This window comes from Aminobacter sp. AP02 (genome assembly GCF_003148805.1).
GTDB lineage: Bacteria > Pseudomonadota > Alphaproteobacteria > Rhizobiales > Rhizobiaceae > Aminobacter.
This window is the reverse complement of sequence record NZ_QGGX01000028.1, coordinates 1-43,492: the sequence shown is the minus strand read 5'-3', so window position 1 is coordinate 43,492 and position 43,492 is coordinate 1. Positions and strand designations below refer to the sequence as shown.

The 43,492-nt window shown below is 61.2% G+C and carries 29 protein-coding genes and 9 pseudogenes; 20 read left to right on the top strand and 18 right to left on the bottom strand.

Going from position 1 to position 43,492, the window contains the following annotated elements; translation table 11 throughout:
* Positions 1–381: 381 nt before the first annotated feature.
* Positions 382–589, bottom strand: a pseudogene (locus C8K44_RS28030) (oxidoreductase C-terminal domain-containing protein); the annotation flags it as partial.
* An 83-nt stretch (positions 590–672) separates the two neighbouring features.
* On the opposite strand from C8K44_RS28030, the gene C8K44_RS24675 reads away from it, so the two are divergent.
* Positions 673–1,266, top strand: a complete 594-nt coding sequence (locus tag C8K44_RS24675; RefSeq protein ID WP_109578419.1) for a DUF6088 family protein — start codon at positions 673–675, stop codon at positions 1,264–1,266.
* A complete protein-coding gene (locus C8K44_RS24670; RefSeq protein WP_109578418.1) occupies positions 1,259–2,275 on the top strand; it encodes a nucleotidyl transferase AbiEii/AbiGii toxin family protein in 1,017 nt (338 codons plus the stop codon). Before C8K44_RS24675 ends, C8K44_RS24670 begins: the two co-directional genes overlap by 8 nt.
* A gap of 141 nt (positions 2,276–2,416) precedes the next feature.
* On the opposite strand, the gene C8K44_RS24665 is transcribed toward C8K44_RS24670, so the two are convergent.
* The 3 genes from C8K44_RS24665 to C8K44_RS28025 all read right to left on the bottom strand — a co-directional run bounded on the left by C8K44_RS24665 (position 2,417) and on the right by C8K44_RS28025 (position 7,602).
* Positions 2,417–3,943 (bottom strand): FAD-dependent oxidoreductase, encoded by a 1,527-nt coding sequence (locus C8K44_RS24665; RefSeq protein ID WP_109578417.1) that lies wholly within the window; start codon positions 3,941–3,943, stop codon positions 2,417–2,419.
* A 285-nt stretch (positions 3,944–4,228) separates the two neighbouring features.
* Entirely contained in the window at positions 4,229–7,216 is a 2,988-nt protein-coding gene (locus C8K44_RS24660) for a TM0106 family RecB-like putative nuclease (RefSeq protein WP_245417618.1), read from the bottom strand.
* Positions 7,213–7,602 carry a hypothetical protein gene (locus C8K44_RS28025; RefSeq protein WP_245417617.1) on the bottom strand — a complete coding sequence of 130 codons (390 nt, stop codon included), beginning with the start codon at positions 7,600–7,602 and terminating at the stop codon, positions 7,213–7,215. Before C8K44_RS28025 ends, C8K44_RS24660 begins: the two co-directional genes overlap by 4 nt.
* A gap of 282 nt (positions 7,603–7,884) precedes the next feature.
* On the opposite strand from C8K44_RS28025, the pseudogene C8K44_RS24655 reads away from it, so the two are divergent.
* The 3 pseudogenes from C8K44_RS24655 to pcaF form a co-directional block, all read left to right on the top strand.
* A pseudogene (locus tag C8K44_RS24655) lies at positions 7,885–8,511 on the top strand (3-oxoacid CoA-transferase subunit A); the annotation flags it as partial.
* Positions 8,508–9,197 (top strand): annotated as a pseudogene (locus C8K44_RS24650) (3-oxoacid CoA-transferase subunit B). The pseudogenes C8K44_RS24655 and C8K44_RS24650, both read left to right, overlap by 4 nt.
* Positions 9,198–9,205: 8 nt before the next feature.
* Positions 9,206–10,410, top strand: a pseudogene (gene pcaF, locus C8K44_RS24645) (3-oxoadipyl-CoA thiolase).
* Positions 10,411–10,506: 96 nt separating this feature from the next.
* On the opposite strand, the gene C8K44_RS24640 reads toward pcaF, so the two are convergent.
* The gene (locus C8K44_RS24640; protein ID WP_109578415.1) at positions 10,507–11,277 is read right to left on the bottom strand and encodes an alpha/beta hydrolase; all 771 of its coding nucleotides are present in this window, start codon (positions 11,275–11,277) and stop codon (positions 10,507–10,509) included.
* A 97-nt stretch (positions 11,278–11,374) separates the two neighbouring features.
* Complete coding sequence (locus C8K44_RS24635) at positions 11,375–12,190, bottom strand: AraC family transcriptional regulator (protein WP_158282785.1); 816 nt, start codon at positions 12,188–12,190, stop codon at positions 11,375–11,377.
* Positions 12,191–12,612: 422 nt separating this feature from the next.
* Between C8K44_RS24635 and C8K44_RS24630 the strand changes: the two genes are divergently transcribed.
* Complete coding sequence (locus tag C8K44_RS24630; protein WP_109578413.1) at positions 12,613–13,056, top strand: DoxX family protein; 444 nt, start codon at positions 12,613–12,615, stop codon at positions 13,054–13,056.
* A gap of 57 nt (positions 13,057–13,113) precedes the next feature.
* Here C8K44_RS24630 and C8K44_RS24625 read toward each other — a convergent pair whose 3' ends face one another.
* Together C8K44_RS24625 and C8K44_RS24620 are read right to left on the bottom strand one after the other, a co-directional pair.
* The gene (locus C8K44_RS24625; RefSeq protein WP_109578412.1) at positions 13,114–14,286 is read right to left on the bottom strand and encodes a DUF5624 domain-containing protein; all 1,173 of its coding nucleotides are present in this window, start codon (positions 14,284–14,286) and stop codon (positions 13,114–13,116) included.
* Positions 14,287–14,300: 14 nt separating this feature from the next.
* The gene (locus C8K44_RS24620) at positions 14,301–15,404 is read right to left on the bottom strand and encodes a hypothetical protein (protein WP_109578411.1); all 1,104 of its coding nucleotides are present in this window, start codon (positions 15,402–15,404) and stop codon (positions 14,301–14,303) included.
* Between the two features lie 267 nt (positions 15,405–15,671).
* On the opposite strand from C8K44_RS24620, the gene C8K44_RS24615 reads away from it, so the two are divergent.
* The 6 genes from C8K44_RS24615 to C8K44_RS24590 all read left to right on the top strand — a co-directional run bounded on the left by C8K44_RS24615 (position 15,672) and on the right by C8K44_RS24590 (position 23,021).
* The gene (locus tag C8K44_RS24615) at positions 15,672–16,475 is read left to right on the top strand and encodes an aldolase/citrate lyase family protein (protein WP_109578410.1); all 804 of its coding nucleotides are present in this window, start codon (positions 15,672–15,674) and stop codon (positions 16,473–16,475) included.
* 28 nt (positions 16,476–16,503) lie between these two features.
* The gene (locus C8K44_RS24610) at positions 16,504–17,382 is read left to right on the top strand and encodes an amidohydrolase family protein (protein WP_245417616.1); all 879 of its coding nucleotides are present in this window, start codon (positions 16,504–16,506) and stop codon (positions 17,380–17,382) included.
* A 103-nt stretch (positions 17,383–17,485) separates the two neighbouring features.
* A complete protein-coding gene (locus C8K44_RS24605; RefSeq protein WP_109578421.1) occupies positions 17,486–19,516 on the top strand; it encodes an ABC transporter ATP-binding protein in 2,031 nt (676 codons plus the stop codon).
* 4 nt (positions 19,517–19,520) lie between these two features.
* Entirely contained in the window at positions 19,521–20,474 is a 954-nt protein-coding gene (locus C8K44_RS24600) for an ABC transporter permease (protein ID WP_109578408.1), read from the top strand.
* 4 nt (positions 20,475–20,478) lie between these two features.
* On the top strand, positions 20,479–21,393 hold the full coding sequence (locus tag C8K44_RS24595; RefSeq protein WP_109578407.1) for an ABC transporter permease: 915 nt from the start codon (positions 20,479–20,481) through the stop codon (positions 21,391–21,393).
* 38 nt (positions 21,394–21,431) lie between these two features.
* The gene (locus tag C8K44_RS24590) at positions 21,432–23,021 is read left to right on the top strand and encodes an ABC transporter substrate-binding protein (RefSeq protein WP_146204000.1); all 1,590 of its coding nucleotides are present in this window, start codon (positions 21,432–21,434) and stop codon (positions 23,019–23,021) included.
* 46 nt (positions 23,022–23,067) lie between these two features.
* On the opposite strand, the gene C8K44_RS24585 is transcribed toward C8K44_RS24590, so the two are convergent.
* On the bottom strand, positions 23,068–23,970 hold the full coding sequence (locus C8K44_RS24585; protein ID WP_109578405.1) for a LysR family transcriptional regulator: 903 nt from the start codon (positions 23,968–23,970) through the stop codon (positions 23,068–23,070).
* 438 nt (positions 23,971–24,408) lie between these two features.
* Between C8K44_RS24585 and C8K44_RS24580 the strand changes: the two are divergent.
* A pseudogene (locus C8K44_RS24580) lies at positions 24,409–24,961 on the top strand (thiamine pyrophosphate-dependent enzyme); the annotation flags it as partial.
* A 353-nt stretch (positions 24,962–25,314) separates the two neighbouring features.
* On the opposite strand, the pseudogene C8K44_RS24575 reads toward C8K44_RS24580, so the two are convergent.
* From C8K44_RS24575 to C8K44_RS24560, 4 genes and pseudogenes are all read right to left on the bottom strand, one after another.
* Positions 25,315–25,506, bottom strand: a pseudogene (locus C8K44_RS24575) (GMC oxidoreductase); the annotation flags it as partial.
* A gap of 92 nt (positions 25,507–25,598) precedes the next feature.
* Positions 25,599–27,242 carry an ABC transporter substrate-binding protein gene (locus C8K44_RS24570; RefSeq protein WP_109578404.1) on the bottom strand — a complete coding sequence of 548 codons (1,644 nt, stop codon included), beginning with the start codon at positions 27,240–27,242 and terminating at the stop codon, positions 25,599–25,601.
* 97 nt (positions 27,243–27,339) lie between these two features.
* The gene (locus tag C8K44_RS24565) at positions 27,340–28,137 is read right to left on the bottom strand and encodes a fumarylacetoacetate hydrolase family protein (RefSeq protein WP_109578403.1); all 798 of its coding nucleotides are present in this window, start codon (positions 28,135–28,137) and stop codon (positions 27,340–27,342) included.
* Positions 28,130–29,128, bottom strand: a complete 999-nt coding sequence (locus C8K44_RS24560) for a zinc-dependent alcohol dehydrogenase family protein (protein ID WP_245417615.1) — start codon at positions 29,126–29,128, stop codon at positions 28,130–28,132. Before C8K44_RS24560 ends, C8K44_RS24565 begins: the two co-directional genes overlap by 8 nt.
* A 135-nt stretch (positions 29,129–29,263) precedes the next feature.
* Between C8K44_RS24560 and C8K44_RS24555 the strand changes: the two genes are divergently transcribed.
* The gene (locus C8K44_RS24555; RefSeq protein WP_109578401.1) at positions 29,264–30,121 is read left to right on the top strand and encodes a LysR substrate-binding domain-containing protein; all 858 of its coding nucleotides are present in this window, start codon (positions 29,264–29,266) and stop codon (positions 30,119–30,121) included.
* Between the two features lie 352 nt (positions 30,122–30,473).
* Here the strand turns inward: C8K44_RS24555 and C8K44_RS24550 are convergent, their stop codons facing one another.
* The gene (locus C8K44_RS24550) at positions 30,474–32,006 is read right to left on the bottom strand and encodes a Fic family protein (protein ID WP_109578400.1); all 1,533 of its coding nucleotides are present in this window, start codon (positions 32,004–32,006) and stop codon (positions 30,474–30,476) included.
* A gap of 474 nt (positions 32,007–32,480) precedes the next feature.
* Between C8K44_RS24550 and C8K44_RS24545 the strand changes: the two are divergent.
* Positions 32,481–33,122, top strand: a pseudogene (locus tag C8K44_RS24545) (IS30 family transposase); the annotation flags it as partial.
* A gap of 555 nt (positions 33,123–33,677) precedes the next feature.
* Here C8K44_RS24545 and C8K44_RS24540 read toward each other — a convergent pair.
* Genes C8K44_RS24540 through traA form a run of 3 tightly spaced genes read right to left on the bottom strand, consistent with a single transcriptional unit; the run spans position 33,678 to position 38,663 of the window.
* Entirely contained in the window at positions 33,678–34,829 is a 1,152-nt protein-coding gene (locus C8K44_RS24540; protein ID WP_109578399.1) for a conjugal transfer protein TraB, read from the bottom strand.
* Positions 34,830–34,833: 4 nt separating this feature from the next.
* The gene (traF, locus tag C8K44_RS24535) at positions 34,834–35,364 is read right to left on the bottom strand and encodes a conjugative transfer signal peptidase TraF (RefSeq protein WP_109578398.1); all 531 of its coding nucleotides are present in this window, start codon (positions 35,362–35,364) and stop codon (positions 34,834–34,836) included.
* Positions 35,361–38,663, bottom strand: coding sequence for a Ti-type conjugative transfer relaxase TraA (gene traA / locus C8K44_RS24530; RefSeq protein WP_109578397.1), 3,303 nt, complete (start codon positions 38,661–38,663; stop codon positions 35,361–35,363). Before traA ends, traF begins: the two co-directional genes overlap by 4 nt.
* Positions 38,664–38,918: 255 nt before the next feature.
* Here traA and traC point away from each other — a divergent pair, with 255 nt between their 5' ends.
* From traC to C8K44_RS24510, 4 genes and pseudogenes are all read left to right on the top strand, one after another.
* Positions 38,919–39,206, top strand: a complete 288-nt coding sequence (gene traC / locus C8K44_RS24525; RefSeq protein WP_109578396.1) for a conjugal transfer protein TraC — start codon at positions 38,919–38,921, stop codon at positions 39,204–39,206.
* A gap of 4 nt (positions 39,207–39,210) precedes the next feature.
* A complete protein-coding gene (gene traD / locus C8K44_RS24520) occupies positions 39,211–39,426 on the top strand; it encodes a conjugal transfer protein TraD (RefSeq protein WP_109578420.1) in 216 nt (71 codons plus the stop codon).
* A pseudogene (gene traG / locus C8K44_RS24515) lies at positions 39,413–41,330 on the top strand (Ti-type conjugative transfer system protein TraG). Before traD ends, traG begins: the two are co-directional and overlap by 14 nt.
* Positions 41,331–41,559: 229 nt before the next feature.
* Positions 41,560–41,835, top strand: a complete 276-nt coding sequence (locus tag C8K44_RS24510; RefSeq protein WP_109578395.1) for a WGR domain-containing protein — start codon at positions 41,560–41,562, stop codon at positions 41,833–41,835.
* A gap of 100 nt (positions 41,836–41,935) precedes the next feature.
* Here C8K44_RS24510 and C8K44_RS24505 read toward each other — a convergent pair whose 3' ends face one another.
* Positions 41,936–42,262, bottom strand: a complete 327-nt coding sequence (locus C8K44_RS24505) for a DUF736 domain-containing protein (RefSeq protein WP_109578394.1) — start codon at positions 42,260–42,262, stop codon at positions 41,936–41,938.
* Between the two features lie 592 nt (positions 42,263–42,854).
* Between C8K44_RS24505 and istA the strand changes: the two are divergent.
* Positions 42,855–43,480 (top strand): annotated as a pseudogene (istA, locus tag C8K44_RS24500) (IS21 family transposase); the annotation flags it as partial.
* Positions 43,481–43,492 lie beyond the last annotated feature (12 nt).

Genomic DNA, 43,492 nt, shown 5'->3' with positions numbered 1-43,492 from the left:
GCCTTACCACGGGGGCGGCCATGTGGGCACGGCTCGCCGAGCGGTTTCTGTCCTCATAACATCGCCTTCGGCGGAGCCCGCAATTTCCCCGCTCGCCTACGGCTACTCGGTTGAATAAGTGCCCGCTAGGAGCGAATAGAGGCTTCGGCCACCTGAAAGCTGTCAGTCCCCTTGCGGCCCCTCAGCTTCCAGGCAACGAGCGCCAGAAATGGACTCGACGCTTGCTCCGCACTGCGTGCTCTATGTCCGCCCATTAGCTTGGCATCGGCGTCTCGACCACCTTGTCAATTGAGAAGCGAGCGGCCTCAGTAGGTCGCTCCGGAACCAGCAAGCGACAGTATCGCCAAGTTCACGGCCATGAAACGATTGGGTCGATTGGCGCTAGACATCGCGCTTCATCGCCAATTCCGCAGCAAGGCTTTCACCGTCACGGAAGATGGTGGCGACTGCCAGCGTCCGCCCCGCTTGAAGCGTAGGAGGCAATCCCTGGCAGCAATATCGCCTTCAACCTCGATTGCTTCCCATCCTTCGGCATGGCCGACATAATTGATCGGAACGCGTAGTGCTGGCTCCAGAAGAACCGCACGGCGGGGGCCTAAACTGATCTAGTCGGACGAAAGCGCCGATTGTAAACTGTCAGAAAACTGCGTATATTTCTGACAGGAGATCGGTATGAAACGGTTGAGCGAACAGATTTTGGCGCATGCGGGCGGATTGCCCGAGGGTACGCCCGTGTCCGCGAAAAGCTTGCTTCACCTCGGCAATCGGGCTGCGGTGGACCAGGCGTTGTCGCGCCTGGCGGAGCGTGGCGAACTGATCCGCGCTGGCCGTGGCGTCTATCTGCGTCCCGTGACGAGCCGGTTTGGCACGCGGTCGCCTTCGATTGAGCAGGCGGTCGAGGCGCTCGCCAGTCAGCGCGGCGAAGTCATCGTGTCCAGCGGTGCGGCGGCCGCCAACACCCTTGGCCTCACGACACAGGTTCCGGTCCGCTCGGTCTACTTGACCTCGGGCCGCACCCGGAAAATGAATCTCGGCAAGCAGGTGGTCGAACTGCGGCACGCGCCGCGCTGGCAGCTCGCCTTGGCCAATCGACCGGCCGGTGAGGCAGTCCGCGCGCTGGCTTGGCTTGGTCCCGAGAAGGCCGAGGCGGCGCTGTTGGCGCTAAAGCGCAAACTTCCGCAGACCACCTTCAACGAGCTGGTGGCGGCGGCGCCGCAGCTTCCGACCTGGCTTGCCCGCAGCGTCGGAAAGGCGGCGCATGGCTGACGCATTCCTCAGCCTTTCGGCCGCGGATCGCCGTGAAGTCTTGGGCATCGCGGCCGACCGGTCCGGTCGCCCGGCGCATCTGCTCGAAAAGGATGTCTGGGTGGTCTGGGCACTTGCCGCCCTCTACGGCTCGCCCCTGGGTGAGCACCTGGTCTTCAAGGGAGGCACATCACTATCTAAAGCCTACGGGGTCATCCGTCGATTTTCGGAGGACGTCGACCTGACCTATGATATCCGCACACTTGCTCCCGACCTGGTGGGCGCCAACGGCGAGGCCTTGCCGAAGACCCGCAGCGAGGAAAAGCGCTGGTCAAGCGAAGTGCGCAAGCGACTGCCCGGGTGGGTGGCGGGAACGGCGCAGCCGACCATCGCGAATGCGCTTGCCAGTGGTGGATTGGCGGCGGCGATCCGCGTCGAAGACGACAAGCTGTTCATCGACTACGAGGCGACGGCAACCGGTTCGGGATATGTCGCGCCGAGCGTGATGCTCGAGTTTGGGGCGCGCTCAACCGGTGAGCCGGCGAGTCCGCGCGATGTCGTCTGCGATGCGGCGGGCTTGGTGGATGCTGTGGAATTTCCCATCGCGCGGCCACGCGTTATGCACGCCGAGCGGACGTTCTGGGAAAAGGCGACGGCGATCCATGTCTTCTGCCTGCAGGCACGACTGCGTGGCGACAGGTTCGCGCGTCATTGGCACGACGTCGCCAGGCTGGATGAGGCTGGCTTAGCGACCACTGCGTTTGCGGATCGAGAGCTCGCCCAAGCGGTCGCGCGCCACAAAGGCATGTTTTTCGCCGAGAAGGCGGGCGATCGCGAACCGATCGATTATGCGGTCGCGGTCAACGGCGGCCTGCGTCTTGTGCCCGATGGCGACGCGCTGAAGGCGCTGGAGAACGACTACATTCGTATGGTCGAGGACGGGCTGCTGCTGGAGGAGGCCGAGCCCTTCGAGGCGCTTATGGCAAGATGCGCCGATATAGCCGCGCGGGCCAATCGCGTGGGCGCATAGGGGGAAATGCTGACTCGAGGATCGGAATGGAGACGGTGGGAGCCGTATAACGCACCGGGCACCGCCAGCGGCACTACGGCGTGGCACGACCCCGGAACCAGCCAAGTGAAACGAAGGCTGCGCTTGGGTCGATCCGAAGCGCTAGACGTCGCGCTCCATCGCCAATTCCGCAGCAAGGCTTTCGCCGTCACGGAAAATGGTGGCGACTGCCAGCGTGCGTCCGCCACGCTTGAACCGCACGAGGCAATCCCTGGCAGCGATATCGCCTTCAACCTCGATTGCGTCCCATCCTTCGGCATGGCCGACATAATTGATCGGAACGTCGTAATGCTGGCTCCAGAAGAACGGCACGTCGGTAAATGGTATCCGGTGTCCCAGCATGTTGAGCGCGGCAGTTGCTCCCTGGCGTTGCGCCACGACCCAATGCTCGACCCGGATGTTTTCAGCAGTATGGGGATCGGGCCAGCGCGCGATGTCACCGGCCGCAAAAATGCCAGGCACGCTGGTCTCGAGACAGGGGTCGACGAGCACGCCGCGATCCATGGCAAGGCCTGCAGCTTCCGCGAGACCCAGCCGCGGCCTCACGCCGATGCCAGTCACGACCATCTCGGCGGCGATGGTTCGGCCGCTGCGTAGCTGGACGTCCTTTGCACCGATTCTCGTGGCGGTATCCTCAAGGTGGAAGATGACGCCGTGCTCCTCATGCAGGGCACGGATGAAATCGCCCATCTGCGGGCCGAGTACCCGCTCCATCGGCCTCTTGTCAGGCGCGACAACATGCACTTCAACTCCACGGGTCCGAAGGGCCGCGGCGACCTCCAGGCCAATGAAACTTGCGCCGAGCACGACGGCGCGGCGGGCCGTCCCAGCCTGGGCGATGATGCTGCGGCTGTCGGCCAGCGAGCGTAAAGTGCGGACATGGGGCTGGTCGGAGCCGGGTATGGTCAGCCGGACCGGCTCGGCGCCTGTCGCAAGCAACAGCTTGTCGAAAGCTATCCTCGTCCCATCGGTGAGTACGACGTCGCTCGCCCTGACATCGAGCTGAGCGACCTTGGCCCCGAGACGCAGATCGATACCGTTCTTGGCGTAGAAACCTTCCTTGCGCAGCGGCAGCCAGTCCTCTGGTGCCGTGCCGGCTAGGTAGTCCTTGGATAGGTTAGGCCGATCTACTGGCAGGGATTCGTCATCGCTGAACATGATGATCGGACCCTGATATTGCTCGCGCCTCAACCTCTCGGCGGCCGCAAACCCGGCGGCACCACCGCCGACAATGACGATGCTATTCGGAGTCCTGGAATCGCCTGCGCGGGGAGCAGGCGAGAGCTTCTTGCGCTTCTCGCCGACAATTATCCTGTCGCCGCGTTGCTCGACCGACCAACAGCCAAGAGGCGTGAGCGCCGGTGCTCGCAACGCCTCTCCGGTGCGCAGGTCGAAGCAGGCATGGTGCCAGGGACATCGGATCGTGTTGTCGACGACCAGGCCTTCGGCCAGCGGTCCCCCATAGTGCGAGCAGGCAGCGGCGACAGCGAAAATCTCCTCGCCGCGGCGCACCAACAATACAGGCTCACCATCACGATGGCCGAGAAGCCTGCCGCCATCGGGAAGGTCGGCTATTGCAATACCTTGCGCGAGATCGGGTCCGCTCGCATCTGAATGACTGCCGGCCATTTTCTCCCTCCTTGAAAGGGCGGCTGCCGGAGTTGATCAGGTGACGCTGGGCTCGCCCAGCGGGCAGCTTGCTGGAGTTTTCCGCCTTTCCATCCGGCAGGCAAATGAATTCAGCTTGCAGGTGAATGCAATTCATTGAGATATGCGCGCCTGGAACCATGCGCTGACCAACCGGCTTACGGGAGACCGGCTCCGGGATGGCAGCTATCTCGCGGACTGCCGCCAAAACCGAACCGTCTGGATACGGCCCCGATCCTGTCAAACGGCAAGGCGCCTATTCGCCGCTCATTGAACCTCCGTCATCTCCAGATATCGGCAGAAGCCGTTGGCGAGCTGCATCTGCCGTGGCGTGCGGCACTCCGGTTCGAACACGTCCGGATTGGCGTCGAGGATGCACATGGCCTTGGCGCGCGACGTCGCCACGTTGAGGCGATTCGCGCTGTAGAGGAACTCCATACCGCGCGGCGCATCGGCATGGCTGGAGGTCGTGATGGAGTAGATCACGATGGCGGCTTCCTGCCCCTGAAATTTGTCCACCGTACCGACGCACGCGCCCGGCAGGCGTTCCTGGATTTCGAAGACCTGCGCGTTGTAGGGCGCGATGATGAGAATATCACTCAGGGTGAGCGGCGACATAGTTCCGTCGCGGTCCCGCCACTGTGCCCCTGCAGCAAGGATGCCGTTCACCAAATCCCGCACGCGGTTCGCTTCCTCCGGGCTGGAACTCTGGTTGCCGCTGTGCTGGACGGCAACATAGCGCAGGCCCGTCCCGCCAAGCGGGCCGTCCATCAGGATGGCCTGGTGTACAAGGCCGGGACGGGATTGGAGGCGGCCTTCATAGTAGAGCTCGGACGTGAACCGGCATATATCCGGGTGCAATCGCCATGTCTGGTCGAGGAAGAGGCCCTCGTCAGGGCCGATCGCCTGTCGCCCATCGAGCAGGTGATCAAGCGCCGAAACATCCGTACCCTCCGGATGCGATCCCTGAATTGGCTGCTCGAGCTGGCGCGGATCGCCCAGTAGGACCACGCTGGTCGCGGCGGGCGAGATCGCGAGCACGTTGGCCAGCGACATCTGCGCGGCCTCGTCCACGAACAGCACGTCCACCGCGCCGACAGCGTCTGACCGCGACCACAGCCAGGCGGTGCCTGCTACGACAGGGAAACCACCGGCGAGCGCCTCGCCATTGTCGGTCGTGAACGCGATGTGGGGAACATTGTCCGTCTTTTCCGAAACCTTATGCAGGCATTGCAGGTCGAACCCGCACAGGTCCGCCTCCCGGATCGCGGCATCAAGGAGGTTGCGGATCACTTTGTGGCTGTTGGCCGTAACCCCGACGCGGCGGCCAGCACGCACCAGATCGAGAATCATCCGGCCGCCGGTATAGGTCTTGCCCGCACCTGGCGGTCCTTGGATGGGGAGAACGCCATTTAGGATGACGGCCAGACGGCAGGCCGCGTCGGCAATGGCTTCCCCGTCCTCCAGCAACTGCGCACCCCCTACATCCGGAGCCAACCGCAGGAGCAAATCGCGGGCTGCCTTGTAAGGACCCGGACCGGCAAGTCCGTGGTCTGCGACATGCTCGCCGATTGCCGCCAGGGATTCGGCGAGTACCTGGGTGGGCACATCGCTGAATTGGAAGACCGCTTCCGGATGAAGGCCCGCTGTGTCGCTCCGTTTCTTGATATCGACCAGCCGATGTTCAAAGTCGATCGCGACAACCTTGCCGAACTTCGCACCGCCAACACTGCGAAGATCATCATCGCCGCGTATTTCCGCATCCTGCGGTGGGAAGCTGTAGCGATGAACGGGGGCCTTGGCTGTGCCGCCATTTGCGCAGACAAAGGTCAGCCCGGAAATAGCCGCCCGCTCATCAAACAGCTCTTCGGCGGGCAGGCCCGACAATCGGAAATATTCCCACCATGTCGCTTTCTTCTCTCGGCGGTGCCAGTCGAGGAGGTAAGCCAGCACCCACAGCGTCTGTTCTTTTGCGGACCGTTCCGACGGATCGACCGGGATGTTGGCAGTCAGCTTTGCCACCGTCGCGTCGACGCGCGCTTGCCACGCACTAACGTCTGGCGGCGCCTCCTCTTGGGGCGGACTGGGACGGGGAATATCGGCGCCGGCGACGAGGGCCTCCGCACGCAGCGATTCCAGCCACTCGCGAAGGGCCAGCGTGGAAGTACAATCGTCCTTGTTGTAGCCGGCCACGACGGCTCGGTCATTCGGATTGATGCCGGCCAGATCACCAAGCTCGAGGCTCGCCTGCATCCTGATCAGAGCGACGTTGGCATCGCGCAGCGCCACGTTGCGCGTGAAACCGTAGAGCGGCTCCAGCCGCTTGATCGAGTAGCTTTCTACGCTCGCCCGAATCGCATGGCGGACCAGGGTGTAGAGATCGACGAGCACCTGCCCACGCAGCAGCGCGTCGATCTCCTCCTCGCAAGTCGCGTAGCGGCCCATCAGGCGTTTAAGTGCGGCCGACTCATAGGCAGCGTAGTGATAGATGTGCAGGCCAGGATACGCCTTACGGCGCTCCGCGACGAAATCCACGAAGCGCTCGAAGGCGGACTTCTCGTCGGCGGGCGACAAACACCAGTCGCCGACATACAGCATCTGGCCGTCGCCGCCCTGGAAGGCGTAGCCGAACAGGTATTCGAGGCCGGCTTCGCCGACGAAAGGATCGCCCTCGAGGTCGAAGAAGATATCGCCGGCGTCCGGCTCGGGCAGGCGGCAGAGTCCGAACCCCGGCTCCACCGGGAGCACTTCATGGAGGAGGTGCCCAGCCACGCGGCCCTCGACTTGGATACGCGCCTGTTCTCGGATGCGCACGTAGGACGATGCCGCGCCGCGGGCCGGTTTCCACGGGATCGGCAGGGGCAGCGCGGCGAGACCCGCCATCGTAGTGACGCCCTGCGAAGCGAGCTCGCCGCGTTGCATAGCCGAGATACCTGCCACGAGGGAAAGATGGTCGTCTTCATGACGGCGATCGTCGCACGTGCTCCGCCAGCGGCAGATGTCGCAGTGCGGCGTCGGTTCCGGGTAGGTGGCATGATCGCCTTGAACGGAAGCGGCGAAGCGTTCCCGGACATTGCGGTAGTAGGCGGCGTAGTCGCTAAGCCGGAAAGGTTCCGGCGTGAAGCCGGTAAGCGGGGCAACGACGTAGGCGTATTCGGGCATGTGGCCTTGGATATGCCCGACCAGCTCCGAATAAAGGCACAGCTGCAGCACCGTGCCACCTTTAGTCTCGCGGGCGAGCTTTGTGTCGATCACCTCATAGGACCAGGGACCTCGCTCGGCGTCTCGATGCGGCGCAGGATGTCGGCGCGGCCCGTGAAGGGGAGCGCGCGCAGCGCGGCTTGGACAACTACCTGTTTGCCCGCCTGCATGTATGCCAGGGTGGAGGCGACAGAGGCGTTGTCGATGCCCTTGCCCTCGACAAAAGTGACCTCCAATCCAGCATCGCGGAGATGGTCGATATAGGCTGCCTCATGCTGCGCGCCGCGTTCCTGCAGGATTTCGAGAAGCGGGTCGTAGGTTTTGGGCTTTGCGAGCGTGCCGTCGGCGACCTTACGATCGAGTGTGGTCAGGTGACCACAGTTGAGGTAGCCGACAAGATCGGAAGCGCTGAACTGTAATTCGGAGCCGATTCTCAGCATTACGAAGTGTATGCAGATCGGCTAGCGCAAGGCAATTTGGGACACTCGGTCGTATTGCTCTTGTTGCGTGGTCAACTGAAACCACGTCGAACCAGCCGCATACACAGGCGTCGTGCTGCAGGTCGCCTGCGACTGCGCCCTAGGGTGCGCGTTTGAACGACAGCTATCGCACACCGATCCCGAAGGCGCCTGTCCGGAATCGGCCCCGCCCGTTGAACGCTCAAAACAGTGCGGGCAGCAAACTGCGCCCGCTGAGGGAAGTCGTAAGTGGTTACGTGAAGCGGCTCCGGCGCGCCGATCGAGCTGATCCATGCCCTCATCGACAAGGGGCCGACGGACCTCACCGTCATCAACAACAACGCCGGCAATGGCCGCATCGGCATAGCCGCGATGATCGACGCGGGAATGGTGCGCAAGATGATCTGCTCTTTCCCACGCTCTTCCGATCCGCGCGCTTTCACGGAGAAGTATCTCGCTGGAGAAATCGAGTTGGAACTGGTACCCCAGGGCACGCTCGCCGAACGCATCCGTGCCGGCGGGGCCGGCATCCCAGCTTTCTACACGCCGACGAGCTACGGCACTGAGTTGGCTGAGGGAAAGCCGACTGCTGAGTTTGACGGCCGCATGTATGTTCAGGAGCGCTGGCGGAAGGCTGACTTTGCGCTGATCAAGGCGCATGTCGGCGATACCCACGGTAACCTGACCTACAACAAGGCTGCTCGCAACTTTGGCCCGCTAATGTGCATGGCGTCAGCAAAAACCATGGTGCAGGTGTCGAGATTGCTGAGGCCCGGCGGCATCGATCCCGAACAGGTGATCACTCCTGGCATCTTCGTGGATCAGGTTGTCGAAGTCCCGAATCCTAGGCAGGAAGAAGACCTCATCCGAGCGGGAGCGGCCTACGCATGACCATCGACACACGCGAGGACATCAAGCTCTCCAACACCCAGATCGCCTGGCGTGCGGCGCAGGATATCGCCGAGGCGCCTATGTGAATCTCGGTATCGGTTTCCCCGAAATGGTCGCGCGCTACCAGCCGGAGGGGCGTGAGGCCATCTTCCACACCGAAAATGGCATCCTTGATTTCGGCGAGGCGCCGCAGCCAGGCGACGAAGACTGGGACCTGATCAACGCAGGCAAGAAGGCGGTGACGCTGAAATCCGGTTCGGCATTTTTTTCATCACGCCGATAGCTTTGCAATGGTGCGCGGCGGCCATCTCGATGTCGCGATCCTGGGCGCATACCAGGTGGCCGAGAACGGCGACCTCGCCAACTGGCGCGTAGGCACCAAGGGCGTGCCGGCGGTCGGCGGGGCGATGGACCTTGTCCATGGCGCGAAACAAGTGGTGGTCATCACCGAGCATGTGACCAAGGGCGGTGAACCCAAGCTGGTCGAGCGCTGCACGTTCCCGCTCACGGGTGTCGGCTGCATCACGCGAATCTATACCAGCCATGCCGTCATCGACGTTTCCGGTGGGCGCTTCATGCTGCGTGAGAAGCTGGCCGACATGACGTTCGATGAGCTGCAGGCAATGACCGGTGGGAGGCTGCACGTCGATGGTCGCGTTGCAGATCTCGCGGTGCCCGAACTCTGAGCGAAACTATGACCGAAGCCTATATTTGCGACTATGTCCGCACGCCCATTGGCCGCTTCGGCGGTGCACTATCGTCCGTCCGCGCCGACGACCTCGGCGCAATTCCGCTGAAGGCGCTAATGGCGCGGAATGCCGGCATTGACTGGGAGGCGGTCGACGATGTCTTCTTCGGTTGCGCCAACCAAGCAGGCGAAGATAACCGCAATGTCGCCCGTATGTCAGCGCTGCTTGCCGGCTTTCCGGTCAGCGTCCCCGGTGTGACGCTCAATCGGTTATGTGGCTCCGGCATGGACGCTGTCATCACCGCTTCCCACGCCATAATTGCCGGCGAAGCCGATCTTGTTGTCGCCGGCGGCGTTGAAAGCATGAGCCGCGCACCCTTTGTACTACCCAAGGCCGAGCTGGCCTTTTCAAGGAACGCGGAAATCTACGACACGACTATTGGTTGGCGCTTCATCAATCCCATAATGAAGAGAAAGTACGGCGTCGATTCCATGCCGGAGACAGGCGAGAATGTCGCGGCGGATTTCAAGGTGTCCCGTGCGGACCAGGACGCCTTCGCGGTACGCTCACAAGCGAAGGCCGCAGCAGCACAAGAGAACGGGCGGCTCGCGAAAGAGATTTCGCCTGTTACCATTTCCCAGAAGAAAGGAGATCCTCTCGTGGTGAGAAGGACGAGCACCCACGTGCCGTTACGCTGGAAGCGCTGGCAAGACTGCCAACTCCGTTTCGAAACGAGGGTGGCACGGTGACCGCCGGCAACGCGTCCGGCGTAAATGACGGCGCCGCGGCATTGGTCATCGCCTCGGAAACGGCAGTGGAAAAGCACGGCATGACCCCGCTCGCTAGCGTCCTCGGCGGTACCGTGGCCGGCGTGCCACCGCGCATCATGGGCATTGGTCCGGTCTACGCCACGCAGCGCCTCTGCAGTCGTCTCGGTTTGATGCCATCCGATTTTGACGTGATCGAAATCAACGAGGCCTTCGCTTCGCAAGGTCTCGCGACACTCCGCGAACTTGGCATCGCTGACGACGCGGAAAACGTCAACCGGAACGGCGGCGCGATCACCCTAGGCCACCCGCTCGGCATGTCGGGTGCTCGCATCACCGGCACGGCGGCATTGGAGCTGAAGCTTGCCGGCGGTAGGCGTTCGCTCTCTACCACGTGTATCGGTGTCGGCCAGGGAATTGCGGTGGCGTTGGAGCGGGTCTAAAAAGTTAGCGCACATAGGCGTGTTGGGGAATTTGCAGCATGGCTCTCAAAGGAAGCGGGAGCCTCAGGCATTCCCGCTTCCAGGGAATGGTGTGAGTTAGTGTGCCGCGCCCTTGGCAGCGCTCTCGACCAGCTTGGCCACGGCTTGCGGGTCAGAGACGTAGATCGCGTGGCTGCCCTTCGCTTCGACGACCGTCGAGCCCGCGCGCTTGGACATAGCCCGCTGAGCTTCAGGTGGGATCATCTTGTCCTCGGTTGCGACCAGATACCAGGTCGGCTTTGCCTTCCAGGCGGGAGCCGTTACCTTGCCGTCGAGGGCGGCTAACCCCCAAGGAACCTGCGAGTTCGCCATGAATGTCGCCAGCTCGGGCTTAACGTCGGCCGCGAACGAAGCGGCAAACTTGGCCTTGTCGAGGAACAGGAAGCCCTCGACCGGAGGCAGGATTGGCGGCACTGGCGCTCCGGGGGCGGGGTTGGCGATAAGGCTCGAGACGGACTCGCCACTGTCGGGTGCGAATGCGGCGATGTATACGACGGCCGCAACCTTCGGGTCGGTGCCGGCCTCCGACACGACGACACCGCCGTAGGAGTGGCCGACCAACACCACCTGACCCGGCGCTGCGGCGATGGCGCGTTTGGTGACGGCCACGTCGTCTGCCAGTGACGTCGTCGGATTCTGGACGATCGTCACGTCGTAGCCGTCCTTCTTCAGGATGTCGTAGACACCCTGCCACCCGGAGCCGTCGACGAAGCCACCATGAACGAGAACAACCGACTTCACGTCGGCCGATTGGGCCCGGGCGGCCGTTACTCCTACTCCCAGAGCGAGGGCTGAGGCCGCGGCAAGCAAAGTAAACACATTGGACATCTGAGTTCTCCTTTCAGAACCTTGACCACCGGATGTTATGAATGCCGATGGCCGTGGTCCTGAACGAAAGGGCCAAACGTGGAAGGTTCAGGCCAAACTAGGTGAGCTTTGTTCGCCGCCACGCGTTTGGCGTTACGCCCGCTATGCGCGAAAAAGCCCTGGTGAAATGGCTCTGGTCGGCGAATCCGCATTCGAAGGCAATGTCGCTGAGCGGGATGGCGGTTTTCGCCAGCAACTGCATCGCCCTGTCGATCCGTCGGTGCTGAAGCCATTGATGCGGGGCCATTCCGGTCGACTGCCGAAAGGCACGGGTGAAATGCCGTTTCGACAGGCTGCAAGACAGAGCGAGTGTCTCGAGCGTGAGACTGCCATCGAGGTTGGCCTCGATCAACTCCTTGGCACGACGTTCCTGCCAAGGCGCGAGGCCGCCGCCCCATTGCCGCGGCAGCTGCGCCACGTTGCCATAGGAGCCGGCAAGATGGATCGAGAGAGCCAGCGCGAGATAGTCGATGAACAGTTCCGATGCGGCTCTTGGATTTGCGAGAGCCGGGCGCATGGCGAGAAGCAGATCGCGGACAACAGGGTCATAGACGGTGCTGCCCACTGTGTGGCGAAGCTCCTGTATGTGTCGGGGGACATCCCCGTCGTCACCCAAAGCCAACAGTGCCCGGTGCGGGATGTAGAAGTTGACGGCGTGAAAGGGATCCCGGAGGTCGGTGGTCAGGTTCATCCTGAGGTCAAAAATGGCAACGGCACCTGCGTCGAAATCCCTGGGCGGCACCGCGCGGCCATCGGCATAGAGGTCGAAGTCATTGGCGCCTCGGAGTTGCAGCGCAATCAGGAACGCGTCCTCGCGCACAGGCTGGGTGACCCCGGCATTGCGGCGCTGGCAGTTGAGTTCGAGGAAGGCCATGCCCGTTCCTCGTGCCACGCGTGTGATCAGAACGGGCGCGTCGGGGAGACCGACCGCAGCTGCGACGGGGTTTACTGTGGGTGCCGGCTCAGGTCGGGGCATCGGCTGCTCACCCCTTGCGATGATGTAAAACAGTAGCAGCTACGGTTTGCTGCAGGAAGCTGCATGCCGATGGAGCGTGCCCGCACACGGTGTGGGTAGGCGTTGAATTGCGCCGTGCGCCGGCATGTAAATGTGTATTCAAGCTGTCGTTCGTCCCTGGATGATCCATTGCCGCCATTCCTGGATTGATTGGTTTTGACCATCAATTGACTTGGGGATTGAAATTGGACCTCAACGCGCGCCCCGAATATTTTTCTCCTACGCCCATATGCTTTGAATTGATGTCAACTGAACTTGAAACGGCGTCAGGAGTCCGAAAGATGAATGGAACTGTTGCAGCTAATCTTGTTTTCCCAGCGCTTGCTCCCGTTTACGCCAGGACCAGGATAGCGAGTGAGACGATGCTTCGCCTGGTGACTGGTGGGCTGCTCGTGGCACATGGGTCGCAGAAGATCGTCGATCCGTTCGGCTCGTCGGATCTGGTCGGCATGCTTGGTTTCTATCCGGCTCCTCTCTGGTCGGCTCTGCTTTCGGTGACCGAGTTCACGGGCGGTATCCTGCTGGTTCTCGGCCTGCTGACCCGTCCTGCGGCATTTGCCACTAGCGTCATTCTGCTTGTCACCATCTGGTTCCATTGGATCACCGTGGACCAGGGATTCGCAGGCGCGGAGAAGTCCATTCTCTGGTTCGCGGTCCTCGTCTATTTCATCGCCCATGGCGGCGGCCCCGTTTCCGTTGATGCGCGCCTGAACAAGCAAATCTAAGTTCTTTCCGGCGGAGGAGGGCGGCGGCGAGCCGTTCTTTTCCGCCGTCACCTTTTGCTACTGCTTGCCTCGCTCGGGATATGAGACGTTGGTGAAGCCCGGAATGACCACGGCTGCCGGGTCGAGATTCTTGTCGCAAAGCTCATCAATGATGAACTCCGACACCGAATTGGATAGAAGCTGGCGCGGGTCTTCCATGACCAGCCTCAGCCTGGCGATCGCCGTCAGTCGGTCGTCGGGATAACGCAGTCGCGGCATCTCGCTCAGTGTCCTTGTCTCCGTGGTCATGATCGGAGCTGCCTGAATCTCCGGCACGAAACCTGGGAAGCCCTCGAACATCTTGCCGCCGATCTCGGCGGTGATGCGGGTACGGGTCCACATGGTGCGGTAGCGTGCCTCCAACTCAGCGAGATCAGCGCCATTGTTGATCATATCGAGCGTCAGTCCCGGTGCGTGCGGAGCAATCAGCATATTCTCCGGCTGGAAACGCTCGCCCGACGCACGCCAAAGGATGTGGCAGGTGCTGTTCGTCGCCCATGTCAGGCCGGCGGTGGGGCGGCCAGAACTGCCGCAGATCATCACCATCAGTTCGGACCATTCGAGGTCCTGCGCGCGCACCCAGGAGAGCGTGCGATGGGCGATGTCAAGGAAGGTCAGCGCGAATGTTGCGACCATGACATCGTTGAAGGGGACCGGGATGGTCCGCGTTTCGATCGGCTCGAGATAGTGCTTGCGAAGATGGGCATAGGTCATGCGCTCGGGGCGCTGCAGAACATCTGCAAGCAGTGCCTCTGTCACCCGGCAGGCATAGTCGACCAGATCGGCGATCTTTGCTTCCATGCCTCGCCAGGCCGCGACCCGGGCCACGTCGCTCCAATAGACATCCCCGTTGACCGAACGAACCGCCTGGCATTGCGTGATGATCTTGTCGGCCCAACTGCGCCAGTCGCCATCGCCGCTTTCGTTCATTTCTGCGAGCCAGGCAGCGGCCGTGCCGAGATGCGAAACTGACGTAAGTTCCTTGAAGCCTCGCGTGCTCAGGCGAAAACTCTCGACGATTGGGGCCGCGCCGCCACCGGGGAAGAGCACCAGGTCGGACCCGGTCGATACGAGCAACGGCCTGTCGGTAGCGGATTTGGCACGCCTTGCGCCGAGTTCGGCGGCCATGCTTTGGGGGCCTGTATAGGCATCATAGAGTTTCAGGAATTCGGGATTGGGTGTGTAGCTCATGGGTGCCTGCGTGATCAGCCGAGGAACTCGAAGACGGCGCTGTCTTGCCGGAACTTGACTTCAGGCGTGAGGCCGTTGGCGACGACAAGATAGGTCTTGCCGGCATCGCTGAAGAAGGCTGCGTCGGTGGCGCCGAAGGTCTCGAATTCGAAAACCTTTTGCCACTGGCTGCCGTCCCACACGTGGATGAAAGAGACAAGATCGGTCTTCGGCGCCTTGGGAGAGCCTTCGATGAAGTTGATCTGGACAAGATAGTGTCGGCCGTCACGAGTCACGGTCGCGAACTCGCGACCGCCTGGACCGCTCAATGTCTGGAAGAGCTCGAAGGCGTTGCCATTCCATTTCAGCACGGTGGTGTCGCCGGCGATGGTGGCGAAGGCGAGCTGGAATTCTCCAGCCACATGCATGGCCAGGAATGCACGACCTGTGCTGCCGTCGAGGGTCTGGAAGGGTTCGAATCGTTTTCCGTCCCATCTCAGGATACGCGACGGCTCGACATGGTCGGCATAGCCGAGAAAATGCTGATCATCGACCGTGAAGTGACACCAATTGTAGCCCCAGGGGCCTTCAAGCGTTTGGAGCAGTTCGAAACCAGTCCCCGTCCATTCAAGGATGCAGGAATTCCGAGGATTGGTGGCCACCGCACCTTCGACGGAAACACCGAGCGCCAGCGCGAGAAAATGGCGGCTGCCGATAGAAAAATGCCGAAACTGCTTGGCGAAGAAGCCCGGGATCACCTGGAAAGAGGACCAGACGGTGCCGTCCCAACGGAAGATGGTCGAGGCGATGTTGGGATCATACGGTCCCTTGCCTTTGCGGGCGCAGGCCGTGGCCAGATAGTGCACGCCGTCTATTGTGAAGAATTCCGCGTCTTCGCCGCCCGGCACAGGCAGGCGAGAGTGTTCGGCGAAGGTGTTCTCGTCCCAACGGAAAATCAGAAGATCCGTGTCGCTGTCACCGCCATTCATATGCGCGGGTGCGCCGGGAAGATCATAGGCGAGTTGCGGGACAGCCAGGAAGGTTTGGCCATCTAGACGGAAGATTTCCGCCGCGCGTGCGCCTGATGTCGGCAGCGTGCCAATCTGGCGCAGGAGCGTCGTAGTCTGCCGAGCAAGCATGGTTCCTCCGAAACATTCTGCCGTCCAGCATGCCAGAGCCGCATGATCTACGCCAATTCGATCCGGCTGCGATTTTGATTGGCAGCGTAGATCAATCGAGCGGCAAGCGTTTTGCTGGTGCTGCTACTGCGCGGACAAATTCTAGGCATTGAGATTGTTCTGCTTTGCCAATCAATACGCCCAGCGATTGAATTGGAGGTAATCAAACGACCGCATTAGCATCCGATCCGTGGCGTGGTTCCAGCGACTTCGCCCGGGAGGAAATTGATGCTGCCTGTTGTCCCGAAAGAGAGGACCTCGATCCTCGACCGGTTGCGTGCCGGCGTTGCGTGCCACTCCTTGGGCATTCGCAGCGCACGCAATGTCGATTTCGTCCGGATGGCGGCAAGTGCCGGCTACGATCTGATCTGGGTCGATCTCGAGCATTCCACCATCGCGCTGGATACCGCAGCCCAGATGTGCGCCTTGGCCGGCGACCTCGGGCTGGGGGCATGGGTTCGAATTCCCGAAGGTGACCTCGGCGTTATCGGACGTGTTCTCGATGGCGGCGCGTCCGGCCTGATCATCCCCCATATCGTCACGGCAGCCGATGCCCGCGAAGCTGCATCCTATTGCCGCTATCCGCCCGCTGGCGGGCGTTCCCACAATGCACTGACTTCGACCTTCGGCTTCCGTCGGATACCCGGTGCCGAGCGTGTCGCTTTGGCCAACGGCCGCGTCATCATGCAGGTGCTGCTCGAAACGCCGGAGGCTGTCGCCAATGCCGATGCGATCGCAGCAGTCGAAGGCGTCGATGTCGTCGGTCTCGGGCTGAACGATCTTTCGGCAGGCATGGGCCTGTTGGGCGAAGTGCAGCATCCAGCCGTCGCCGAGCTTTGCAGACAAGTGATCGCGGCCGCCCACCGTCACGGAAAGGTCGCGGTCATCGGCGGCCTGGCAGGACCCGAGCACTACGCGTCACTTGTTGAGATGGGAGCTGCGCCCTTCGTCTTCACGGCGATCGACACCGATCTCTTTGTCGAGGCGCTGAGCCAGCGGCTGGAGAAGTGGCGCACGTTCGCCCGGGCCTGAACGCTTTTTTGGAAGATGGAATGCCTACATGAATGCACCCCTTAAATCCGAACCCATGCTACCGCTGGAAGGGCTGACGCTGCCGAATTTCGAGCTACCATCAGGTGCTTGCGATGCGCATATGCATGTGTTCGGTCCCGAAGACCGTTATCCGCATGTTCCCATGCCTCACTACACGCTGCCCGACGGCAAGCTTGATCACTTCCAGGGGCTGATGCGCGTTCTCGGCATCGAACGCTTCGTTATTGTCCAGCCAAGCTTCTACGGAGCCGACAACTCGTGCCTGCTCGACGCGCTGGCCAAGGCCGGCAATGCTGCACGCGGTCTGGTCATGGTCGAGGACGATGTCAGCCACTCCGAATTGGAGGGTTTCCACGAGGCCGGCATCAGGGGCATCCGCCTCGACCTGTTCAAGCGCGCCCAGCAGCCGATCGAGGACATCAAGAGCTACATCGCCAGGATGGCGAAGATGGTCGATGCGCTCGGCTGGCACCTGCAGTTCTATGCGCCCGGCTATGTAGTGCGCGACCTCGTCGATTTCCTTCACGGCGTGGAGACACCTTATGTCATCGACCACATGGGCTATATGCTGGCCTCCGATGGGCTGACGCAGGCCGACTTCAAGCGACTGTTGGCTCTGATGACCGAGGGCCAGTGCTATCTGAAGCTGAGCGGACCGTACCGCATCGCCAAGGACAAGGGGTACGAGGCGGTGGCGGACGTGGCCAGGGCCATCGTAGCGCAGAACCCGCGCCGGGCGATCTGGGGGTCCGACTGGCCGCATATTCCCCATTCCGGCCGCGACACGGGTGAACTGCTGAACCTGCTTGTCGACTGGGCACCCGATGCGGATGACCGCAAGGCAATACTTGTCGACAACCCGCAAACCCTTTTCGCTTTTGAGTAAGCCTGTCATGCAAGCGCTCTGGACTACGGCCGAGACAGCAACCCGCGATAGCATCGCGAAGTTCCCGGCCGAGTCCAGGAAGAGCGCGAGGGTAAGCGACGTCATGGTATCAGCGGCAAAGGCAGTGCTGGCAGACGACTCCGGAACTGCTCCGGCTGCCGTAGCTCCGCTGCTCTCGGTCCGCGATCTTCACGTCCAGTTTGTTTCGCAGGACGCTCTACTCAATGCGGTCCGCGGCATCAGCTATGACGTGCATGCCGGCGAGGTGGTCGCCCTCGTAGGGGAATCGGGTTGCGGCAAGTCGGTCTCGTCTCTCGCGGTCATGCGCCTTCTGCCGGGCGACGGCGCCACGCGCTTCACCGGGGCTGCAGAGCTTAACGGCAAGGACTACTTCGCGCTTCCCGAAGAAGCGATGCGGCGCCTGCGCGGGCGCGACATCGCCATGATTTTCCAGGAGCCGATGACCTCGCTCAACCCGCTGCTCACCATAGGCCGGCAGATCATCGAGCCGATGCTTGAGCATCTCGACATGACGATGAAGGATGCTGAGAGGCGGGCTGTTGAGCTGTTGACCAAGGTGGGCGTGACAGATCCTGAACGCCGCATGCATCAGTATCCGCACGAGTTCTCCGGCGGGATGCGCCAACGCGCGATGATCGCAATCGCGCTCGCCTGCAATCCGAAGGTGATCATCGCCGATGAGCCGACTACGGCGCTGGATGTCACCATACAGGCGCAGATCCTCGAGCTGCTGCGTGGCCTGGTCGACGAGCTCGGCGTTGGACTGGTGCTGATCACCCACAATCTCGGTCTGGTCGCGCGCTACGCCGACCGCGTTCACGTCATGTATGCCGGGCGCATCGTCGAATCCGGCTCCTCGGCACAGGTCCTCGAGCAACCGCGACACCGCTACACGATCGGCTTGCTCGGTGCCGTGCCTCATCTCGACCAGCCACGACAGGAGCGTCTAAAGAATATTCCCGGCCAACCGCCGAGCCTGCGCTGCCTGCCTTCGGGCTGCGCGTTCCGGCTGCGCTGCGAAGCAGCAACAAAGGTTTGTGCGGCAAGTCCAGGCCGGGCGGGCGATGGTGGGCACAGCTTCGCTTGCTTCCATCCGGGTGACTTGCGTCGCCCCATAGACAACCCGACTGGAACTGAAACCAGGGGCGGAAAGGCTGACACAGGGATCGCCCTTCGGGTCCGGGGGCTGTCCAAGGACTTCCACCTGGGCAAAGGGGCTACCGTCAGAGCGCTTCAGGCGATCGACTTCGACGTGCCCGAAGGCGGTACGCTTGGCCTCGTCGGCGAATCCGGTTGCGGCAAGACCACTGTTGCCCGCACGCTGCTGCGTCTCGAAGAAGCTACCGCCGGAAGCGCCGATTATCTTGGTCACGACATGCTTTCCGCGACCAAAGCCGAGGTCACCCAGCTGCGGCAGCAGGTTCAGGTGGTCTACCAGGATCCTCACACGTCGCTCAATCCGCGCCACAGGATCGGCCATGCCTTGGCCGAGCCGCTGCTGGTGCATGGCCTTTGCAAGTCAAAGGCTGAAGCAGCAGGGCGTGTCGAAGAGCTGCTTGGGCTCGTTGGTCTACCTGCGGATATGGCCACACGGTATCCGCACCAGATGTCGGGAGGTCAGCGCCAACGCGTCGGCATTGCCAGGGCTCTCGGGATGAACCCGAAGTTCATCATCCTGGATGAGCCAGTTTCCGCACTTGATGTCTCGATTCAGGCGCAGGTGATGAACCTTTTGGCCGACCTGCAATCGCAACTCGGTCTGAGCTATCTGCTGATTGCGCATGACCTTGCCGTCATCCGCCACATCTCCGATCGCGTCGCGGTGATGTATCTCGGCCGCATCGTCGAAACGGGCACGGCAAGCGAACTCTTCGAAGCGCCGAGGCACCCCTACACGCAGGCATTGCTGGCCTCCGTCCCAGCCCTAGCGGATGTCGGCCGCGCTCGTCGGCAGGGCATTGCCGTCAAGGGTGAACTGCCGTCGCCGCTAGACCCGCCCAGCGGCTGCGTCTTCCGTACGCGCTGTCCCCTGGCCAGCGCCGAATGCGCGAGGGTCGTGCCCGCTCCAGTCGCGTTTTCCGAAACGCATCACGTCGCCTGCATCAAGGTCTAGCGCCATGATCCGCTATGTCATCAGCCGCCTCTTGCTTTCCATCCCAACGCTACTGGGCGTGGCGACGCTGATATTCTTCATGCTGAATGTTCTGCCAGGGGACGCGGTCGAGACCATGCTTCGGGCGGAAGGTGGAAATCCAACTCCCGAGTTGGTGGCTTCCGAGCGGGCTCGCCTTGGTCTCGATCGCCCGATCCTGGTCCAGTATGGCGATTTCCTATCCGGCCTGGCCACATTCGACCTTGGAACGTCGAGCTGGACAGGCAAGCCAGTCGTCGAGGAAATCGCGCTACGCCTTCCGGTCACCCTGCAGGTCGCGGTTCTCGCCATGTTGCTTGCGCTGGCGATCGCCATTCCGCTGGGCACGATCGCCGGGGTCTATCACGAGACGTGGATCGATTATGCCATCCGCTCCTTCGCGATCGGCGGGATCGCACTGCCGTCCTTCTGGTTCGGCATGCTCATTGCCCTTGTCATGCTGTGGTATTTCAACTGGCTGCCACCGCTCGGGTCCCCGTCATTGTTCGACGATCCGCTTCGCCTGCTGCAGCAGCTGGCTCTGCCTGCCATCGCCATCGGCTACCGCTATGCTGCGATCCTCATCCGCATGATGCGTTCCTCGGTCATCGAGGTGATGCACGAGGACTTCGTCCGCACTGCGCGCGCCAAGGGCCTGAGGGCAGGGCACATCATCCGCCGCCACGTCATCCCGAACTCGCTGCTACCGACCATTACTATGATCGGGCTCGAATTCGCGCTGCTGATCGGCAGTCTCGTGGTCATCGAGCAGGTCTTTTCCCTGAATGGCATCGGCCGCCTGTTCCTCGATGCCGTGTCGCGCAGCGACCTCGCCATCATCCAGGGCATCGTCATGGTGCTGACCGTCATCTTCGTCGTCGTCAACCTCCTCGTCGATTTCGCCTACGCGGCGATCGACCCTCGCATCAAGCTGGCTTGACCCCATGCGCAACGTGTTCTCCGCTCCGGTTTCGACCGAACTGCTCAGCGAACTGCCCAGGCGGCGCAGTGCCGTCCTGCGCTTCGCCATGGACGAGCCGCTTGGCGCGCTCGGGCTTGTGGTGATTGTCGCGAGCGTCCTGCTCACGCTGTTTGCGCCACTGATCGCGCCTTACGATCCGCTTGCAAACGACTACGGCGCTGCTGTGCAAGCTCCGTCGGCACTGCACTGGCTCGGCACTGATAGCTTCGGCCGCGATATCTTCAGCCGAGTGCTCTATGGCGGCCGTACTGCGCTTCTGATCGGTGTTACCGCGAGCTTCATCGGCTGCACGATCGGTGCGCTTCTTGGGATCGGCTCAGCCTATTTTGGCGGCTGGATGGACCTGATCCTCGAGCGGTTCATGGAAATCCTGCTGGCGATCCCGATCACCGTGCTGGCGCTGGTGCTTGTGTCGACGCTCGGCCGCGACATGATGCTGGGCATCGACGTCAATCTGGTGTTCGCAATCGCGCTGCCGATCATCCCCAAGATGGCGCGGGTCGCGCGCTCGCAGGCACTTTCGATGCGGCGCATGTCTTATGTCGATGCGGCACGCACTCTCGGCTTCGGCCATTTCCGCATTATCGCCCTGCACATGGCGCCGAACATCTTCGGACCGTACATCGTGATGCTCACCGCATTCGTCAGCCAGGCGATCCTGATCGAAGCCTCGCTGTCCTATCTCGGCCTCGGCGTTGTCGAGCCGACACCGTCCTGGGGGCTGATGCTCGCCGGAAATGCTTTCAACACAGCCATGACCGCGCCTTGGATTGTCATCTTTCCCGGCCTTGCCATCGCCATCGTCATTTTTGCCTTTTCGATGTTTGGCGATGCGCTGCGCGACCTTCTCGATCCGAAATCCAACAGGGATCGATGACCGACTGACAGGTTCGAATTTCACATGGGAGGAACATCGTGAACTTGAGACACAGACTGAGCACGCTAGTGCTCGCAACCACCATCGCCGCAACAGGCACCTTCTCGGCGATAGCCCAGGATCAGCCAAAATCCGGCGGCACGCTGCGCTACGCAGTCAGCGACGACCCGGCCGATTTCGATTGCCACAGCGCCAACCACTTCGCAGCCCTGATGCGGCTTGCGCCCCACTACTCGACGCTGCTCCGCTTTAAGCCTGGCGCGTACCCCGAAATCGATGGCGATTTGGCCGAAAGCTGGCAGGCCGATCCGGCGACCATGTCCTACACATTCAATCTGAGGCCCGGTGTCAAATTTCATGACGGTACGCCTCTGACGGCCAAGGACGTGGCTGCGACCTACGAGCGCTTGGCCTTCCCGCCGGAAGGTGTGGTTTCAGAGCGCATCGAGGCCTTCCGGCAGATCGCCAATATCGAGACTGTCGACGACGCGACCGTCCGCTTCACGCTGAAAGCGTGGGACACCTCCGTGCTCGGCACCTTCGCGTCGCCGTGGAACTGCGTCTATTCGGCAGCGCTGCTGGCATCCGATCCGGACTACCCCAAGCGCAAGGTCATGGGCAGCGGTCCTTACAAGTTCGACGACTTCGTCTCGGGCTCGGTGTGGAAGGCATCACGCTTCGACGGCTACTTCCGGCCGGGGCAGCCCTATCTTGACGCGCTTGAGTCCTACACGATGGAAGGGCCGGCGGTCGCCAATGCCATTCAGGCAGGTCAGGTCGCCACCGATTTCCGCGGTGTCAGCCCTGCCAGTGCCGAGCGCCTGAAAGGTGCCATGGGCGAGGGGGTCGCGGTCGAGTCTGGGCCCTCGCTCACCCACTTCCTCGTCACATTCAATTCGACGAAGAGGCCCTTCGATGATGAGCGGGTGAGGCGCGCGCTCAATCTCGCCATCGATCGCTGGGGCGCAGCGAAGGCGCTGGGGACGACGACCGAGATGCGCTTTCCCGGCGGGATCTTCATGCCCGGCGGCAAATTCGCTTCTTCAGACGAGGAACTGAAGCAGTTTGCCGGGTTCGGCGGCGATATCGAGGCGGCGCGAGCCGAAGCCCGTCGCTTGCTCAAGGAGGCAGGCCAGGAGAACCTGACCTTCAACCTGACGGTCCGCAACGGCCCGCCTATCGTCGTAGACTTCGGTGTCTTTCTGATCGACCAGTGGCGCCAGATCGGCGTGACGGCGAACAACCAGGTGGTGGAGACACCGCCTTGGGCTGCAGCCATCAACAGCGGGGACTTTGAAGCGATCACGGACATCTATTCGGCGCTGCGGGAAGAGCCGACCGAACAGATGACGAAGTACATCTCCTACGATCAGTCGGCGCGTTCGGCAGGACGTTTCACCGACCGCGAACTCGATGGTCTTTGGACAAAGCAGACAACGGAGACCGATGAAGCCAAGCGTAAGGAATTGCTGCGGGCCTTCGAAAAGCGCCTGTACGAGAAATCCTACTCGCTGCCCGTGGTCTGGCTGGAGCGCGATGTCGCCATGGCATCGGCGCTGAGGGGCTGGACGTTCAGTCCCAGCAACTTCCTCTACCTCGATCAGTCGTCGACCTGGCTGGCTGAGTAGCAACGACTGCTCGAAAACTGGCACCCTCCGCCGTGGCGGAGGGTGTTCATGTTTCAGCCTGTGCGAATGCTACTTGCGCCAGGCGGATGAGGTGCGCGAGGCGTGGGTTTTCCTCGCCGGCCCTGTAAGCCAGCAAAAGGTCGGTTTCGGCATCCGCGTCCGCAAGCGTCTTGAAGGCGACGTTCGGGATTTGGATATAGGCGAGGCCAGATGGGACGATGGCCACTCCAAGACCCGCGGCGACCAAGCCGACGATGGTCGTTGTCGATTGGGACTCCTGGACAATGTCGGGCATGAAACCACGTTTGCCACAGAGCTCGATGAACTGGTCGTAGATACCAACGCCCATTTTTCGCGGAAAGAAGATGAAGCGCTCGCCGGCAAGATCGGCGATGCGGACCTCTTCGCGCTCCAGTAGCGGGTGAGAGCTATGCATCGCCACCACCAGCTTGTCTGTCTTGAGTTTGCGAAAAGAAATCGCCGTCGCTAGTTGCTGGCGCGGGCGGCGAATGACCCCGACATCGAGATCGCGGTTCTGGATGGAGTCGAGTTGCACCAGCGTTGCCGCTTCCTTCAGTGAGACGTCAATGTCGGGATACTCCCGGCGGAAGGCGTGGATCAGGGCGGGAAATGGTGACAGGAGCGAGGAGGCCGACGTGAAGCCGATACGCAACTGGCCCGCCTTGCCGCTGACAACCGCGGCAAGATCCTGTTCGCAGAACTCGACTTTCTCGATGATGCTGCGGGCGTGATCCCGCAACCTTTCTCCGACTTCGGTCAACTGGACGCGCCGCTGTGTCCTGACAAAAAGTTGGCAACCGAGTTCCTGCTCTAGGTTCTGGATCGCGATGGAGAGCGGCGACTGAGTGATGTTGAGCTTTTCGGCTGCGCGCCGAAAATGCAGCTCCTCCGCCAGCATATAAAAATACTGCAGCTGCTTCAGGTTCATGGAGTGCCCTATGGGTGATTTTCAGAGCGGATTGCATCCGCAGCATCGCTGCGAGCGTATTGTTTGGCAATGTATATCATTACTGGCAGGAGAGAACAGCAGGGGCACTGTTGTTTCACGAGGTCCATGTGCCAGCCTAGGTCGCAAGGACGCGATCGGCACCCCCTCACCGTCACGCCAACCCGCCGATCTGAAGACCGGGAATTTCCGATCGTCCCTGCTTGTTGCAACAGGGTATTTGAAAATGAGTGAGTGATCAGTCATTTAAAGATCAGCAACGAACGTTGGACGCAATCAAAATGGCTCGACCACTTAGGAGGCGTTGACAAATTGGCTGATCCACAGGCGGATTGAGACGATGTGGATGAAGCCGAGGTAGCTGGTCTGGGTGCCGACGCGCCCTTCATGCCCAACCGATTGGGCCAGTCCGACATTGCCGCCCCAACAGGCGTGCTCAATGCCGAAAGTATCACCATCGCGGTTGCTCGGAGGCTGCCCGAAAACGCCATCATCTGTGAAGAATCGATCACTTCCGCCGGCAAGATGGCGGTGCTGGCGCCGCAGCTTGTTCCCCATGACCACATTGCGCTGACAGGCGGCGCGATCGGAATCGGCATTCCGCTTGCGGCGGGTGCGGCCATCGCTTGCCCGGAACGCAAAGTCGTAGCACTGCAGGCTGACGGAAGCGGCATGTACACGCTCCAGGGGCTTTGGACCCAGGCGCGCGAACAGCTCGACGTTGTAACCATTGTCTTCGCCAATCGCGCATATGCAATCCTGCAAAACGAGATGCGAAATGTTGGCGTCAACGATTTCGGCCGCAATGCGCGTCGTATGCTCGATCTCGACAACCCCGAACTCGACTGGTGCCTGCTTGCGCGCGGTATGGGGGGTCGAGGCAGCCCGCGTCGACACCATTGAACAATTCGCTGACATTTTCGCAGCGGCCTTGACGCGTAAGGGTCCTTTCCTCATCGAAGCGCGAATATAGAACGCAATGTCGAGTTGACGCATCGTCGCCGACCCTCGTAGCTGGCGGCTTGGCACGGCGGCGTTAATGACCGCGAACGGAGGGGATCTCGCTATCGACGACCTCAAGGGAGCATCGGTTGGAAGGCAGCCAAAGGCGCACCGAGCAACTTATCTGACGCTTCCCGCATTGGACCATGGGAACTGAAAGGCGTGAGCATTCTGCCCACCGCAAAAGCTGTCGGTTATCCAACCGCTCTCACCACGACGAGCCGATCGAACCATGGATGACAGTGGGCTATGTGGCCCACTCCTACAATCTGGAGCCGAAAGCGCTGTTCAGCACGCTTGATCTACCGACAGGTGTTTCCGACAATCCGCAACGCGGAGTCCATAGATCCCGTGCACGCGCTGCTGAGGATCAACCACCGCCATGTCGTCGCTGCCCATTCGTGCAGTACCGACGGGATGGAAGACTGTCGTGGCGATTTCGCCCGCGGCGCGGGCGAGTTCCCCGGGCGCCTGGATATGTGCGCCCGGCTTGAACTCCTCCAGGCGGAACTAGGCCATGGGCAAAGTTGCGCCGAACTCCTGCCACTCTTTGGTGCCTGCGGCAGGTGGACCCCGTCACGCACACACCCGGTGCGCTGCTGGCGATTTCAGGACTCGAGCCAAACTTTCTCGAGCTGGATCTGGAGAAGCGGATGAGCGTGATGGTCTTTGACCTTTGGAACGAAGTGGGCAAATACCTTGCGCCAGTAGGGTTGGATGATCACCCCGGACCCCTGAAGGATCTTTTCAATGTCTTCCATGGCGCTACGCCGCTTTTCGACATCGGAGATCGAGAGCGCCTCGTTGAGCTTGGTATCGAGCTCCACGTTGGCAAACCCGGTTTCGTTCCAGGCCTCACCGCTCCTATAGGCGAGCGCCAAGATCTGCACGCCCAAGGGACGCATTGTCCACCCGGTCAGCGAAAACGGGTACTTCGTCCAGTCATTCCAGAATGTGGAACTGGGCAGCACGGTGCGCTTGACCTTGAAGCCTGCGTCTCGCAGCTGCCCCGCGATCGCGTCTGCGGTCCCTCGATGCCAGTCGTCGTCGCTGCTTATGAGTTCGTGTTCGAAATCCATCATGCCGGCGTCATTCATGAGCGCCGCGGCCTTTTCGAGATTCCGCTCCAGCTTCGGCAACGGAAAATACTCGGGGTGGATTGGGCAGACATGGTGGTTTTCAGCGACATCCCCGCGGCCGCTATATCCAAGTTCCAGGACCGCCGCATTGTCGACGGCGAGTTGCATTGCGTTGCGTACGCGCTGATCATCGTACGGCTTGTTGGTCACATTGAAGCGGGCAACGGCGGTCGCTGCCGTCTGGGCCTCGCTGCGTGAGAGGCCCATTGAGTCCAGCACTTGGATCTGATCGCCGGTGGTCTCGAAGTTGGCGTCGACTTCGCCTGCTTCGAACGCACTGGCGAGTGCATTGGGGTCGGTGCCGTAATCAACGAACTCGACGCCGTCGAGATAAGTCTCGCCGCCCCACCAGCCTTCCCGGCGCTTGTAGACGGCGCGCACGGATGTGTCGAAGGAGACGAGCTCGAACGGCCCCGTGCCGATGGGATGCTGCACCAGATCGGAACCCGTTTCTTCGTACCTGCGGTGAACGATGAGTGCGGGAAAATCGGCAAAGTTGGCAATCAGCGATATGTCCGATTTCGACAAGGACAGCTTGACCGTGTGGTCGTCGACCTTGGCGATGGCGTCCGCTCGCGCCTTACCGGTTGCGGGATCGACAAGCGCGGCCATGCGCCCGGCCATGGAATTGCCCGGGGTCTTCTTGTCGCACCAACGGGTGATGTTGAATATCACATCCTCCGCCGTGAAATCGTCGCCGTTGTTCCATTTCACGCCTTTGCGCAGATGCAGCACATACTGCGTCGCATCGTCGTTGACGTCCCAGCTTTCAAGAAGCATGGGCTCGAACGTGTAGTTGGCGGTGTATTTGACAAAGGGCTCTAGAAACTGCCGGCCGAGATTGCCCATCTCCCCCCAGTCGAACGTGCGCGGATCCTTCAGTTCCTTGACGGGCATTGCAACCCTGAGCACGCCGCCTTTTTGCGGGGTTGCCGCCAGCGCAGTCACGGGCATCGCCAGTCCGGCAAGGGCATAGGCGGTCGCTGCGCTCAGTCCCATGGTGCTGGCGATGGTCAGAAACTCGCGCCTATCCATTCGACCGGCCTTGGCCATCCGCGCCATCTGCGCGACCGCCGCCGGTATCGGCTTTTCATCATGGTTGCGATTGTTCATTGCGTGCTCCTCGCTGGGAATGTCGGTGCCACGAAATCGTGGCGACGGGTGAAAGTCGGCTATTGAGTGGGGCGCCTGAGCCGAAAACGGACTTGCTTCAGAACGATGCCTTGACGCTTCCGAGTGGACCAAAATCTGCCTCGATCTGGTCGCCGACCACCACCGCGACGGCTCTTGCGAAAGCCCCGGACATGACGATGTCTCCTTTGCGAAGACGCTCTCCAGTCTCGACAAGCGCGTTTGCCAGCCAGGCGATACACGCGGCGGGGTGGCCCATCCCGATTGCCGAAACGCCCGTCTCTTCTACGATGCCATTGCGCGACAGGGTTGCGCCGACCCAACGAACGTCGATGGTCTCTGGGCGAAAGCGCCGTTCAGAAAGGACTATGGCGGCGAAGGCCGAGTTGTCGGCAACCGTGTCGGCAACAATTCGCGGGTGAGCCATTCGATGGTCGACGAGCTCGAGGGCAGGGACGATGGTCTCCGTTGCCTGCAGCACCTCTTCTATCGTTGCACCTGGTCTATCGAGGTCACGTCCCATGACAAAGGCCAGTTCGACCTCGATATGCGGCTTCACGAACCGTGCGGCTGGAATCCTGGAGCCGCTGTCGAAGACGGCATCGCTCAGGATCCTTCCGCGGATCGGCTCGGTCAGATCGCAGGCTATCTGGGTGGAGAGCCAGGTCAGGCCGATCTTGTAGCCAGCGAAGCGCATCCCCTGCTTTTGACGCATGTCGTTCAACAGGTTCTGGATGCCATATGCTTCATCGAGCGTCAGATCAGGATGTTCGCCGCTCAGCGGAGGCATGCTCGTCGCACTGCGTTCGGCTCTCAGGATTGCCTCTGCCGCCTCGCGCATGTCGAGGCGTTTCGAGGTCCCGGGTGTATCACGCATGGGAGCCCCCAGCTGTATCGATAACGACCTTGCCAACCGCCTGACCACTTTCGAGACGGCGGAACGCGTCGGGCAGCCTGTCCAGAGTGAAGTGTCCAGGGTCGAGCAGTGGCCGAACCTTGCCACTTTCGACGAGGCCAGCCAGTTCGACGAGGATCCGGCCATGCTGCTCCCTGCCGATGCGCGAAAGCAGCGGGATCAACATGAAAACGACGTGGAGAGACAGCGCCTTTGCATGCATCGGCGACAGATCGTGGGTACTTCGCGCTGCCGTGGCGACAACACGGCCGTGCGGTGCAGCCGCCTGCAGCGAACGGTCGAGACATTCGCCGCCGACCGTATCGATGACGACGTCGAAGCCATGGCCGCCAGTCAGTCTGCCGACATAGTCGGAAACCGTCTCCCCCAGGTAGAGGATCGTGTCGTCGGCACCCAGTTCGCGGGCAAGTGCTGCCTTTTCCATCGACGAGACGGTGGCTGCGACACGCGCGCCACGTGCTTTCGCCAGCTGGATGGCGATGTGACCAACACCACCGCAGCCGCCATGGACCAACACATGATCGGATGCGCCAACGGCTGCTCGCGTCATGCAGTTCCACGCCGTAATCGAAACCAATGGCAGCGCCGCTGCCTCAAGCATCGAAAGATTGCGTGGCTTCGGCGCGAGCAAGCGAGCATCGGCGGCAATGTATTCGGCGAAAGTCCCTCCAAGCCCTTTGACGCCACCTGCGCAGCCATAGACCAAGTCTCCTGGTGCCAGGTCCGAAACGCCTTCGCCAATGGCTTCCACGGCCCCGGCAAGGTCGGCGCCCAGTACGGCAGGCAAGACGGGCCCGATCGGGAGCCCTCTCAGGATACGGACATCGACCGGGTTAACGGACGTGGCCTGCAGCCTCACCAACACCTCTCCCGGGCCCGGTCGAGGCGTCGCCATCTCGGCAAGATTGAAGTTCTCCGGGCCTCCGAAAGCCCCCACGACCATTGCACGCATCCACCAATCCCTACACATTTCGTCTGTTGGGCACTTTGCCGGCAGCGCCGCATGAGAGGAAACGCATAAATCTAATGCTATCGATCTGGAACGTTTCTGGCTTATGGTGACGCCTGGACGACGACAGGGGCCGCAATGAGATATCCCGATCTAGAAATCGATCTGCTCCGCGCGTTCACGACGGTCGCCGAAACAGGTAGCTTCACGGCTGCTGCTGACGTCGTCGGACGTTCGCAGTCTGCCGTCAGCCAAAAGATCATCCGGCTCGAAGATCTGCTGGGGCGCCCGCTTTTCCGGCGGACCAGCCGTTCCCTCGTACTCACCGGTGAGGGGGAGCGGCTTCTGTCCGCTGCGAGGCGCATACTCGAATTCAATGATCTGGCGGTTCGTACGCTCGTCGACTCTTCGGATGCCGAACGGCTACGCATAGGCATTTCGGAAGATTTCGTGCCTCACCATCTGCCTGCATTGCTGTCGAAATTTACGAGCTTGTGTCCGGCAATACGGCTCGAATTGATGACGGGCCTCAGCTGTAACCTCTTGGCGGCCTATGATGAGGACCGGCTCGACATCGTGATCGCAAAAAAGGACGGACGCGCGCAGCGGGGCAGGGTCATCTGGCGCGAACCATTGATGTGGATCTCGTCCAAGCAGCATGATCGCGATCAAGAAGAAGCGGTGCCGCTGGTTCTCTTGCCAGCCCCCTGCACATATCGCGGCGTGGCCATCAAGGCGCTCGATTCGGTTCGGCGCGATTGGTACGTGGCCTGTACCACCAACAGCCTAGCTGGCGCGTGTGCGGCCGTCGCCGGCGGGTTCGGGGTGACCGTACTCGGCAGATCGTTTGTACAGGAAGGAATGCAGGTTATCCGCCCGTCGGATCAGTGGCCTGCACTTCCCATGACCGAGATCGTGGTCATCGGTGAGGAAAAGAGCGAAGCGCGCATTGTTCAGCCTCTTCTCTCTTTCCTCACCGACAATCTTGCCCACTGACGCCACCGCGAGGCTGGCTTTAAGGTGAACCGGACAGTCCTGCAGGGTCGACCTTCTGGAACGACTGAACAGAGTATCCCTATCATGGAAGCGGACTGTCCACTCCGGCCCCATACACGACGCTCGCGAACGCTCTGGCAAGTACGGCCCTTAGTGCAAAGCAGCCAGATGGAGCAATAGTCACTGCGACCTTTGATGCCGGGCCGGCCGCGATTGCCTATTCCCCCAGGCATACTGCTGATCCATAGTCGGCTGTCTAAGTCGACATCATTCGCCGTGATCCGGCATCTTCCTGAAACAAGGCAAGGGCTGTTTAGGCTTCAAAACGTCGGTTCAAACGCAAACACGGCTGTTAGACGTCTGCGTAGATTGCCTCGATCCGCACAGCTTCATCGTCGGTAAGGGCGGCGAACTCATTTTCGCGCGCACGCTTCGACAGCTTGCCCCCGTTCTGTCGCAAGAACCGGTACAGGAGGTCGAGTACCCGGTCCGGCATGTCGACCATTCCTTTCACCTGTGCCTTGAAACTATCGTACCTCCGAAGGAACGCGGTTTCAGAAGGTAGGTCGACATCGATTGCGCGCGCGACGCATTCGAACAGGAACTCTGCCTGGGGCGTCGCATCGAAATAGCGATAGAAGTCCGCCGTCTCGTTGAGGACCGCGACGTTCCCCCGGTCAGTGGGGCGCCAGCGGATGAGCGGTAAAAGACGACGTGAATAGGTTTCCAACACGCGCCGGTAGTCGGCAATCCTATCAAGAATAACGGCCGATACGGGGAAGACAAGACCGGGTGGGTTGAAGCCGCGTTCCGCCAGAACATGATGCATAAGGTAGCGGTGGAGCCGGCCGTTTCCATCCTCGAACGGATGGATGTAGACGAAGCCGAATGCGAGGACGGCCGCGGCAAGAACCGGATCGAGATCCCGCGCGGCGCCACGATCAAAAGCCGTCAGGCCGTCGATTAGAGCCGGTAAATCCTGATGCCGTGCGCTGATGTGATCGGGAATGGGTGTACCGTTCTGACGATCGTGTTCGCCAACAAACCCGCCCTGATCTCTCAATCCGAGATGTACGAAACGTGCGTCTCCGATGACAATGCCCTGCAAGCGCTCCAATTCGGCGCGGTCGATCGGGCGACGGCCCGCCTCGCCAATCGCGTGCCCCCAGCGTTGAATGCGCTCCTGGGGCGGGTCGTCGCCCTCGATCTGGAAGCTCGATCGCGAATCCTTGAGCAGCAGAAACGCCGCAGTGCGGGCAAGGAGGTCTGCGGGCAGGTCGGCCACGAGATGCCGTGCTTGGTCACTGAGATTGCGTGCTACAAACCGCTCCAGCGTCGGCGTGCGAAAGATCAGCGGGCAATATGCGGGCGTACCAGGCAGATTGTTTTTCACGCGATGGCGTGACGATGTCGTCCCCCTAATTGCCCATTGCTGGTCCGGGTCGAGGACAAGTGCGTAGCTTCCGAGCGTGGCGTCAGGCAGATCGAGCCGAGTGTCGAGCAGCCATTCGTACAGGAACCAGATCCGCCGTGCGTAGGAGCCGGTTGGAGCTGCGCGTATCAGGGCCACAATCGGCTCGGGCCCCGTGGCAAAAAACAGCGTCTTGAGAACTGCAAGGTCGAGCCCTTCATAGCGAAGCGCGAAGGTGAGATGACCGCTGACACTGGCGTCTGGCTGGTGGCGTGGGGTATAGAGCTTCCATCCGTCAGCCTCGTAGACCTTGTGCCGCGGACCGATCGCCGCCAGGTGGATCGGGATCGGCACCTCCAACTCGAAGGCGTCAATCAATGCGGCGTAACCGACTGGAATGGCCGCTTCGGGCAGTGGGCGCCCGTGAAAAGCGGTTACCGCTTCTGAAAATGGCTTTCGTTGTTCGATTTCCATGAATTCCGATACCAATCTATGAAAGACACGCCCAATCGGAGTATTTCATGAAAATTGATAACTTTCTACAACATTGCATGAAATCTGGGCTAATGCCGTAAACGACGATTTCGACTATCACCGCGACGATGCCTACACCCAACCTCAACGTCCGCTCTGGACGATGAGGCGCCTGAGTGGCATCGCAGCCGGCCAATAACGCGCATGACGGCGAATGCGTCCAACCCGATCGTCAGCCAAGCTTGCAGAGACGACCGGGAACAGCAAAAACCCAGCTAATCGGCGTTTCTGCAAGGCATGCTTGTTCCATAATTCCTATTATGCGACAACGCCGTGTAGCGCCATTTTAGAGATGCGACACATGAGCCAGTTAGAGATGCGACAGTCGTCGCCTCTTGGGATGCTGGTCAAACGTCAGCGTTTGGAAGGAAGACTGGCGACGTGAAGCGTGGCTGAGCCCATGAGCGTTCGGAGATCTACCGCTTCATCTACGACAAGGAAGATTACGGGCTTGGGCTTTATCGATATCTGCCTGAGGCGCGCCGCAAACGCCGTCGGCGTGGCTCCAGACAGCCGCGAAACAGCGTGTTTCCTGCCGGTCACAGGATATCGCAACGTCCTGATTTTATTGGCGATCGATCTGAATTTGGTCACTGGGAGGGCGACCTTTTGATCTTCGAGCGTGTACTGGGCCATGCCAATGTCACCTCCCTGTTCGAGCGTAAGAGCCGCTACACGGTGATGATCAAGAACCAAAGCCGGCACTCGCGTCCGATCATGGACAAGATCATCGAAGCCTTCTCTGCTTTGCCATCCTGCGCACGTCAAAGCTTCACCTTCGACCGCGGCACCGAGTTTGCCGGCTTCAGGGCCTTGGAAGACGGAATCGGCGCAAGGAGCTGGTTCTGTGACCCCAGTTCACCCTGGCAGAAAGGCATCGTCGAGAACGCCAACAAGCGCATTCGCCGCTTCATGCCCGGCGATACGGACCTGGCGGACGTCTCACAGCAAAAGCTTGTCCAACTCGCCAATCATCTGAACTCGCTGCCACGAAAGTGCCTTGGATATAAAACACCCGCCGAAGTCTTCATGGCGCATTTGCGAGAGGGAGGCTGATCCCCTACCCTCCCAGCCGGCATGATGCACTTGGCTTGGATTCTCCAACGTCGAACAACTATGCCTGCCCTTCCCGGCGAACCCATAGGCTAAGGAGCGCGCACGGCTTGGCCCCCTCTTGAACCTTCCGGCGCCCATGCTTATCTCACTGTTGTTGCCACTTTCCTCCTCCCACAAGTAGCAACACCAATCGGCCAACTCCTCCCAAGGCCGCTTACTTTTCGAGCCCGTCGCGACCTCCTCCCCGCGGCGGGCTTTTCCTTTTTCAAACCGAGATCGCGCCCATCGCGGCCCGTCCCGCCAAGTTCGGTGGCCGGCACGATGGCTTCGCAAGTCTCCGCTCGCAGCGAGCCTTCTCGCCATTCACACCTTTCCGCCTCTCTTGCACACTGAGATCTGGAGGCCCCGTATCGCGGCCCTAGCTGGCCTAATTCGCAGTTACGGACTATTCCTTTAAGAATAAAATATTGATTTTATTATTGTATTTCAACCAACATACATTCAGCGGAACGTCCGTGAATAAATTTGGGAAGATGCATAAGGCTGCTGCAGCGATCAAAAGTTAAAGGCAGTGATAAGGGGAACGTCGAATAGCCGGGCCCAGGAAGCGGCGCTGGCCCTCTGAATGGCGACGATTGACGTGCCACCCGTCCACCAGCCATTGCCGGTGGCGACGACAATCTCGGGCGCATAAATCATGGACTGTAGGATGGGCCAGAGGATGAGCTGCTCGTAGCAGATAAGCGACGCAATCCGATAACCGCCCAGCTCGACCGCGGGATTGGCGAAGAAGTTCCCGCGCGCTCCGCCGCCTTGGTCGGTCCATGCAAGCCAGGGCTGCCACATGGAGACCGGAACTGGCATACGTTGGCGATAAATGACGCGCGCCCCGTCGGCCGAAATCGCAACCATGACATTGTCGTATGCTTGCGCATCGACAATTGTCGCTCCGGCGATGACAGAGACATCACTTCCTTCCAGCCCCGCTCGCCAAACCCTCTCTAAGGTAGGGGTCCAGAAGCCGAGCGCACTTTCGGGAAGAATGATGAAACGGCTTCCCTCGCGCGCTTCGCGCCGGACCGTCGCGATCAGGTTAAGGTGATGGTCGAGCGAGCCGTCTCGCCCCAAGCTTCGACCCCGTTCGAGATCGACGCCTTTCCATCCATTGGGTAGCACGGGATGCGACCACATAGCGGCGGAGCATAACCAGCATGCCCCCAGGGCGATGGCGGCAGCCGGCCAGCATCGCGATGTCATCATCCCGAGGGCGGCAAAGGCCCCAGCGAGCCCCCACCATCCCCACCCCGGAAACAGAACGCCCGCCGCGGTCAACGGATGTGCCCAGCCAATGATACCGAAGGGCGGCAGCCCCAAAAGCACCACCGCCGCCAGATAGCGCAGCGACCTCGCATTCCCCCGCTGCCCAGTCCACATCGCCGCATGCACACCGACGAAGCAGAGCGATGCGACGATCCAAAGCAACAGACCAGGCCAAAGGTCGGATGCGTAATAGGTGGCAACGCCCTTAGGCAAGCCACGGGAGGCTGCGAGGAAATATCCTAGCGATACCAGAGCCGCGATCAGGCGGGATGGCGACCAGGTCCATAGAGCTGGCAAGGCGAAAGCAAGTGGCAAGCTCAACGGATCGCCGCTCCAGCCAACGCAGCCGACTAAAGCTGCAGTCGCTGTCAGCGTGATGCCGCGCATATAATCAGGGACGAAAGGTGAAGACCGGGCGAGCCCTACCGAGAAGGCCGGTGGCGGGGATCGGCCCGAAGTATCGGGAGTCATATGAGCTCGCTGTGGATGAGTGCAGGAAAAGGTAGCCGGGCGGCACGGTGCCCCCGGAAAAGGGGACAAGCGCCCTGCCCTGACCGTCCCTGTGACGGATGCGCGAAGCAGCAAGCGGCCTGCCATCGATGATGACATCGTCGCCGATCCAGACGCGCTGGCTGGCAACGGCCACGATAGTCTTGAGTAGCGGGGCCAGCCCGCCCGGACAAAGTCCGACACGGAGATAGCCCCGACCGAACGCCTCCACGAACATGGGGGTCGTAGGAGGGCAAATGAAGACCGTATCGCCAACGGCCACGGAGCGTTCTGTCGCCTCGATGCGCCAAAGGCCGATTGCCGCGCTTGATGTCAGGTTGAGCCTGTAGCCGCCGACCCAGCCAATCATGGCAAGTATTGTAGCGCTGACGGCAGCCATGCCGAGAACGTTTGCGATTCGCCTGCGTTTCATAGCTTCCACGCCAATCCCTGGCGCTGCGCCATTCGTAACTGCGCGACCTGCGTCAATGCCTGCGTTGTCCGCTCATGAGCAGCGAGTTGCTGGGCGACACGCATCAAAGGCCATGCGTCACGTAGCTTCTCTCGCTCGCTAGCTCGAAGGCCCCCCGCGGCCTTGTCAAAGAGAGCACCCGATGCCTCACGCGCGGCGTTGCCGAGCAACGTCCGCTCGCCGAAGCGTTCAGCAATGGCACGGTTGAAGCCATCGATCTCGAGCCTCACCTCGCGATTGTCGCGGATATGGTCGAGTGCGGCTGGAAGATCGCTGCGGTCGATTGCCTCGCGGATCGTTTCCAGCACTGACCTGGCGGCCGGCGACAGCGCCGGGATTTCGATCGACAGTCGGTGACGATGTGCCTGCTCCTCCTTTTCGATCCTTTCGGCAGCAACCGTGCGCATCTGCAGATAGCGCTCGATGTCGCGCTTCAGTGCCGGCACATTGACCTCGGCAACACGGCGCTCCTCCTTGTCAGCTTTCGACGCGAGAAGACCCGTCCGCCCTTTCAATGCTCCGAGCGATGCCGGCTCGCTGACGAGCTGAGCAAGTGTGTGTTTCGCAGCCTTGTGGTTAGTCAGAAGCGCATTGAAGTCCATTGCCCGGAAAGCGGCCTCCGGATCTGCAAAGACATAGCGGAAGCGTGTGGACATCTCCTCCCACTGCTTGGGAAGGGCCGGATCGGCGAGAAGCCTTTCCTCGACGACATCAGCCAGCGACCTGGCAAACACCGTGACACCGGCGACCATCGGTTCGGCCCTGTTGCGGATTTGCGTTGTCGGGCTTTGCAACAGGCCAAGGCACTCGTCGTGGACACGGAACCGTTGCGCCAGGTCGGCAAGCCTCTCCTTCTGGCGCAGCATCCAGTCGAGCCGGTCGCGGACGAGCGTGCGCGCAACACGCGATATGTGCAGCCCTCGGTTCTCGGCAAAGCGCAGGGCCTGCCGGTAGAGTGTGCCACGCTCGTAATCGAGCGTGGTTTCCTTGGCGTTCGTTCGAGATAGGGTCGTCTCAAGCCCACCTGACTTTGCGAAGGAACGACGCCCGTAATAGAGCGCCATGTCCTCCCGGTGCCGGGTCATTGCGACATAGGTCAGATGCCGATCCAGCGAGAGCGAAGCCAGCACCTTGACCCGGTCGACGGTCGCGCCCTGGGACTTGTGGATCGTGGTCGCATAACCATGATCGATGTTGGGATAGAAGCGCTGCTCGACTGTGACCAGCCGGCGATGCTCACCCTCGCCGATGGCCGCAACGATCCGGTTTGGTGCCGCCTCGACGACACGCCCAATCATGCCGTTCTTCACCCCGAGCGACGTCTCGTTTTTGAGGAAGACGATCTGGTCACCAGCGTCGAACTGACGAAGACCGTCATCAGTGCGGAAGTCATGTCCCACGCCGACGATCCCCCGCTCGACGAGCTTCTCACGCGCCAGGCTGTTGAGTGCGCGCACGTCACGCCGAAGATGGGCCAGGATCAGTGTAGTCTTGGTCGGATCGTAGTCACTGTTCCAGTCGCCGATCAGACTGTCGATCGCCTGTGCCTTGAGCTCTGACCCACGCACTCTGCCATGCTCGCCATAAGAATGGATCGCCTGTGCGACGCGGCCGCGCGCCAGATCAAGAGAGGCGGCCCGCATCCATTCTTGGCGCTGGCGGTAGATGGTCTCGAGTTCGACGTAACCGATGCGGTCAACGATGGCCCGAAACGCAGCACCTGCTTCAATCGGCTGGAGTTGCTCGGGATCACCGACCAGCACCAGCTTTGCGCCGGCCAGGGTTGCTGCTTCGACGACAAGTGCCATCTGCTTCGAGGCAACCATGCCCGCCTCGTCGAGGACAAACACCGTGCTTTTGTCGAGCATGTCCCTGCCCTGCTTCCAGCGCAGCTCCCACGACGCCAGCGTGCGGCTGACGATGCCTGCTTCCTTCTCGAGGCCTTCCGCTGCCTTGCCGGCAAGGGCAGCACCAACAACACGATAACCCGCCAATTCCCAGGCCTCGCGTGCCGCCTTCATCATCGTGGTCTTGCCCGCGCCTGCACGACCGACGACAGCAGCGATGCGTGCCTCATCCACGACATGCTCGATGGCGACACGCTGCTCCTGCGACAGCTGCGAATGACGCGCCAGCACACTGTCCAGCACCTTCTGCCGGACGCCATGTGATGTGCGTTGTGACAGCCACAGCGATTGCTTCGCCATCTTCGCTTCGATGCGGATCAGCTCACGCGTGGTGTAGCGAGAACGGATCTTCGCTCCCGTCGCAAGGTCGATGCCGTCGTGCTCGATGCGCAAGGCCTCCGGGCTCTGCAGAATGCGCACCATCAACTGCTGGAACGTGACGGCATCATCGACATAGCGATGCAGGATCTTTGCGATGTCGCGTTCATCGAAGACGCTTCGTTCCGAGGAGACGATATCGAGCACGATCTCGGGTCGCTTCAGGATCCGGGTCGCATCCTCCTTTCGCCTCGCCTCGAGCAGCTCTATCCGCTCGAGCGACATCTCATGGCCTTCACGCGCTGACTTGCGCTGGATCGCCTTGGCGCCAACACCGATATGGGTGGTTGGCACGAGGTCGATGCCACGCTCGGCATAAGAGCGGCCATCGACACGCAGGTCGACCCCGCCGAGTGCCAGATGCTGGTTCTGGATCTCGAACCAGGCATCACGAAGGGCCGTAAAGTCGTCCATGCCGCCGGCCCATAGCTCATAGACGATCTTGCCGGTCTTGGTGCGCAGCACCTCGCCATTCTCACCGATGACAGCAACCTTCTTGGACCCAAACCCGTCCTCGGTCACTGGCCGCAGGGTCATCATCAGATGGACATGCGGATTGCCAGGCGCATCATGATAGACCCAGTCCGCAACCATGCTCCTGGCGAGAATGTGTCGTTCGACGAAATCACGCACCAGCGCGATGTTCTGCTCGGCAGAAAGCTCCAGCGGCAAGGCGATGGTGATGTCTTTGGCAAGCTGGGCATCCGAGCGTTTCTCGAAGACCTCGACCTTGTTCCAGAAGGCTTCCGAAGCACCTGCCACCGAACAGTCGGCAATCAGGCTGCGCAGCCATTGCGGCGCATCGGGTGGAACCGAAAACGCCTCATGGAGCAGCCCCTGCTTGCGTGTGTAGTCGACCGAGCGCGCTTCGCGTTCGTACTCCATCTTGGCGCAATGCCGGTAGGCAGCCGAGAGCACCACGCTGCGGCCGTCACCGCGGCTGACGATGCTGACGGAGAAGTGCGGGACAGCCACGGTAGAGATTGCTCCTGGACAGCGAACGGACACTCATGCGTTCGTCAGGAGCGGCTGGCTGGGCAGGCCGTTGAGCAAGGCGTCGCGTCAGCGACGTATAATTGCGCCCTTGAACCGGCTCCTTCGGAACGGCGGGATCATCGTCCAGAGTGCCGGCATCGCCGACTGCGCAATAAACGGGGATGTGCTTCGCACCCTTCCCGTCGATCCTTGTCTGGCGCTTTGCCCACTGAAGACAAGGAGGAGCCTACCAGGATGAAACGACCCTCATCGAAAATCAGACAGGACATCGCTCGCCTGCAGGAGCAACTGAGACAGGCTGAAACGCGCGAGGCCGAGCGGATTGGCCGGATAGCACTCCGGGCTGGGCTCGGTGAGATCGAGATCGAAGAAGGCGAGCTGCTGGCGGGGCTCGAAGAATTGGCCGGCCGGTTTCGCAATGGCAACGAAAAATCGGCGAAGAGCACCAACGACGGCGCCCCCAAGCCGGACACTGCGTCGGTCACGGTTGGCCCGGCTGCGGGCGGCAATGGTGAAGCTTGAGCGCATGTCGCGGACGCTCATGTCGGAAGCCCGCAAACAGGACACACGTCAGAAGATCGAGATGGGCGGGCTGATCGTGAAGGCGGGTCTTCGCAACGAGAAACCGGCGCTGCTGCTTGGGCTGCTGCTCGACGCACGCCGACGGCTCAACGAAGACGAAACCGAGCGATCGAGGCTGGAGACGATTGGCGCGGAGGCATGGGTTCATGGCAGCGAATAGGCTCTTGCTTGCGATCGTGCCCGCAATACTGATGGTCGCTACGCTTTTTGGCGCCAGCGGCGCGGATCAGCGACTGACAGCACTCGCAAGCAGCGATGGCGCGCGCTTGATGCTCGCTCGTGTCGGACTAGCCTTGCCCTATGCGTTGTCGGGAATTGTCGGCATCCTCTTTCTCTTTTCAGCAGCAGGTGCCACCCACATCAAAGCCGCTGGCTGGAGCGTCGCAACGGGAAGTGCTGCGGTGGTTTTCATCGCAGCGGTCCGCGAGACGATCAGATATTCCACTCTATCGACCACCGGACCGTCAGAACTGTCCTTTGCCGATCCCGCCTCCATGTTTGGAGCGTTCGTTGCGCTTTTCGCGGGCTTCTTTGCGCTTCGTGTCGCGGTCAAAGGCAACGCCGCATTCATGAGAGCTCCACCCCATCGCATTCGCGGCAAACGGGCGGTGCATGGCGAAGCCGAATGGATGGGCATGAGGGACGCCCAACGGCTCTTTCCGAATACGGGCGGTATAGTCGTCGGAGAACGCTATCGCGTCGATCGCGATAGCGTATCGGATGTGCCATTTCGCGCTCAAGAAAGGGAGAGCTGGGGCGCGGGTGGGCGGTCACCCCTGCTCTGTTTCGATGGCGCTTTCGGTTCGTGCCACGGCATAGTCTTTGCTGGTTCTGGCGGCTTCAAAACCACCTCGGTAACAATCCCCACCGCGCTCAAATGGGGTGGCGCCCTTGTGGTACTTGACCCGTCATTGGAGGTTGCGCCGATGGTGATAGACCATCGCCGCAAAGCCGGCCGCAATGTAGTCGTGCTCGATCCCGCCAATGCCTCTGTCGGCTTCAACGCCCTCGACTGGATCGGTCGCTTTGGAGCTACAAAGGAAGAGGACCATTGTCGCCGTGGCGACCTGGGTGATGACCGACAATGCCCGACAAACCTCCGCTCGAGACGACTTTTTCCGCGCCTCCGCCCTGCAGCTTCTCACCGCGCTGATCGCCGATGTCTGTCTATCCGGACATACAGGACCACGAGACCAGACCCTCAGACAAGTGCGCTCCAATCTCTCCGAGCCCGAGCCGAAACTGCGAGAACGTCTCACCCAGATCCATCAGCAGTCGGCATCCGAGTTTGTCAAAGAGAACGTTGCCGTATTCGTGAACATGACCCCGGAGACATTTTCCGGGGTTTACGCCAACGCCGTCAAGGAAACCCACTGGCTCTCCTATCCAAATTATGCGGCGCTGGTATCGGGCGATGCTTTTGCAACTGACGAGCTGGCAGACGGCGTTACCGACCTCTTCATCGCGCTCGACCTCAAGGTTCTGGGCGCACACCCAGGTCTTGCCCGCGTCATTATTGGTGCCCTGATGAATGCAATCTACAATCGAAAAGGGCGCGCGGCCACAAAGACGCTGTTCATGCTCGATGAGGTCGCCCGCTTGGGCTATCTTAGCATACTCGAGCCAGCACGAGATGCGGGGCGCAAATACGGCCTGACGCTTATCATGATCTTTCAATCCATAGGGCAGATGCGCGAGGCCTATGGCGGCCGGGACGCTACGAGCAAATGGTTCGAGAGCGCATCGTGGATCAGTTTCGCGGCGATCAACGATCCCGACACCGCCGACTACATCTCAAGGCGCTGCGGCGACACCACTGTCGAGGTAGACCAGGTCAGCCGCACCAGCCAGACGTCCAGATCGTCACGGTCGCGCTCGAAGCAACTATACCGGCGACCACTGATCCTGCCCGACGAGGTCATGCGCATGAGATCGGATGAGCAGATCGTATTTACTGCCGGCAATCCCCCGATCCGATGCGGACGCGCCGTCTGGTTCCGGCGCGATGACATGACAGCTTGTGTCCGCAAAAACAGATTTCACTGGACCGAGGACAAAGCATGAGCAGTCCGTCTGAGCGGCAGCTGACGTGCACTTGTCCGCGCCAGCCGCATCTTCGTCGAATGGATCGAATCTCATGTCTCGCTGTAGCGGTAGCGCGCACAGCAAAAGAGGGGACAGAGAATAGCCTGCGTTTCGCATTGAAAATGCATCACCGAAATGAATCGGTAAAGAAGGATCGATTCAAACATGTTGTTGGACCTGGCGCGCGTTCGCACCGAGACTCTCGGTTATGCGCACGCCCTCGGACAACGTTCATCTGCACCGCATCGACCCCGCCCTGAACATGCGCCGGTTCTACAGTCTAACCCTCCAACCCAATCTTTTTGGCGGCGTATCGGTCATTCGGAACTGGGGGCGGATTGGAACCAACGGACCAGCCATGATCGAAACCTTCGATGAGCCAGACGAGGCTAATCGAGCCCTGAGGCGTCTGGAGAACATGAAGAAGCGACGGGGGTACGGAGATCCAAGTGCCGAGAGAAAGAGCAGCAGTTGCAGAGGGTGAAACAATCTGCGCCTTCTCATTCCGTACGCGGAGACGGCTAACGGGACGCCCGCCAGTTGAGGGGAGGCCCCGGCCGATCCGGCCGGGGCCCTGTTTGGGCTCAGTCGCCTCGCCGGCCGTTCGGGCGGGACCAGATGAGGGAGAAGGTATTGCCTTCCTCGTCGTCGAAGAGATTCGCGCATATCGGGGCGTTGAAGCTCGGATCGTCGAGCTTGAGGCCCAGATAGTTGCGGCCCTCATTGGAGGTCTTGGACCAGGCGGCGCCGATCTCGGCGCGGCCGACCAGAACGCGGTGGCTAGGGGCGTTCTCGCCGGTAGCGCGCTGATCGGGGACGATGCGCACGCCCTTGACCTGGAGGCTGAGCGTGAAGATTTCGCCGGTGAACTCGTTGTCGCCGGTCTTTTTGAAGGTGCCAATGGTCGCCATGGTATTTCTCCGTTTTCCGTTCCCGAGACCGCACCATGCGGCCTCGATGGCGATCGATGGGCCGGAGGCGACTGACGACGCATCGCTTGCGACCGCAGCAAAGCGGAGGACGGCGCAGGATCGACTTTCTTGTTTCGCGAGGAATGACGGAATCCCGGGGTCCCCATGCAGCTCGCTGCCTGGGGTGGGTGCCGGCAGGGGAAGAAAGTCGAGACGCACTGTTGCGGCATAGGCGGTCGAGGCGTTAGCCGTCCTTCGGCCAGATCAGCCCATGGAGAGGCCGTTTGGAGCGCTCGCTGAACGGATGACCGACGGAGATGCTGGCGACCATTCCACCTGAAACCGGCGGCAACGACATTTCCGCAAATCTTATCTTTGCTCCAGGCTCAGCCGTCTGCCTCACGTACCTGCGCGCCCCACGGAAAACGCCGCCCCCGATCCCGTTCGCTCGGGTAGCCCTAGAAGGCCTGCCGGTACCGACGAGCACCGCGCGGCTGCAGTCATGGGCCCACTCAACGATTGCAACTTGCCGCGCCTCATCTGTGCCTCTCAAGACAGGACGGTCCAATCGTCATGCCTGGTCCGCTGTGTGATCCGGATCTTCGAGGAGCTTCGCGGCCTGGGCTATGACGGCAGCTACAGTTCGGTGTGGCGGCATGCGCAGGATTGGGAAGAGCAACGCGGCAGCGCCGCCGCGGAGGCCTACATTCCGCTGAGTTTTGCCCCTGGCGAGGCCTACCAGTTCGACTGGAGCCACGAGGTCGTTCTGCTGGACGGCGTGACGGTGACCTTAAAGGTTGCGCACATGCGGCTCTGTCACAGCCGCATGTTCTTCGTTCGGGCTTATCCCCGCGAGACGCAGGAGATGGTGTTCGACGCGCATGACCGGGCGTTCGCCTTCTTCCGCGGGGCGTGCACGCGCGGCATCTACGATAATATGAAGACGGCGGTGGACGCGATCTTCATCGGCAGGGATCGCCGCTACAATCGCCGCTTTGCGCAGATGTGCGGGCATTACCTTGTCGAGCCGGAGGCCTGCACGCCGGCGTCGCGGTGGGAGAAGGGGCAGGTCGAGAACCAGGTCGGTGTGGTGCGGGAACGCTTCTTCACGCCGAGGCTGCGCTTCAAGACGCTAGAGGATCTGAACGGCTGGCTGGCCGACAAATGCGTCGCCTATGCCAAGGGCCTCGCCATCCCGAACAGGGCGAGCGCACAGTTTAGGAGGTGTTC

Coding starts and splice junctions, on each gene's coding strand:
- C8K44_RS24565 (WP_109578403.1), bottom strand. CDS start 28,137: ATGCGTGATACACCCGGGACCTCGAAACGCCTCGACATGCGCGAGGCG.
- traD (WP_109578420.1), top strand. CDS start 39,211: ATGTCGCGGACGCTCATGTCGGAAGCCCGCAAACAGGACACACGTCAG.
- C8K44_RS24625 (WP_109578412.1), bottom strand. CDS start 14,286: ATGAGCTACACACCCAATCCCGAATTCCTGAAACTCTATGATGCCTAT.
- C8K44_RS24505 (WP_109578394.1), bottom strand. CDS start 42,262: ATGGCGACCATTGGCACCTTCAAAAAGACCGGCGACAACGAGTTCACC.
- C8K44_RS24595 (WP_109578407.1), top strand. CDS start 20,479: ATGCGCAACGTGTTCTCCGCTCCGGTTTCGACCGAACTGCTCAGCGAA.
- C8K44_RS24670 (WP_109578418.1), top strand. CDS start 1,259: ATGGCTGACGCATTCCTCAGCCTTTCGGCCGCGGATCGCCGTGAAGTC.
- C8K44_RS24635 (WP_158282785.1), bottom strand. CDS start 12,190: ATGGCCTTCCTCGAACTCAACTGCCAGCGCCGCAATGCCGGGGTCACC.
- C8K44_RS28025 (WP_245417617.1), bottom strand. CDS start 7,602: ATGCTGAGAATCGGCTCCGAATTACAGTTCAGCGCTTCCGATCTTGTC.
- C8K44_RS24605 (WP_109578421.1), top strand. CDS start 17,486: ATGGTATCAGCGGCAAAGGCAGTGCTGGCAGACGACTCCGGAACTGCT.
- traF (WP_109578398.1), bottom strand. CDS start 35,364: ATGAAACGCAGGCGAATCGCAAACGTTCTCGGCATGGCTGCCGTCAGC.
- C8K44_RS24640 (WP_109578415.1), bottom strand. CDS start 11,277: ATGTCCAATGTGTTTACTTTGCTTGCCGCGGCCTCAGCCCTCGCTCTG.
- C8K44_RS24665 (WP_109578417.1), bottom strand. CDS start 3,943: ATGGCCGGCAGTCATTCAGATGCGAGCGGACCCGATCTCGCGCAAGGT.
- C8K44_RS24510 (WP_109578395.1), top strand. CDS start 41,560: ATGCGCACGCCCTCGGACAACGTTCATCTGCACCGCATCGACCCCGCC.
- C8K44_RS24610 (WP_245417616.1), top strand. CDS start 16,504: ATGAATGCACCCCTTAAATCCGAACCCATGCTACCGCTGGAAGGGCTG.
- C8K44_RS24570 (WP_109578404.1), bottom strand. CDS start 27,242: ATGAACAATCGCAACCATGATGAAAAGCCGATACCGGCGGCGGTCGCG.
- C8K44_RS24630 (WP_109578413.1), top strand. CDS start 12,613: ATGAATGGAACTGTTGCAGCTAATCTTGTTTTCCCAGCGCTTGCTCCC.
- C8K44_RS24585 (WP_109578405.1), bottom strand. CDS start 23,970: ATGAACCTGAAGCAGCTGCAGTATTTTTATATGCTGGCGGAGGAGCTG.
- C8K44_RS24620 (WP_109578411.1), bottom strand. CDS start 15,404: ATGCTTGCTCGGCAGACTACGACGCTCCTGCGCCAGATTGGCACGCTG.
- C8K44_RS24560 (WP_245417615.1), bottom strand. CDS start 29,128: ATGCGTGCAATGGTCGTGGGGGCTTTCGGAGGCCCGGAGAACTTCAAT.
- C8K44_RS24555 (WP_109578401.1), top strand. CDS start 29,264: ATGAGATATCCCGATCTAGAAATCGATCTGCTCCGCGCGTTCACGACG.
- C8K44_RS24615 (WP_109578410.1), top strand. CDS start 15,672: ATGCTGCCTGTTGTCCCGAAAGAGAGGACCTCGATCCTCGACCGGTTG.
- C8K44_RS24675 (WP_109578419.1), top strand. CDS start 673: ATGAAACGGTTGAGCGAACAGATTTTGGCGCATGCGGGCGGATTGCCC.
- C8K44_RS24540 (WP_109578399.1), bottom strand. CDS start 34,829: ATGCGCGGCATCACGCTGACAGCGACTGCAGCTTTAGTCGGCTGCGTT.
- C8K44_RS24550 (WP_109578400.1), bottom strand. CDS start 32,006: ATGGAAATCGAACAACGAAAGCCATTTTCAGAAGCGGTAACCGCTTTT.
- C8K44_RS24600 (WP_109578408.1), top strand. CDS start 19,521: ATGATCCGCTATGTCATCAGCCGCCTCTTGCTTTCCATCCCAACGCTA.
- traC (WP_109578396.1), top strand. CDS start 38,919: ATGAAACGACCCTCATCGAAAATCAGACAGGACATCGCTCGCCTGCAG.